Origin of the sequence: Helicobacter sp. 13S00477-4 (genome assembly GCF_002272785.1) — a bacterium.
In the GTDB taxonomy this organism is placed as follows: Bacteria; Campylobacterota; Campylobacteria; order Campylobacterales; family Helicobacteraceae; genus Helicobacter_J.
On sequence record NZ_MLAS01000014.1, the window covers coordinates 1 to 42,391 of the forward strand.

Here is a 42,391-nt window from a genome sequence, read left to right on the forward strand (position 1 = left end):
CAAAGCTTTCAAATGATAGCAGAACTCCAAGAATACTATTCTAGCACTCCTTTACAAAGTGGAGGATATTTTTTTGATACAGCACCCAATACCAATCCTTTCATATCTTTTCGTCAGAGATTCCCTTTATTGGCTAGCAGGATTGAATCAACAAGTGTTTTTTCAACTACCCCTCTTCGTGTGGACGAAACGAGGCATACAAGGACAAGGAGGACAGCTTTGGCTATGTCTATGGCAATATTACCACAATATAATTGGTATCCTTCAGATTTGGCAACAACACAAGATAGTATTCGTAGCACTATAGAAAGTCTTTTTAATGCACCAGTAGGATCAATGTGGTTTTTTGTTGTTGTCAGGCAAAATGCTCAAGGAACGGGTATGATTGCACATGCTCAGCCTATTTTAAGGACTCAAGATGGTTTAGTAGTGATCCCTACTGCTATGCCTCAAATTACTTTGCAAGCTTTTAGAAATTCTCTTGTGCCAGCTACTAATGTTGATGGCGTGATGGATCATATTAGTTTAAATGGAAGCAGAATCCTTTATTCATTTACCACTTTTCAAATGACAGGAATTTATGAGAATCCATTTAATATTACTTTTTCTCAAAATAATTGCACCGGAGAAGGAGAAGATAGGAGAGGGAGCGGAAGGGAACCAAGAAGTATATTAGTCAATCAATGCTTGAGTGGAAGGTGTTTATTACAATGATATATTTAAAAATATTTTTCGTGTCAATTATTTTTAAATTCTTTAGGAAATGATATAAAAAATGTTATAAATAGCTTGATCCTAAGCCAGCCTGAAGTCGTCTGCACGGGAGTGTTAAAGAGTTAGCCAATAGTGGGGCTACGATTGCCCATCCTTAGGTTAAGGGAACTGGCTACTCTTGTTTTAAATCTTTTTACTACTTTTTCATAGGGGATGTTTAAGGGGATGGGATTTTTGTAAATAGAATTAAGTTTATATTGTTTGAGCGTTTTTTATATCTTTTTTAGCTTGTATTGTTTTTATTTGATTAAAATCTTTGTTTGAGGCTTTATTAGAAAACCTTGCTTTATTGTGTCTTGAGGTTTTTAGACTTAAAGCATAGTTTGTATGTCTTGTATTTCTTGCTATCCGTATGGCAAAGTCTAAAGCATCTGAAAGGTCATCGTATTTGGATTTTGTATAAGTATCTAGCTCTAATCTTAGCTCATAGCAGTTTTGTTTAATCAATATATTGCCATCATTTAAGAGGGGTGATAAGGTATCTAGCCTTAGTTTTTTATTGAGCGTTTTTAATTCTATGACTGGGATTAAGCCTAAGTCTTTCTTTTGTATCAAATATTTTTATACACTCATTGCATAAAGCTTTTTTCGTTCGCTTGAGCTACCGATATTGAGTTGTTTGCGATATTTTGTGATAGTCCTTCTTACCATTTTGAGCTCAAATTTTTCTTCAATGGATTGAAGGATTTTAAGATCGCTTAAGGGTTTTTTTTGATTTTCATTTCGGATAAGATCAGTGATAAAATCTTTAATAGAAGCATTAGATGTGTCACCATCAACTGCAGTCGTAAAAAAGCTTTTGATGGGTAAAATACCTTTGGAGCATTCAAGATATTTGTTTGAAATGGCTCGAGAAATAGTACTTGGAGAATGTCCAAATTCATCAGCAATGTCTTTTAAACGCATAGGTTTCATTTCGCCACCCTTAAAAAAATCGTATTGATATTCAACTATCATCAGACCAATTTTTTGGATTGTTTGTTTGCGCATATCAAGGGCATCTATCAGATCTCTAGCTTCTTTGAGTTTATTTTTTAGGTATTGGGTGGAATCTTTTACCTTCATATCTTCAATCACTATGCTAGGGTAAAAATCATCATTTAGCCGGACTTGTATTTCTCCATCATTTTCTATGACTAAAATATCTGGTATGATAAAAACATCTTTTTGGCTGAATGCGATAGCAGGTGGATTTTTGAAAGTCCTGATAATCTTCATAGCTTCTTGATATCCTTTAAAATTGCTATAATTTTTATGATTGCAAAGGTCATTGATGATTTTTGTGCATAACAAGTATATTTCATCATTAATATCAGAGCAATCTTCTAGCTGGAACAAAAAAGATTCCGTAATATTTTTTGCTCCTACTCCTTTAGGATCAAGATAGGCAAACCTCTGTCTAATTTTTTGATATTGCTGTGTTTCTACACTTAGATTTTTTGCCTCTTCTTCCTCGTCGGCTTCAAAATATCCCTCTTCATTGATATTCTCGATAATGTTTAAGGCAATTTTTGTAGAAATTTCGGTAGGAAAAAGAGGGGGTAATATTTGCTCATATAAAGTTTCATAAAGACTTTTTTCTGCAATGCTTAAAGACTCTATTTTGTCACTGATAGAATTTTTAACCGGTGAATTTGGGTAAGGTTTTTTTAGTCTGGAACTAAAATCTTGCACAATAGAACTCTGAAGACTAATATATGGATTTTCTTTAGCATATTCATTGATTGTTTCTTCAATTTCAATGACGCTGCTTTGTAAAATTGGGAGCCAACTTTTTAAAGTAGCAGAAAGCTTGGTTTTGATGTTTATATTTTGTCTTAGTTTAGCTCCTTGTGCCATTTTATACCTTGAAGTTTTCGCCTAAATAATATTTCCTTACTAGAGGATTTTGATATATTTGTTCACTATTCCCGCTTGCAAGCAATGAACCACTCTTTATTACATAAGCACGATGACAAACTGATAGGGTTTCCCTTACATTATGATCTGTTATTAAAACACCAATATTCAAAGAAACGAGTTGTTGTATGATTTTTTGAATGTCAATAACTGCAATGGGATCTACTCCTGCAAAAGGTTCATCAAGTAAAATAAACTTAGGATCTTTTATCAATGCCCTAGCAATTTCTACCCTCCGTCTTTCACCACCACTCAGACTCAATCCTTTTCGATGACGGATTGGAGTAATGTTAAAAGCTTCTAGCATTTGCTCTATTTTATTCCTAGCTTCCTTAGTGCTTCTAAATGAACTCTCTGCTGCTAAAGCTAAATTGTCTTCTACGGTCAAATCTTTAAAAATACTTGATTCTTGCGGCAAGTAACCAATACCCATATTTGAACGTTTATGCAAAGGATATCCGGAAAGATCAATATCATTGAGAAAAACTTTTCCTCCACTTGGCTGTAAAAGACCACATATCATATAAAATGTAGTTGTTTTACCTGCTCCATTGGGTCCTAAAAGCCCAACCACTTCACCACTTGCTACTTCTATAGAGATATCATAGACAATTTTGGTTTTTTTAATTTGTTTGCTAAGATTTTGAGCTTTGAGTGTGTCCATCAAAATATCCTATAAATACGATGATTATCTTGTTTGATGAGTTCAATAATACAAACATTGTATCCATTTTCTTTCAATAGGATTTCTAGTTTTTTATCCCCCCATTCTACAAAATGCACACCATTATTTTCAAACCATTCTAAAAGACCTAAATTTAAAAGCTCTTCTAAAGGACGTTGATAAAAATCATAATGATAAATATCTTTATATTGATGTATTAAGTTGAATGTAGGAGATGTAACAAGTTCATTAGGATAAATAGATTTAGTATAAGCTTGCACAAGTGTGGTTTTGCCGCTAGCTAAATCCCCTTGTAATAAAAAGATTTTAGATGAATTGTGTTTCTTCAAGTGTAAAATAATTTTATCCAAAGTATTTATATCAGCACAAATTTCTACCATCAATATTCCTTCTTATCTTGTAAGGGGATCATTTTTGTGGCACCTAAATGAGTTTTAATATTACGGATAAGCTCTTTATTTTCTTCTAGAAATATTTCTTCAGAACTTTTTGGAATATTTTCTGCGATAGTTTCTTTGGATTCTTTTTTTATTGATGAGGTTTGTTTTGATAAGGACAAATCCTCAATTTTTTCAGTTTGAGTAGAATCTTTAGGGGCTTGTATAGGGTTTATTTTAGTGGAAATGCCATAGATTTCTTGAACCATCATTTTAATATGAGCCCAATTTTGCACCAATATAGATTTATCTTCTCCTGTAGCCATAGAACTCCAGATTAAATTCGAATCTTGAAAAGATATGAATTTAATATTTTTTTCAAAAATCTCCCCTAATTGTTTATTGCGATCGTATATTTTTGCGATCAGTGTTTCAAAAAGACTATTTTTTGGAGATGGAGCCTCTGTAGGTGCCAAATCTTGATTTTGAATATCTTGATCTGAAGGAGATTCTTGGGGTTTTTTTGAATTTGGAAAAGAAAGATTTGACTCTAGTTCTTTTATCATAAAATCAATATCTTTTACTTTCATTGCTTCTTGCATTTTCATGCTCAAAAGCAGCAAAACAAAACCTCCATCTGTATTCAAACTTAATAAATATTTGCTTTCAGATAAAATACGCAAAAATCTATCAATAATGATGACAGAAAAATCTTTATCTTTAATCCGTAAAGCTTCCTTTAAAAAAAGCATCATTTCATCAATGATCATTTCGCATTCATATTCTTCTAGCATATTTAAAATCTCTTGAAGTTTTTGTTCATCGTGTTTGAAAATCGCATTAAAAAATTCTCTGAGGGTTTGAGGATCGACAACACCAAGCATTTCGGTAACTTTTAGGGTAGCAATGTGTTTATTGCAAAAATTAATAGCTTGGTCAGTAATGGTCAGCGTATCTCTCAAACTACCCGCTCCGCTCCTTGCGATAATTTCTAAGGCTTGAGCTTCATAGGCTACGCCTTCTTTGTCTAGTATCCTTCCAATATGGGCTACCACAGCTTTTTGAGGGATCTTCTTGAATCTAAAATGTTGAGTCCTGCTTAGTATCGTAGCAGGTAATTTCAAAGGATCTGTGGTTGCTAAGATAAATTTAACATAATCAGGAGGTTCTTCAAGTGTTTTTAAAAGTGCATTAAACGCTTCTTTGGTAAGCATATGGACTTCGTCAATGATAAAGATTTTATACCTACCATAAGCAGGATAGTATTTTGTCTGTTCAATCAAATCCCTAATATCATCAATTTTTCTACTTGAGGCAGCATCCATTTCGATGATATCTAGATGACGACCTTCAAGTGCAGATTTACAATTTACACATTCTCCACAAGGAGTGCTTGTTGGACCTTTATCGCATTGTAGGGCACGAGAAAAGATTCTAGCTGAGCTTGTTTTCCCACTTCCTCTAAGACCACTAAAAAGATAGGCATGTGAGATGCGAGAATGATCCAGGGCTAAAGAAAGTGTTTGAGAAACACTTTCTTGACCTATCAAATCACCAAAATCTACAGGACGATATTTCAATGCTAAAGCAAGAGCCATCATAGACCTTTATTAAAATAATAATTTTTTATTTTATATCATTTTAGCTATGAAACAAATCAAATCAAGATGTTTGTAAAATTTTTTGTTCAGTGATAGGCAATATGATTAATGCACTCACAATCAATACAGTCCCACAAATCATAAAAAGCCAAAAATACCCTTGTAAAAATGTGATCCAATAAGCAAAAAGATAAGAAAAGATAGCTTGAAAGATTCCAAAGGCAAAAGTTAGTTTGCTAGAACTGGTTGTAAAATGGTTTTTGCCACAAATATGCAATGCCATAGCATTGGTTAGCGTGACATTGCCTGTAGTTGTAAAACCCATCAAAAATATACTGATATTCAACCATGTCAAATCAATACAATAAGCTGCGATAAAGCAAGATAATGCCTTTAATCCTAATACAATCAAATGAGCATTTTTCAAACCAATTTTATCACTCAAAAAACCACTTCCTAAACTCCCAAAAGCTGCTCCAATACCAAAAAATGCCCAAGATATACCTGCAATGGCTGTTGAAAAATGCAAATCACGGACCAAATAATCTACCCAAAAAAGGGTATGCCCCAAATAACCAACCGCATTAAGGACATAAGAAGCAATGAGTAGCCATAGAAAAAAAGGGATTTTAAATTTATCAGTTTGATTAGATGAAGTCTTTTTAGCAGGATTCAATACAGGAAGGACATAAAATGAAAAAGCACAAGCAATTAAAGCAATACCCCCCAAAACAACCCATACACTATCAATGCTATGTCTAGCAATAGAAGGCAGAACAAAACCACTTGCGACTGCTCCAATACCAATACCAGCAAAAACAAATCCGCCAATTTTGCCTTTATGCCTTTCGTTTACAAAAGGCAAAGAAAGAGGAGCGGCTAAAATCATCAGTGCAGAGCTAGCCACCCCAGCAACAAACCTCCAAAACCATGCCCAAATAAAAGGAAAAGATTCGACCATGCAAGCAAAGAAGCTTAAACTTATGAGCAAAAAACTCATTTTGGCAATCATCTCTAAACTCAAATAAGATTTCAGCACATCAACCAATACGCTACCAAAAATATACCCCACCAAAATAGCAATACCAAGTTGATAACTCTCTGTTTGAGTAAACCTGCCAGAAATAATCATAATAGGAATAAGAACCACATAACCAAAACGAGCCAAACCATTAGCAACAAATGTAGCTAAAAAACAAGCAAAAATTCTAGTTTTCATTGCTTGGCTCCTTTAAAAAAGTATTCACAGCAATATCTGAGTCACGCAAAAAAGTAGAACCAATAAAAGGACGAGGTAAAATAAAAGTATAAAATTTAATTCCTTCAGTAGGTAGACCTAATATGAATAAATTTTTTATAATCTTATTATCAAAATTAATTGAATTAAAATTTTCATCAATATTAAAACATTCCAATTCTAAATTTTCATTTTTAAATTTACTTGCCAAATTGTTTTTAATCAGCGATGATAAGCATAAATCATTCTTGATTTTCAAAGAATCAATCCTTGCTTCAATCAAAATAAACCTCTTGGCCCAAAACCTACAATAGATATATTTAACATAGCCATAATTCCTTAATTTATTTTAATAGTTATTCATTATATTACTTTTTTAGATAATATTTAATAATTAATTTTTATTTAATATTATTTACTATCTATTTATTATCATTTAATAATTTTTTATTTCATTTAGAATAATAAAGGAATAAAAAATGCCTTTTGTGAATATACGAATCACTCAAGAAAATGGAGAACCGACTGTCAAACAAAAAGAAGAGTTGATAGAAGGCGTTACTGATTTATTGGCAAAAGTTTTGAATAAAAATAAAGCTTCAACTGTTGTTATCATTGATGAAATTCAAACAGATAATTATGGGCTAGGTGGTAAAAGTATCACTGAAGTCAGGAAAAAGCAATAGTTTATCCACTCCTTTCCTCTCTTTGTCGCGACTTTGATATATGATGATTATTTAATTAATATATTTTATTATATAAAAATATATATTATTAAAGGTTTATAATTTCTAGTATAATTACATACTCAAAAACACAAACTAAACAACTGGAGAACAAAATGAAAAAACTAACTATCTTAGGAAGTATTGCAGCTTTTTTGACTATAAATGCTTTTGGTGCAAGCAATCAAGAATTAATCCAAAAGGCTAAAGATTCAGGACTTGAACCTATACCCACTGGAAAAGCACTCAAAGAATACCAACTTAAAAAAGCTCAAGAAACAGATTTGGCCACTGGGTATAATCCTAAAATGACAGATACTCAGATTGAATTAGGCAAGAAACTTTATTTTGACCCTAGACTCTCAAAATCTAATCTTATTTCTTGTAATACTTGTCATAATCTCGCATTGGGTGGTGTGGATGTCGTCCCTGTAGCGATTGGTGAAAAATGGCAAGCAAATCCACATGGTTTAAATTCTCCAACTGTCTTTAACTCTGTTTTTAACACTGTCCAATTTTGGGATGGTAGGGCAAAACATTTAGGTGATCAGGCACAAGGACCTATCCAAAATCCTGTAGAAATGGGAGCAAGCTCTAAACTTGTGGTTGATAAAATAACTTCTATTCCTGAATATGTTGATGAATTTAAAAAGGCATTTGGCAATAAAGTAAAGATTGATTTTAAGCTCATTGCTGATACGATAGCTATTTTTGAAGAAACTTTAGTTACACCAAGTCGTTATGATGATTTTTTACGTGGCAATCCAAAAGCACTTAGCAAAGATGAACAAGAAGGATTAAATGTATTTATTGATAAAGGATGTACTGCTTGCCATAATGGCATCAATTTAGGAGGTACAATGCAGCCTTTTGGAGTTGTCAAGCCTTATAAGTTTGCTAATATAGGAGATTTTAAAGGTGATGCTAATGGTATGGTAAAAGTCCCTACGCTTAGAAATATTGCTGAGACAATGCCTTATTTTCATAATGGTCAATTTTGGGATGTAAAAGATGCAATCAAAGAAATGGGAGCAATCCAGTTAGGTATCCAAATTACAGATGCAGAAGCGAAAAAAATACAAACATTTTTTGATTCATTGACTGGAACAAAACCCCAAATTATTTATCCTATTTTGCCTCCTGTAACAGACAAAACACCCAAGCCAAGTTTTTAAAGTTCAATATTTGGCTTATTTGATTGGTTCAAATATTGACCCTTTTGCTCGGTAAACTGTGTTGATGTATTGAACCTGATGTTTATCAATGAGTTCTGAAAAAAATTTATTGATTTTAGGGTCTTGTAAATCAAAAAACATTTCCACACCAATAGCAGTAGAATAATTAACCCAATCATAACGTAAATCACTGCTGAGTAAGGCTCCATATTCAATTAATTTTTGATTGGTATTGCCAATGGCATTGAGTACATAAAAATTCTCTCTATCTTTTGGTTGGACAAGCATCAAAATTGAAGGATTGTAATTGATTTGTGTGGAGAGGATTTTAATAGGTTTTTTCTTTGAGAATCCTAATTGAGAGAGCATAAGTCCACTTTTGACTACAGGGGTATTGAGGACAATAACGCTATTTTCTAAAAAATCTTCTTGGGTTTTGAGGTTTTTAGCAAATGTAGCTGCTTGTTGTGCATTTACAACATCTTTATAAATTACATTAGAATCTAATCTATCTAAAATATCCCCTAATATCAAACCAACAGGGCTATCATCATCATATTCTACTATCGGATTATCTGTCGCAAGTGTAGTGATGATTTTCATTTGTGCTTCATAATCTATCCCGCCAAAATATAGATTTGGAGGTAATTTTGAAATATTTTGAAGTTGATTTTTATTTACTGTGGGGATATAAGTGGGTAAGCTTATATAAGTACCTTGTATAAAATTTTCAACACCTGCTTGGGTCAGTATTGCAACTACGAATTCATATTTTTCTCTTTCAATCTTGCCATAAGCCTCATTTAAGTCTTGGACTTCCTCCCCGCCACTATCAAATACTTTGAAGTCAAAGTCTCCTCCACGTGTCATTAAATATGCCAAAATCGTATCAATTGTTGCTACTGAATAGCGTCCAACAATCTTTTTTGGCACAAGTAAGGCAATCTTTATTTTCGAGCTTTTTTTCTGCTGATACATTGAGCTTTGCATGAATGAATCAATTTCGCCTAAAGCTACAGCTAAATTAGCTCTAAGTTCTATATTCTGGGTATCTTTTTTAAATTTTGATACAAATGAAAATATTTTTCCATTAGTATAAAGCTTTTCTAAACATTTTTCATCACATTTATCTGTTGAGATGTCTACTACTTCTTGTTTTGGTAAAGGTAGTGGTGAGATGATATAGCTACGTGCAAAAAGTTGAGTATCAATAAAAACAAACAAAAAAATAAAAATTGTCCATTTTTTTTTCATAATACTTCCTTCTTTAGAGCTAAAAAATGAGTCAATGTTTCTTTTTTTAGAGAAGGATTTTTGAGTAATTGATTCAAAGAATATGTCGCCAAAATTTTTTTTCCTTCGTGTGAAAAAATTTTTCCTAAATACTCTCCAACATTCAATCCATAAAAATGTTGCAAAACTTTCTCTCCCATTAAAATCATTATTTTAATATTTTTAGAGATGACCTGCTCATTCAAATATCGCTTGCAGATCAAAACTTCAGTATCAGTAATTTTTAAATTATTTTCATTGCATTTTATCAAAGATAAGACTCCATATTCAGAGATATTCAAGCAAAAAACATTCGAAATGATATCTTGAAGCATTTTTGAACTTTTGTTTTGCAAAAATATTCCAAAAGGATCTACGACAGGTAATTCAGTAATGAAAATAATTTTTGCAACAGGGGGTAAGATACCAAAAGTAGGTTTGGCAGTTTTACTCCTATCACATAATGTGCAGTTAAAAATTGTATCTTGAAGTGAACTGCTTGGGATTTTCATATCTTTTTCATTAGGTTGTAGATTGATGTTATCTACAAATTTTATACCAAAAATTTTTTGATAATATAAAAACCTGAGATGAAAAGCCTTTTGGATATTTTGCATGATTTAAAAAATTAATTTTTATTTTTTTTATACATATGAGGATTGATCATATTTTGAGGATCGAAAATTTTATTAAGCTGTTCTTTGCTCAGCAAACCTTTTTCTAAGGCAATATCATAAACACTTTTACCAGTATTAAGCGATTCTTTAGCAATGGAGGCTGAATTTTCATATCCAATATAAGGATTTAGAGCAGTTACAATACCAACACTGTGTAAAACAAAATTGCGACAAATTTCTTCATTAGCTGTAATGCCATCAATGCACTTTGTAGCGAGTGTAACCATAGCTCGATTTAGCATCACAATAGAATTAAATAAACTATAAGCAATAACAGGTTCAAATACATTCAGTTGTAATTGTCCTCCTTCTGCTGCCATAGTTACGGTAATATCATTTCCAATTACTGCAAAACAAGCTTGATTTACCACTTCAGGAATAACTGGATTAACTTTACCTGGCATTATAGAACTTCCTGGTTGCATTTTAGGGAGATTGATTTCATTAAAGCCTGCCCTAGGACCAGAACTCAATAACCTCAAGTCGTTGCAAATCTTAGAAAGCTTGACTGATACCCTTTTAAGTACACCACTGATTTGCACATAAGCACCTGTGCTTTGGGTTGCCTCTATCAAATCTACTGCTGTAATAAAAGGTCTTCCAGTGACTTCTTGAATCTTTTTTTCTACAATACCTTTATAGTCAGGGTGTGAATTGATGCCTGTTCCAATTGCTGTACCACCTAGATTGATAATCCGAATCCAATTCCTTGCGTCCAAAACGCGTTCAATGTCTTTGTTTATCATCATTTCAAATGCTTTAAACTCTTGACCTAGTGTCATTGGTACTGCATCTTGAAGCTGTGTTCTGCCCATTTTTAAAACATCCTTGAACTCTTCTGCTTTCTTTTCAAAAGAATCCTTGAGGATTTTCATTGATTCTGTCAGACCACTAAGTCTTTCATACAGAGCAATTCTAAGGGCTGTAGGATAAGCATCATTGGTTGATTGTGAAAGGTTTACATGATCATTAGGATGACAATGATGATATTCTCCTTTTTTGTATCCCATCAATTCAAGGGCGATGTTAGCTATTACTTCATTTGCATTCATATTTGTGCTTGTTCCAGCACCACCTTGTATCATATCAACAACAAATTGATTGTGATATTCCCCATTAATAATTTTGTCACAAGCTTTGCAAATTGCATCTTTGATATCGGCATTGAGTAATCCAAGCTCATGATTGGCTAAAGCAGCAGCTTTTTTTACCTGTGCTAAAGCATTTATGAATACAGGGTAATCAGAAAGCTTTTCGTTAGTTATGTGAAAATTTTCTACAGCACGAAATGTTTGTATTCCATAATAAACATCATCATCAATTTCTAATTCACCAATAAAATCATGTTCTTTTCTTGTTGACATTTTTAACTCCTGATATTTTTAATCATTAATCATTCAAATAAAAATGATTATAGCAAACAAAATTAATAAAAGGTTTTATTTTAATTTAAAATTATTTCTGAATATTGTTTTAGGCGTGATTTGTTTATTTTATTCTTATATCAGTTTTCTTTCAGTCGTAAAATATCTGCCCCAAGTCCACATAATTTTTCTTCTAGCCCTTCATAACCTCTATCAAGATGATATATACGATGGATTTGGGTTTGACCTTGTGCAACTAAGCCTGCTAATACTAATGCTGAAGAAGCCCTCAAATCTGTTGCCATTACATCAGCACCAATGAGTTTTTCGCCTCCTGTGATTTTGGCAACATTTCCTTTTAAAGAAATTTTTGCACCTAATCTTTGCAGTTCGCTTACGTGCATAAAACGATTTTCAAACAAACGTTCTTCAATGGAACTACTTCCTTCACATTGTGTAGCCAAAGCCATAAATTGAGCCTGCATATCAGTAGGGAAACCCGGATATTCTGTTGTAATGATTTCAAAAGCCTTTCTTTTATTTGCAGGTTTGATACATAAAATATCATCTTTTTCGGTAATGTTAAAACCAATTTCTTTAAGCTTACCGATGATAACTTCAAGGTGTTTAGGGATAATATTTTTCAAAATAATTTCAGAATTGCTAATGGCTCCTGCACACAAATAAGTCCCTGCTTCAATGCGATCAGGGATGACCTCAATTTCTTTAAATTCAAGTAATTCCCTATCGCTTCCACGTATATAAAGTTCATTGCTTCCAATGCCTTTTATTTCAATGCCAGCAGTTTGAAGTATTTCACAAAGCTGTATGACTTCTGGCTCTTTAGCTGCATTGATAATCCTAGTTTCACCATGTGCTAAAGCTGCAGCCATCAGGATATTTTCAGTACCTGTTACGGTGATTTTATCAAATATAATGTCGTTTCCTTTAAGTCCATTTGGTGCTTTTGCAACGATATAGCCATTTTCTATAGATATGTTTGCCCCCATTTTTTCCATAGCTTTGATATGTAAATCTACAGGTCTTGCTCCAATTGCACATCCTCCAGGAAGACTGACTTCACATTTTCCAAATCTAGCTAGTAGGGGACCTAATACCAAAATAGACGCTCGCATTTTTCTTACAATATCATAAACTGCTTTTGTGTGGATAATCCTATCAGATTGAACTAAAAGTTCATTGGCATTTACCCATTCAATTGTGGAACCTAAATGTTCTAAAAGTTTTGCCAAAGTCTTAACATCTGCAACATCTGGTAAGTTGGTTATCTTTAAAAGGTTTTTGCACAATAAAGTAGATGCTAAAATAGGTAATGCTGAATTTTTTGCTCCTGATATTTTAATCTCACCTTTGAGAGGTTTGCCTCCTGTGATTTTTAAATAGTCCATGATTTGCCTTTTTTGATGATTATTTTTTTAATTTATTTGAATTTTGAGTTTTAGGGGTTGATTTTTGTAAAAGCACCCAAATAAAACCTCCAATTAAAATAGGCATTGCACATAAAATCGCCAATAACCAAAAAAATATATAGAACCAAACATCATACATTTTTAAACCTTGTGATATAAAGTGTGATAAAAATCATTGGTTGCTTGCACAAAACCATCAATACTACCGCAATCATAACGTTTGCCTTCAAATTTGTAAGCAAGCACTTTTCCTGCTTTTGCCTGTTGTAATAGAGCATCTGTGATTTGGATTTCACCTTTTTTGCCCGGCTTAGTAACCCTTAAAATATTAAAAATATCTGGCGTTAAAATGTACCTACCGATCACTGCTAAATTGCTTGGGGCTTCTTGTGTGGAAGGTTTTTCTATCATGTTTGAAACTTTATAAACACCTTTTTCTATTTCTTCTCCTTCTATGATTCCATATTTATCTACATTCTTTGGTTCTATTTCTTCAATGGCTACAATTGAGCAATGGTATTTTTCATATAATCTAACCATTTGAGAAAGAACACCTTTGCCATTAGGGTTAGCACACAAATCATCAGCTAGGACTACTGCAAATGGATCTTCTTGACCAATAAGAGTTTCTCCTGTTAAGATTGCATGACCTAATCCTTTCATTTCGTTTTGACGAGTATATGAAAAAGTGCAAGCTTGAATTAAAGTCCTGATTTCATCTAGATAATTTTCTTTATCTGTACCTTTAATTTGATGTTCTAATTCATAGCTAATATCAAAATGATCTTCAATGCTCCTTTTGCCTCTGCCTGTTACTATTGCCATTGTGCAACATCCTGCTTTAAGTGCTTCTTCTACTCCATATTGTATTAAGGGTTTATTTAAAATAGGTAGCATTTCTTTAGGCATTGCTTTTGTCGCAGGTAAGAATCTTGTGCCATAACCAGCTGCCGGAAACAGACATTTTTTTATCATTTTTTGTCCTTTGTATAAATCAGTGTTTTTTCAAGGAATTTTTCTATATTTATTTTACGACCAAAAAGGTCTTCGTAAATAATGTAGTTAGCCATCACTTTCATTCCATAAAATCTTGATTCTTCATAGGGTAAAAGTTCCATACTCAGCCAGGGTTCATATTTCCTGCCTTTTAAAAATAATTCATTTTTTGCTAATAATCTCCTTAAAAAACCCGGACCTCCATTGTAAGCATAAGATACAAATAATGGATGTTGGAATTCTTCTTTAAGGCTATTAAGGTAATGATTGCCAAATTTTAAGGCAATTTTTGGATCAAACATATCACTAAGCTCAATATTTTTTAAATTCATTTCTTTGGCAAATGGCAAAACATTAAAAGGCATTATCTGCATAATGCCTAAGGCATAAGAACGTGAGATAAGTGCTGGTAATAAATGGCTCTCTTGTCTTGCTATTGCATACACCATAGATTTTTCATCATCATCCATTGAAGACATAAGTTTTTTATAGGGAGTTATAAAATAATTCACTTGATATTTAGTTGCACGATTGAGAAAATAAACAAGGTGAGGTAAGGTTTTTTCATACTCAAAATATTGTAAAATTTTTTTATATTCTCCATCGTCTTTGACAGCAAAGATATTATCACGTAAAATCTGCCATTCAAATGGGTCTTTGATGTTAAAATCTGGATTTTTTGAGCTTATATTATCAAAAGCAGATATTATTTGGTATTTTGGTTTAGTCTGAAGTTTTTGGTTGGCATAAATAGAAAAAATATCAACAAAAATACTATCAGAAAGTTGTTTCAAAACAGTTTTATTTTGGCTAATGAGGTATTGCCAAAATAAAGCCCTATCCCTCATAAATGGATCAATTGCTGCATTTTGAGATCTTTGAAAATACAAAAGTGCTTTTTTGTCATTATGATTTAAAATTTGATTGATCCCAAGTAAAAAAAATGTATTAGTATCAGATTTAGTGATATTTGCTTTTGAGAGCGATTTTTTAAAAAGTTCAAATCTTGAATCAAGGATAATGGTATGGAGCATTTTATTAAAAATTACATTATTTTGATTGGCTAAATTTTCTAGTTTTTTATGAGGGATTGATTTGTTCAGTAATTCTAATTTTTGCAGATAAGTAAGCCCATTGAATATCATTCCAAAATTTTTTGCTGAAGTTTGCAACATTGATTCTAAAACATTTTTGCTATGAAGTATTTTGATTTGTTCGAAAAGTGAAGGATTAATAGGTTTTACTTTATTGAGTATTGAATCTATATCTTTAGTAGAAAACTTGAAAATATCAGAGAGTTTTAATCCATAACTAAGGCATTCACCATCTTCATTGATGAGTTCTTCAAAATTTAGATTTTTACAAAAAATATCTTTTGGCATTTCTGTGATAACACCTTTAGTTTCCATAGCTTTTTGGATTCTAGGTGTTTTATTGAATACCAATTCATAAGCTTTTTTTGCTTGTTCGATGGTAGTTTTTTCATCAGAAATATACTGCCAGATATAAAAATCCCTCACAATACCTTCAGGCTTATCCTGAATAAATTTTAAAGTAATGCTTTTTCCTGATAAAAAACATACCAAACAAATGAAGATAATTATTTTTTTCATCGTAATTTTTCAGCATATTCAAATAAAATTCTTACCAAAGTAAGGTCTAAAAATTGTAGGATAATAATAATAATTAAAGGAGTAAAATCTATTCCTTTATAAATCAGGGGGATTTTTTTCCTTATTTTTTCATATACAGATTCTGTTAGTTTGTAAAAAATTTGAACAATTGGATTATAGGGATCAGGACGTACCCAGCTGATTAAAGTGGCAATAATTACTACCCATATATACAGTGTGATGAGGGTATGTAAAATAGTTGCTATTGCACTTAAAATACTACTAAAAATCATTCTTCTCCTTTTATTTGTAATATTTTTTTTAAATAGAATCTCAAGTATGGGTATAAGCTGTTCAAATCAACACCATGAGATTCACCACTCAAAAGAATCCTAAGTGGTTTAAAAAATTTTTTACCCTTAAGGTCACTCCTTTGCATTGCTTCATTTTTAAATGTTTCGTATTGATTTAAGCATTCTGTATTTTCTGCTTCCATTGCACAAAGGACTTTAAAGAGTTTTTTACATTCTCCTTCAAAGCTTTCTCCTTCATATTCTGCCATTATATTTTTAGGTGAAAAAATCATATCAATTTTTTTTCTGATTTCATTTAATGTGCTTGCTTCTTCTAAATAAAGCTTTGCGATAGCTCCAATGGTAATATCTTTGCTGTTTAATAATAAAGCAATTTGATTTTCATCAAGCTTTTTGAGATGTTCACGATTGATATATCGCAAACGTTTGATGTCAAATTTTACAGGAGATTTTGCAATATGGTTAATATCAAACCATTTTAGTGCATCTTCAAGGCTAAATATTTCTACAGGCGTCTTGTTGCCCATACTGATAAGATAGTTTATAATTGCTTGAGGTAAAAAACCTTGTTCTAAAAGCCAGTTTACACTTGAGGCACTGTCACGTTTACTCATTTTTTTACCTGTTTCCCCAAGTATGATTGGTAAATGGGCATAGCCAATCTCCTTATCATAATCCAAAGATTTTTGCACTAAAATCTGTTTGGGGGTGTTGCTGACATGATCTTCTCCACGAACAATAAAATCAATATTATAAATCATATCATCACAAGCACAAGCAAAATTATAAGTAGGTATACCATCTTCTCGTAAAATAACAAAACTATCCAGTTCGTTAGGTGCAAATTCTAAATCTCCTTTAATCGAATCATTAAAGCAAATAGGCTCATCACTACCTTTTAATCTAATAACAGGATTGGGATTTTGAGATTTTTGAATTTCTGCCCATGAATTGTCATACCTAAAAGGAATTTTTAGCTCAAGTGCTTCTTGTTTTTTTCTTTCTAAAAACTCTTTAGTGCAATAACAATAAAAAGCTTTGTTTTTTTTGATAAGATAATCAGCAAAATTACGATGTTTTGGAAAATTATGACTTTGATAAATCAATTCATCCCATAAAAGTCCAAAAAGATTGAGTGTAGAAAGTATCTCTTTATCTTTACCCTCAATATTGCGAGATAAGTCAGTATCTTCAATTCGGATTAGGAATTTCTTATCTTTTTGCTTAGCAATAATATAGTTAAAAATGGCAGCTCTAAGATTGCCAATATGCATATCTCCTGTAGGAGAAGGAGCAAAACGAAGCATAACAATTAAACCTTCATGTGTGAGCTATATTTTGGTTATTTTACCAAAATACTACCAATCAAAACATTTTTAAAAAATCTTTAGTATTAAAGTTATCATAAGAAGTTTTTGAAACTTCAGGTTCAAAAATCTTTTGATCTGAAATCCCCTTGCTTACAAGTATTAGTGTATTTTGGACTTCTAATTTCTTATCTTCAAGATAATTGATGAAGCTACTATAACCCTCTTTTTGTATCAGAGGTGTAGGGTTTGGCACTTCTATATCAATAGATTTAGAGTCTATTTGAATACTTAAAGTTGTATTAAATAGCTCCATTCCCATGAAAGAACATTTATCAATGATTTCATTAATTTCTTTTAACACAATAGATTCTAAATTTTTGAAAGTAGGATCTTTTGGTTCATCTTCAAGGAGTATTTTTTGTGCTTGCAAAATAATTTTATGAAGTGCTATATCAATAATTTGGAGTGCACCTATGAATTCATTAGCACTTTTTATATCTTCACCAAATTTTTGGATTTTTCTAGTTTTATTCAGGCAATCACCTCTAATATCTTGATTGTCTATCTTATCAATTCCTTCCAAATGTTTTTTGAATGTTGCGAGTATATCTTTATCAAACATTAGATGCACCTTTGATTGAAAATAGTTTTATATCATTTTGAAAGCATATTTTGTTCCAAGCTTTTCGATATAATCAACAAAAAATTTTATAAACAAAGGTAATCTTTGAAAAAATCAATCATCGTAGCTATATTTTTTGTAATAGGATTTGCAAAAACCCTCCCTCCAATAGACTTTGATATTATAAAAATGCAAACAAGTCCAGATTCTCCAACTCTTTTACTCATGGGAGGCATACAGGGAGATGAGCCAGGCGGATTCAATGCAACAAATATATTTTTAATGCATTATAAAATCCTTAGTGGAAATGTATGGGTAGTGCCTGTCTTAAATAAACATTCTATGCTTTTAAATCATCGTGGTTTGTATGATGATATGAATCGTAAATTTGCAGCCATTTCACCTAAAGACCCTGAATATAAGCTTATAGAACGTATCAAAAAGCTTATTATTTCTAAAGAAATTTCTGCAATCCTTCATTTGCATGATGGAAGTGGATTTTATCGTCCATCGTATGAAAATACACTTATGAGCCCCAATAGATGGGGAAATTGTTCAATCATAGATCAAAAAAATCTTGAAGGTATTAAATATGGAAATCTTGAAGAAATTTTAACTAATACCACAGGATATATTAATCAAAATCTCATTAAACCTTTGCACAAGTACTATATCCGAAATACTCACACAGCAAAAGGTGATAAAGAAATGGAAAAAGCATTGACATTTTTTGCCATTAAAAATAATAAACCTGCATTTGCCAATGAAGCTAGCAAATCTCTTCCTTTAGAACAAAGAGTATATTACCATTTACTTGCGATTGAGGGGATATTAAAAGAATTGGGCATTGTATATGAAAGAGATTTTAGCCTCAATCCAAATGCAATTTATCGTCTTATCAATGATAAGACTTTGAGGGTAAAAATTGATGAAAAGATTCTTTTGCCTTTATATGGACTTCGTCCAATCCTTAATTATTTCCCATTGCCTAAAGATATTAAAATAATTGATATTCCTTTGGATTCTAAAGCACATATTTTAGGATTATTGCCCAAAGATAATCAGGTATGGTTAAAATATGGGAATAAATTGATGACAAAAATGAATCCGGATTATTTAAATTTTGATGATTCGCTCAAACAAATAACTATTAAAATTGATGGGGAAGAAAAAAATATACCTATTCCTAGTATCATTGAAGTCAAAGAAAACTTTGAGATTTTACCTATAGAAGGTTATAGGGTAAATATCATTGGTTATGTCATCCCTAATGATAAATCGCTTAAGCCTAATGAAACAGGCATTGTTATTCACCATAAAGATTGTATATCAAAATTTTCTATTGATAAGGCTGGGAAGATATTTCGTGCTGAGATATACAAAGGGGATGATTTTAGTGGAATGGTGTTGATAAAATTTTTATAATATTATTTTGAATTCAAAATTAAAACCTTTTAAAAAGGTTTTATAATATTATTTTCTATTTTTTGCTGCGATTATAAAACGCAATGCATTGATTTTTATAAATCCGGCTGCATCTTTTTGATCATAAACATTATCTTCTTCAAAAGTACTATAAGCTTGAGAAAATAAACTATTTTGTGACTCTCTACCTGTGATAATTATATTGCCTTTGTAAAGTTTGAGGAAAACCTTGCCTTCAACTTTTTGTTGAGTTTTATCTATCAAGGCTTGCAATGCTTCTCTTTCGGGTGAAAACCAATAACCATTATAGATAAGAGAGGCATATTTTGGCATTATTTCATCTTTTAGATGGGCTTCTTCTCTATCTAGACAAAGAGATTCGATAGCTCGATGTGCTTTGAGTAAAATACTACCACCTGGAGTCTCATAACATCCTCTGGATTTCATCCCAACATAACGATTTTCTACTAAATCTAGCCTGCCTATGCCATGTTTGCCACCTAATTGATTCAGATTTTTTAGTAGATTTGCTGGGCTTAGGTATTGTCCATTTATACTGATAGGATCTCCAGCTTTGAATTCTATCGTGATAGATTCGGCTGTATCAGGTGCTTTCATTGGAGAAACGCTCCAAAGCCACATATTTTCTTCAGGTTCTTTTGAAGGATCCTCAAGCATTTGTCCTTCATAAGAAATATGCAGTAAGTTTGCATCCATTGAATATGGGGATTTTTTACCTTTTTTTTCTATCGGTATCCCTGCTTTTTCAGCGTATTCTAAAAGTTTTTCCCTTGAATTAAGCTCCCATTCTCTCCAAGGTGCAATGACTTTTATATCAGGATTTAGTGCATATGCTCCAAGCTCAAATCGCACTTGATCATTACCTTTTCCTGTTGCTCCGTGTGCTATTGCATCTGCACCTACTTTTTTACAAATTTCAATTAATTTTTTGGTTATTAGAGGACGTGCAATACTTGTTCCTAAGAGATATTCTCCTTCATAGATTGTATTTGCACGAAACATAGGGAATACGAAATCTTTTACAAATTCTTCTCTTAAATCTTCAATAAAAATATTTTCAGGTTTTATGCCTAGTTGTTTTGCTTTTTCTCCAGCTGGCTTAACTTCTTCTCCTTGCCCAATATCTGCTGTGAAAGTGATGACTTCACAATGGTAGTGATCCTGTAGCCATTTGAGGATCACGCTGGTATCTAGTCCACCAGAATAGGCTAGGACTACTTTTTTTATTCCCTTGCTTAAGTTGTTTGTCATTGTTTGCCTCGATTTTGAATTTTTATAGATTTTATCGAAAGTTGTATAAAAATTGATATACTCTAAAAGATATTAAAAAACTTAAGGATTTTTATGCAGGCTATTAATTGGATAGGGATTGGATTGTTGTTAGTGGTAGTGATATGTGCGATTTATAAAATATTTGGTTCAAAAAATTCCACAACAGGTTGTGGGTGTGGGGGAAAGTGTTCCAAACCAAAAGTTTACAAATCCGAAGGTAAAGATATAGAATCTTAAAGTTTAGTTTGGATTTTGAATACCGAAAAATATATCAATAGGGTAGTTTTTCCCCATTTTTTTCAGGTCAAGATATGCATTGATGATTAGAAAATCATTTTTTGAATGCAAGCTTAGACGTTCATTCACTGAGTCTATCATTTCTAAATCTAATAGGACATAAAGATAACTTTTTTCAGCATTTTCATCATTATCTGCTATGTATTCAAAATGTTTTAGCCACATATCAGGACTTAAAAATGGCTTGGCTTCTTTGGCTAATCTGAGATAGTTTATTTCGCCATAACCTGCTTTTTTACAAAGTTTAGCAATGGTTTCTCGATCTAGTGTTGTTCGATTTTGAGAATATGCAATAAAAAGTTCTTTGAGCATTTCTTTATCTAAAAAATTGATTGAGAAGTCTAATGCTTTTTGTATTTCTCTATCATTCCCTTTGATTGTTATTTGAGTAAAAGCATATTTTTTGAGTGCAAGATTAAATGTCCCTTTGAGGATTTCAATGCCAAATTTAATGTCTTTTTGTATTTTGTATTGGATATTTTTGATAAAAAACTCATTATCTTCAGATAGATTATATTTTTTGACATCCTGCTCATTTCCATCTTCAATTTGTTTGTATACATTAAAAAGTTTATCTATTTTATAGTAGGAACTATTTTGACTTTCAAGATTTGCTTTTAGTTCAAAACGAGAGAGTATTTTTGAGAGTAGTGCATAGTGATGATTTCTATAGTTTTGTTTAGTGAAAAATTTTTTTGTGTTTTGTTCAATTATTTGGTTTGTAATTTTTTCAAAATCTTTATTGTTATGATATTTTGCAAGTAATCCTCTTATCCACTCTCCTAAAAAGAATATCATAGAGAGTATGAAAAAAATCAAGATAACAATGGATATCCATATCGCAATAGGGAGATTCACAGATTCTGATTGATGTGGGATTTGCAAAGGGTAAGTTCCAGAATTGAGGCTATAAATATATGTCCCTACAGCAATGATAAAAAAAATGGTAAAAATAATATAATATTTGAACCTCATTTTTCTCCCTTAGTTTTAGATTTTTCGTGCAATTCTCGACAATTTATACAATATTTTGCATGTGGTTTGATTTTGAGTCTTTCAATATCTATCTCATCATCACACATTTCACAAATACCATAAGTTTTATTTTTGATTTTTTCGAATGAATGTATTATATCTTGTAATTCTAATTTATGTTTTTGTATCATTAAAAAGTCAAGCTCACCTTGTAAGTTTGCAGATACAATATCGCTTTCATCTTTTGGATTTATGGTGTTTAATTCCATCAGATTGTTATTCCTTAGATTGATATTAGAAGTGATTTCTTCTAATCTTTTTTGCAGTGTTTTTTCAAAGTATTTAAGACTTTTTTTATCCAATTGTATTCTCCTTTATTTATGGTATGGGTGGTGGTTGATGATGCTCAATACACGATAGATTTGTTCGCACAAGATAATTTTGACAATCTTATGACTGAAGGTCAAAGGACTCAAGCTTATGGGTAAGCATTTTTGGATAAAATCTTCATTAAAACCAAATGCCCCGCCAATAAAAAAATTAATTTTATTTTCATTGGTAAAAATTTTACTCAACTCAATAGTATCAAATAATTTACCTTTCGGATGTAGAGCAATATTTTTTCCTCCTGATAAAAATGGTAGGAATGTTTTTGTATAAGAATTTTGAGCTTCTTTTTGGGAGAATTTTTGGGCATTGATGATTTCATTATTCATCATATCTTTGATAAAAAGATTTGCTCCAAATTGTTTACATTGTTTTTGATAATGCAAGATAAAAGCGTCTTTATTGGGACTTGGTTTAGTGATCGAGTATAGGTTGTATTTCATTTGGGTTGAGCATTTTTATCAAATCACCTAAGGTTTTCCTGAGATTTTTTCTATCAATGACCATATCAATAAGACCATGTTCAAGTAAAAATTCAGAGGTTTGAAATCCTTTGGGTAAGTCTGTTCCAATGGTTTGCTTGATGACCCTAGCTCCAGCAAAACCTATCATTGCACCCGGTTCAGCAATAATAAGATCGCCTAAAAATGCGAATGAAGCACTTACTCCACCAAAAGTAGGGTCAGTGAGTAAGGAGATAAAAGGTAATTTTGCTTGAGAGAGCCTATTTAAGGCAGCACTTGTTTTTGCCATTTGCATTAATGAGTAGGTAGATTCTTGCATCCTAGCACCACCGCTTGTGGATATGATGAGTAGAGCTTGTCTTTTTTTAATAGCCCTATTGATAGCACGAACAATTTTTTCTCCTTCTACAGAACCTAAGCTTCCTCCCATAAAAGCGAAATCAAAAACTACAATTTGCAATGACACATGTTGGATGCTGCCTTCTCCAGATATAACTGAACTTGGGCGACCTGTTTTGGTTTCGTTTTTTTTAATTCTTTGTTGATAACTTTCTTTATCTACGAAATTGAGTGGGTCAATAGGACGTAGATTTTTATCATATTCAATAAAACTATCTTCATCGCATAGCATTGCTATGCGATCATTGGCAGAAATCCTAAAATGATAATTGCATTTAGGGCAGACTTGGGATTGGGATAAGACTTCTTTGTAATACATCAGTGCTGCACAGCCTGGACATTTTGTCCAATGGTTTGGTGTGTCTTTGTCTTTTTGTTGAGAGGATTTGCTTTCGTCTTTTTTGAGATTTTTTAAGAAATCTGCAAAGCCCATTTTTCTAATCCTTATTTTACGATTTGTAAAATCATATCAAAGATTTGCTTATTTCTACTTATTTATGAGTAAAAAATTATGACTATTAAATTCTTGCATGCAGATTATAAAATTACCTTATTGATAATATTGATAACACTTTTTAGAATCTATTATAAAAATAGGTTTTTGATAAAATTTTAATGATTTATTTACTTGCTTTAAACCTCGCTTTGATAAAATCACTAAAAAATCCTTTCCAAAGTTTCCTTAATTTGATTAAAATAATTAATTCTAAGGTAGTTTTTCCAATGAAGTTGCGATTGTAATGATTTTATTTTTGGAGTCTATGTGCAAGGGTATATTTTAAATACCATACCAGTAAAAAATGAGGATATGCTCGTGCATATTTTAACGCCTTTGAGTATAAAAAGGTTATATAGGTTTTATGGAGCTAGGCATAGCATTGTGCATTTGGGTAAAAAAATAGATTTTGAAGAAGAGGGAAATGGATTATTTTTACCAAAGCTTAGGAATATAATGCATTTGGGTTATAGTTGGGAAAGCGATTTGGACAGAGTCTATGTTTGGCAAAGATTTATGAGGCTTTTAGGCAAGCATCTTTTTGATATTTATGAATTAGATAATTTTTATTTTAATATGTTAGAAATGGGAGCAGATAGGTTATGCAAGCAAAATCCTTTACGTGTAGTCCTTGAAATGTATGCTGAACTCTTGAGTTTTGAAGGTAGGGATGACAAAGGAAGGCAATGTTTTATATGTGGCAATAATATTGGAAATGAAGTGGCTCTTGGGAGATCTTTTTTGTTTGCTCATGCTAAGTGCATTGGGGGTAGTAGGGCATTTAAAAAAATACAGATTTTAGATTTTCTTAGTCAAAAAAGTACGATTGGAATGAATGATGATATTGTGGAAAAAATATGGGAAATCCTCAAACAAGGTTTATAAAATTTATTTCAGGTATTCCAATTTGACAACCGGAATTTGAGCGATAACTTAAACTTTATAATTAATTAGGCTTAACATTTATGTGGAATTTTAATCCATAAATTTAATAGCTATAGAACTTTATTGAGTATTATAAAATTATAAATTATGGATGTTTGCAAGAAGAAATTTATTTTGAAACACCCTTGAATAAATTATTTTAGAATATAATAATCAGGATAGATATTGATATATGAGAATACTTTGAAAGATTTATAATAAGGATTATTTGAGTGCAAATACATGTTTTAGGGATTGAGAATGAAGATATTTTAAGATTATGTAAACCCTTTCTTAGAGAATATGACGTATCAATGTGTATTGAGGATGGCAAAATATATTTGAAAGGAGATGAAGCACACAAAGCTTATGAGGCTATCAAATCTACTTTTGGAGACAAGGTAATTTTAGGCAGTTTGGCTAGGACTCTTATTGATATTTTGAAAAAAAATAATAAGAAGATTGCAACAGCAGAGAGTTGTACAGGAGGTCTTTTGGGTTATCAATTCACTTCAATACAAGGTGCTTCAAATGTATATGATGGTGGTTTGATAAGCTATGCTAATCACATTAAGCAAAATTTTCTTAGTGTGAAAGCACATTGGCTTAGAAAATATGGAGCAGTGAGTGAAATAGTAGTAAGAGAAATGTTAAAGGGTACGTTAAAAACTTTTGGAACTGATTATGCATTAGCCACTAGTGGTATAGCAGGTCCAGATGGTGGGAGTGTTCAGAAGCCTGTAGGTACAGTATATATAGGGGTACAAAAGAGAAATACTTTACCCATTGTAGAGAAATACTTATTCAAAGGAGATCGTGAAGATATCCAAAAAAAAGCTTGTTTAAAGGCTTTGGAATTGTTAGCAAGAAATTTGTAAAAATCTTTAAAGGACTTGACAAACACATCTAAAATAAAATATAATTCCGCTCTTTTTGTTAGAAAATATTCCAAGGTAGTAATCAGGTATCACTAAATATTTTTTGACCCGTTAGCTCAGTTGGTAGAGCAATTCCCTTTTAAGGAATGGGCCGTTGGTTCGAATCCAACACGGGTCACCATTTTTAAAATAGAAGTGGCCCCTTCATCTAGCGGTTAGGATACCACCCTTTCACGGTGGCTACAGGGGTTCGAGTCCCCTAGGGGTCACCACTTCTTAAATTGTCTTTTAAGCTAAATTATGTAGTTCTTATAGGTCGCTTAGCTCAGTTGGTAGAGCGCTACCCTTACAAGGTAGATGTCACAAGTTCGAGTCTTGTAGCGACCACCATTGGGATATATGGAGCGGTAGTTCAGCTGGTTAGAATACCTGCCTGTCACGCAGGGGGTCGCGGGTTCGAGCCCCGTCCGCTCCGCCACACTAAACTTCTTTTAGATTTTCTATCAAAATAGATTTATTGATAATAAGGTATTTTTCGCAAGACCCCTTCATCTAGTGGCCAAGGATACCACCCTTTCTAGGTGGGAACGGAAGTTCAAATCTTTCAGGGGTCGCCATTTGATTATGTTTATTTATTCAAACGATGAATATGTTTTAGAAATCTGAATATAGATATTTGCTATTAGAAATCCATATTCAGACTGATGAAATATCTACGACCTTCGTGAATATAATTGAAATTATTTACTTGAGTAGTGCTACTTCCTTCTTTGACATTGATCCAGTCTGAAAACTTTTCATTCAGTAGGTTATAAATTCCAAAATGTGCTTTGAATGTTTTTGTTATCTGGTAACTTCCACCAACATGGAATAAAAAATAGTTGTTAAAATAAGGATTGAGTGAGGGATAAGCTTTTTTTAATTGATCATAATTAAATACTCCATAATCTGAAGTAAGTAGCCAACCTGGTCCAGATTTTGGCTGTTTTGCATAGAATTCTGTACGCAAATAAAGGCTTAGTAAATCCCTAAAAAAATAATTTAAAGAAGCATTTAGATTATGCTCAGGGATATTTATAAGGGGCTTTCCTTTATCTTTACCTTTAGTTTGTTTGGTTTTTGTGAAGGCATAATTGATATTGAACCCTATTTTTCCTATAGCTATATTGATGGGGTGCAGGCTTAAAGTTACCTCTGTTCCATAAGTGATAGCTTCATCAATATTGATGGGATAAAAACAATTTGTTATTCCTGAAGTGCTGAAGCCTTTAGTGCTGCAAGTGAGGTTGTCAATAGGAAGATTATCGCCCACATTGAGTTTTTTCCCTTCTTTGCCATCAATGATTTTGTCATTAAATTTATTGTAGAACCCTGTGAGGGTGCTATCAAACCAGTCTGTTTGAATGAGTGTAGATATTTCAAAATTCAATGAACTTTCGGGTTTGAGGTTTGGATTACCATAAAGAATCCTTGTGATAGAGCTAGTCCCGCTTATTCCATTTGGTCCTGCGACAAGTTGAGCAGGTGTAGGGACTTTATAACCAGTGGAAAATCCACCTTTAAAAGTTAGGTAATCAGTTATATTGTAAACAAGATAGGCTCTTGGAGAAGTGTTAAAACCAAAGGAAAAGTTGTAGTTTTCTCTCATCCCTAATGTTAATATAAGGTTTTGGGTAATGGGAAGTTCATTTTCTGCAAACAAACTAATATTATTTTGATAGATAAAATTAGTTTTTAAGGTCTGTTTGAAAATATTATCGTTCAAAGAAGAAAACCAATATTCACCACCAAGTGTAACTTGATTCATACCAATAGGTAGACTTAATTTTGTATTTACTAAAAAATCATTACCTGCAAGACCTCTATCAGATTTTGTTTTTGGAATAAATCTTCCTTTATAATCTGTAGAATTATACTGAATAGAGCTATCAGTTTTACCAAAGGCATAATCACCTAAATGAGTAAAAATATAATTATTACGCGTGAAGGTTTGTGGATTTGCTGGGGAGGCATATGCTCCAGTGCCGGGATATTTGTTAAGCCATTGAGAGGATCGATCATAATCAAAATAGAGATAATTTTCTTCGCTTGGACTATAAGATATTCGTCCACCTATATCATATACATTTGATTCCATACCTCCTACTATCATTGTCCTGCCAACCTCTTTTTCAATACCACTTGGAGTGGGGATAATGGTCAAATCTTTTGCAGATACAAAAGCACGATAAGATTCTCTTCCTCTTAAAGACAATCCCCATCTTTTGTCCTTATCAAGAGGCCCTGATAGCCAAAAACCGATATTATACAGATTCCCAAAAGCAGAGTCTTCTTGGATTGTTGTGGATAAGTCAATGTTGGTATGCCAAGAAGTAAAATTTTTTTTGGTAATGATATTAATAATACCACCAATAGCATCGCTTCCATAAAGGGTGCTCATAGGACCCTTGATAACCTCAATACGTTCAATTGCTCCTAATGGAGGCATAAAGGATGAAAAAATACTGTCATATGCGTTTGGAAATGCTGCAGGAGTGATGTTTTGTCTTTTACCATCTACTAAGATCAAGGTATATTGTGGTGGCATTCCTCTTATGGATATGGTATAACCTGTTGCACCTGTGATTTCTTGATTAGTGCTGACGCCGGGTATGAGCGAGATTGCTTCACCTAAATCTCGATAAGGGCTATCTGCAAGTTGTTCCGGAGTGAGTAAATCTATAGAAGCAGGAGCTTGATTAAAATCTTGAAGAAAACCTGAAGCAGAGACTACAGATTTTTTCAATATATAATCTTTTGGTTCTTGATTTGTTGCTTTTGACAACATATTGATTGAAAATAGTAATCCAAATGCAAGCAAAATTTTATATTTCAAAATGGGATAATCCATAAAATTCCTTTAGAGGTTTTTTCTTATTTTTAGATAAATTTTAATATATAATAATAATTCTTATAATTAATTTAAAAATATGAGTTTTGATAATTTGTAAATATTGTTAATATTAAGTCAGACATAAGCTTCAACAAGGAGCTGACATGTCAGATTTTAATTATTCTCTTTTTGATTCCAATTCACTGCGTGAACTTGGAGTTCGAAGTTTTTTCAAAGTTTATAAAAATCCAAAAGTCTATATGTTCTATGAAGAACTTGCATACCTTACGTTAAAACTTAAACCGCAAACAGGACTCATTGTAATCAATCAAAGCGAAAACAAATACAATTTTGATGTAACTGATAAGACAATCCAAAATTGGTTAAAACACCTTCAGAAATTAGGATTGATTTCTTTCAAATATAAAAAATTTGATCTGCTTTATCTACAAATGAAAGACTATACAAAACTGAAAATCTTTGAGAAAAGGATTTATGAAAGAACTGGACAACCAGTTCTTCCTACAAGATTCTATAAAGATGTCCAACTCATTATTAAAAATGCAATCAAAGAGTTTAAAGGCAAAAAACTTTTATTCCAAGGTGAAAAGCTAAGTGTTTGTGATTTTTCTAAAAAACATGAACTTGCTTTTATGGAAAGTGTGTATGTAAACATGAATGTACTTGAATCTTAATGAAAGGATGCAATTTAAAAATCCTTTAGTCTCTCAATACTATGAACAAAAAACACTAATTACTCCCAAACTCCAATCCATAGAAAAAACCCTATCTTCAAGAAGCTCCATATCTCAAAAACAAAAAGCAATCAAAGAGCTTGAAAAAATAAGTAAGCATCTTAATCCTGAAGAGAAAGAAATGTTAGGGAGATTGAAAGAGAAATATCAAAATCCAAATCAAGGAGTCAAGAAATGAAAATAATTAGAAGTATTGATAAAAAAACTCACAACAAGTTGGTGAATCTTGTTGTGAGGAAGACTCAGGCGATTATCTATTTAGGTTTGAACTTAAAGATAAAATCTCTAATTTCCTCCCTAAAAAGTGTGATACACACTGCGATAATCGCAATGAAAATGTTTAAGGTTTCCATTATGGACTCCTACATTATAGAGTTCCCACCCCTGTCCCGTATAGCCAAAAAAAAACCTAACCACTTTTTAAAGCAGTTAGGCAAATCTATAATGTAGGCGAGTCTTTTTTCACCTATCCAAGTTACCAACTTAGACACAACGATTATAACATAAAAATATAGGGGAGTTCAAAATAAAAATGATGAAGAGTATTCATAAAAAAACCCTCAATGGGTTGATGAAGTCCATTGAGGGAAATGGAAGAAGGCAATCTATCTATTTAGGTTTGAACTTAAAGATAAAATCTCTAATTTCCTCCCTAAAAAGTGTGATACACACTGCGATAATCGCAATGAAAATGTTTAAGGTTTCCATTATGGACTCCTTATTTTGGATTTCCCACCCCTGTCCCAAAAAACCAAAAAAAAACCTGACTGGGTTTAATCCAATCAGGCTTATCCAAAATAAGGCTTCCATTTTTTGTATCTATCCAAGTTATCAGCTTAGACGCAGTGATTATAACATAAAAAGGATTGGTATGCAGAAGAATTGTATTTATTTTAGGCACCATTACACACCATTGATAAAAGTCTCTAAAATGATTTTATTTTTTTTCTTTATAGGTTTTTCTATATCAATAATCAATGCAAAAGAAGAATCAAATAAACCAATTTTTCCCTATGAAAAAGAATACCTTCAATCTTGGAATCACGCACAGAATATCAAAATACGCAAAACACCTTTATATATCAAGGGGCTTGAAACCATATATTTAAGTTCTCATTTTAAAAAAGAAAAACTTAAAGACCCAGTTGATAAAGATAAAGAAATTGAAGTGCGTTTGCCTGATTATAAACAAGCCCTTGATTATTTTATCCAAAGCTTTAATGAAGAAAAAAATTTAGCTGCTGCATTCATAGCTACTAAGTTAATGGAAATGGCAGGACAAAAAAGAGATGTTGCTTATCAAATTAAATATTTTAATTTAATAGAACCTTTAGCTAGACAAAATAATTGTAAAGGATTGGAGAGGAAAGCCACTTATTTATTTTATGGAATGGGTGGAGTGATTGAGGATAAAAAAGCAGCTAAAAACATAGCAAAAAAAGCCCTTAAAATTTGTTCAAATACTCTTTATGAGAATTCATTAAAAGAAATTTTACAATCACCAAAGGAGAGGGAATGAAGTATTTTATTTTTATCGCATTGTTAGCTTTAAATCAAATTTTGTGGGCTTATAAAGATTTTGGAGTTGTTGGGAATACTTATGATATCCAAGAAGAAGATTTGCTCATTCAGATCAGGAATGCAGCAAAAAATACCAATACCAAAGAACTCAAACAACAAATGGAAGAATCTGTCAGAAGAGCAATGATTGGTAAGATATCATTGCCTTTTTGTCAAAAAAACACTGAAACAAAGCGAGATATTTTTAATAATCAAAAAGCTGCTTTTGATATTGATATTCCAGAAGCAGATGTCCATATTAAAGCAGGCACACCTATGTCAAGCTTTTATAATGGAGAATACCTTCACTATGGACTCATCAATGTAAATTCTCCTCATGAACTTCTTTGGCTTAAGGGACAGAATGGAAATTTAAATGTTTTGGTGAGCGAGGGGGATTTATTAAAACTCAAAAACTACCCACAAAAATACCTCTTGAATGATCGATTAAAAGATTCTTTTAATCTTAAATGCACTCCGACAACATTTGAGATCAAAGATGGCTATTTGATCATTCATGAATACAAAATTGATCGGAAAAAAGAGGTAGAAGAATGAAAAAGATTATGTTTATCTGTTTTTTGATAGTAGCTTTTGTTTATGCAGATCAAGATTATACTGGTAGTTCAGCAGATGATGCAAAACCTACAGGAGATAATGTAACTACTTCAAAATCTCCAATGCTTGATTTTATGAATTCGCTAGATTGGGAATTCTTTGGAGATAAATTTGAAATAAGTTTAGGTGATATTTGCATGTGCGATACAACTGGTGATGCTTCTGAGTTGCCTGTTGGACTTAAAGCTAGCTTGGTTGAACCTATTTTGGGTTTTTCATCTTCAAATGAAACGATGAATTTTATGGGATTAAATGTGAAGATTGGAGGTGATGCTTTAGGGAAAGAGGGTGTTTCAAGATCAGGAACCAATACGACAGTAGAGACAACGGGATTCAGGCAATCAAATTTTTTCATATTTCCTATGATGGCTTTAATAAATTTTATCCTTCCAGATGCGGTTTGTTTTGATAGGTCAAATACTGAAATATCAGCTTCTTATATCAGCGAAACTGATCCGACTTATCAAAGTGATATTTTAGCTCTCGCCACTGCTGAAATGAATCCTCTTGGAAGGGCATTTTTTAAAAGTCCACTAGCTGATTTAGCTTGCCTTGCTGATTGTGTGGCTGCAACGGCAGGACACCCTATCAATAGTCTTTATTGGTGTGATGGTTGTCGTGGGAATATGGGGGCTGGGAATACAGGGTATACCAAAATAGGTGATCCGATTGAAAACTCTGAAATGATTGCACTCAGACAGCTTTCAGTCATGCATGAAACAATGAAACTTTTAAAAACAAGCAATGCTTCTTTTTCTTTTTTGAATCGGGAGCTTCCTGATAGCATGTGTGGAGATAAGATTTTCCCGCTTTTGATCAAGGATCAATATTACATACAGCTTGCTTATGGAAAAGCTAAAAGATTTGGAGCTTTAAGGCTTCATTATGATTTTCAATCAGAAGTTAAGGATAAAGATGCCTTTTTCTTTTGGATATGGAGAAAAAGGGATTACTGCATGGGGCAGACGCCTTGTAAATAATTAAAAAATAGGAGGTTAAAATGAGAACTATAAAGATATGGGTTTTAATTTTATCGTTATGTATTATGAATGTAAATATATGGGCTAAAGTTAAAGTTTCAAATGCTAGTGTTGACAAACATCAATCATTAGAAAAAATACAAGAGCAAATTTTAGACCCTAAAATTGCTAAAAGTCTATTGACACCTAGACAATTTGAGACCTATGAGGATAGCCTTTCTTTATTGAAAGAAGGTCAACAAAAAAAATTAACAATCTTTTATCTGACAACACAATCAGTATTCTTAGGTGCAAAGCGATTCAATGCTTCTGTGAGTAAACTCAATCAAAGAGGTGAAGAGGTTGAGGGGAAGATTGTTTTTAGAGGGTTCCCTAAAGATATGACGACTTTCATAAGGAATGTTTATCAAGAAGGCACTAAAGGCAAGATCAAAATCTATCCAAAAATATTTTCAACCTTGCATGTCAATAGAGTCCCTGCATATGTTTTGTCTTATTGTCCTGTTGGGGAAAATTTTAGTTTTAAAGAATGCGATAATAAATTTGTAGCCACTGGGGACATTACTTTAAGTGATTTTTTTTCTATCGTGAGTGATTATGATAAAGATTATGCCAAATATTATTTTACATTGATAAGACCTGAGTAGAAGGAATAATGATGAAAAAAATTGTATTTATTTTAATGGTTTTGCTTGTTTGTATAGGTTTAGCAAAGAAAGAATTTAATATTCGAGATTTTTATAATAATTCACAAGCAAATACACCTCAAAATCCCAATGATTTTAGTGTTCAAGATACTTTGAATGGAATATTTTCAGAAGATGTTCTTGATGCTGCTAATTCTGAAAATCCAGATTCTTTTAAAGATGCAGAAGTTGGAGATAAATTTAAGGATTCAAAAGGAGTTAGCAGTTTTGTAGAAGCAGAGAAAAAAGGGACTAGAAAAGAATTGATTACAACAACTGTTGATAAATTAGGTAATATTGCTAAATCGACAGGTAGGGCAACTTGTTACATCGCAAGGGGAGAAAACTTTTTTCAATATCAATGTTCCATAAATGGCATCACCACTCCAATTAAGGGTAGTGGAGATGTTGATTCTCCTTTGAATGCTAAAAAAAGATGTGAAGAAACTTGTATCACCCCAAGTAAATGTGTGGTGGCAACTAACCCTTTGGATACTCAAAAAGAAGATGTAGAAAATATTATAACCGATGCGATTGTGCTTTCAAAGAAAAATCCCAAACAACAAATTGAAAAGAATTTTAAGCCAGACAAAAAGACTAAAAATTTTATTTTTACTATCAAGAACAATGCAGACATGAGGTTTGATTTTTCATATACTGATGAAAGTGGTTATGAAAGGATACTTGCTCGTGGGCTTTTATTGAAAGCTCAAGATGAAAAGACTATTACAGATGGAGGGCTTGTTAAAAAATATACTATCAACAATAAAGTCAAGTCTATAAAAATGTCATTTTATATTTCTGACAAAGTAGATTTAGATCAATATGATGATGAAGATAAAAAATTAATCGCAACTATCATAAAACCAAAGTTGTTGATTCCAAAAATCAATCGTTTCGTATCTGAAGGGATGGATATTTTTAATAAGCCTGCCCTAAAGAATGCTTGCTCTAAAAAAGATTTGGTTACTTTGAAAGTTGATGGAAGGAATTTTCAAATTTGTAAGACCAATAGCACTGGAGACAATGAAGATGGAACATTTTCAAATGAAAAAACTTGTTCTGCAAGCTCTTTTACTAGAGGATTTTGCACTTTAAGAGAACCTGCTTTGAATGTGGAGAGTTTTTTCAATATAAAAGAAGGTTGTTTGGAAGGCACAAAAAATTGCTCTGCAGAAACTTGTAAAGAAGCTAGAAACAATGCAGCACCTATCTTGAATGAGAGGGTTTTTGATGCAAAGGGGAATGTAGTTGAAACTATTGTGAATGGAGGCAGGGTTGCTGGAACTATAAGACCTAGAATCATAGCTGAACCCACTGATTATGAAAATACTATTGAAACTGAAGGCAAAGATAGGGCTTATATCAATATGATCAATGACCAGCAATATGCCTCTATAACGCCTATTTCCAAAAGTAGGAAAACAAGTTATGCCATCAAGACAAAGAAAAATCAAATCTTTATTAAAATCAAGCCCAGTGATGATTTTTATGATAAAAAAATGTATGTTTATGTGATGTTAGCTTTACAAACAGTTGATAAGACAGGTCAAAAATCCAAATTGACTTTAGACAACAAGTATTATTATCTAGCAGACAATTCAGGTAAGTTCCATTCTTTTTTCCTGAGCAATGGTTACAATGTTTCAAACAATATGGATAATTCTAAAAAAGAATTTGCACATTTTGATTCTGTTTCTAAGATATGGAATGGATTGGATAAAAATCAAAAGGCAGAAATTTTTAAAGCCTATGATAATGTTTTAAGCAGTGTCAAAAAAAATAAGTATTTTATTGAAGAAAAATTGATTGATGATAAGGTAGCTCCTCTTTTGCTTGAAGGTCCTGTCAAAAGTAGAGTCTATGCAGTATCTTATGATTATAGCGATCTTTCTGTGAATACCAATCCTGATAGTGAAGCTGAAGAACATTTTAGAGTTGTTGGAGAGTTTTATTATCCTATGAAAACAGATAAAGATATTCCTAGCTCTATCCGATCGCTTAATAGTGGAGAGAAATTAGTGAGGTCGGTAGGTGATATTCCTATGCAGTATGAAATTTCAGTACTTGCTTCTTCTAAGCCACTCACATATCAAGAGATTGCAGATGCCCTTATTTATAGGGATACTACAGGTGAAAATTTAATTTATAATTATTTAGATGATAAAAAACATTATATTTCAATCCTTAGAGATGATGCTTTAGAACCTAATCAATTAGTATCTATCTATCTGACTGGTAATTTAAAAAAGCTTTCTGCATATGCTTCTTTTAGACCTAAGAATGGTGAAGTCAATGGCAAAGATGATAAAAGTGATATTAGAGAAAGTGGATATTCTTTCTTATGGTGGGGTAAAAATCAAAGAGATGTGGATAAAGGGAGCATTTTAAATTTAGCTCCAAGTGATAAAAAACCATTTGCTTATTATGAACACCTTTCGCCTTCATATGATTTGATTCCTTTGTTTGAAGATAAAGATATGTCTGATAAGGCAAGTGAACAATTAAATTTTGGGTATGGTAGTGGAGATTACGATTCTAGTTCCGATTGTAAGGTGTTTACAGCAGGTGGCATTACGAAGAAAATCTGTTTACCGTGGTGGAGGATTGAAAGAGAATATGATGAAAAAATAGACAAAATCATACCTGATAAAGGATTTCAAAAAGCAATGAGGGCTTTGGTAGTCCCAATGGTTGGAAAAATGGTAGAAGTTTGCACCAAGATCGATCCAAATGCAAATTCATTTTTCAATAAAGACACTCCTACAACGCTTAATTGCACCAGTTATTACAACAAACTCGCTGGAGAGGATTGTTTTACTAACCCTATGCAAAAGAAATGCTTTGTAGATAATTGCCCAATCAAAGTGAAGCAAAATTGTAAGCTTAAAAGCACTCTTGATTTTGGTCAAAAAGATGAAAAGGGTAATGAGTTGGCAACTTTGAAAACTAAAATAAGTGTGCCTGACAAATCTTCTGCAGACAATAGTGAAATTCAACTTGAAGGCACCCGTTTAGCTCTCAAAACTTATACCTATGAATGTCCTGCTGTGAATGATGTGGAAATCAATCAGGTATGCCTCCAGACAGAAACAGTAACAATGAATCCAGCAGACTGTAGTGATATTAGAAAAGATGGAGTAGAACTCAGCAAAGAAGATAAAAGCAAAATAGCAGGCGATATAATAAGACTTAAAAGCGATTACACTTATTGTGATACCAATCGTCCTATTATGGATTCTTTGGGTAATTTGACAGGCTTTAAAGGCACCTGTGCAACTAATCAAAAAGAAGTTGTGTGTGGTATCAATCAAGTCCAAAGGACAACCAGGACATGTGTGCTTCCAATTTTTAAAACCGAGTTATACGATGATGTAAAAACTCAAGAGATTCAAAAAGAGTGCAAAGATGTATCTGTCAATATAATGAAAGGTGATGAAGATATTTATGCTAGTGATCCAACTTGTCTGAGAATGAATACGGCAGCTGATTCTAGGAAAGGGATTGTGAGTGCAACATTTTCAAACAATAAAGTAGGGGGGACTTTCATTGTTTCTAAAAATTACAAAGACACTCAAAAGATAGAATATTGTAAATACGATGGGGTGAAAAGTTCTCTTTTGCCTTCTGATTGCAGCGATAATGCTCATCAAGTGATGAATTTTACCTCAACGATAACTGATTCTAAAGAAATCCTTTTTGCTGAACAAATAGGGGTTTTAAGCAATGGAGGGGTTATTTCTGGCATCAAGTCGCTTTATGAACAAGATGTTAAAGTGCATCTTCCTACTAAACAATCAGATACATCTGTTTCAGATATTAAAATACCAGAGAAAAGAAAGTATAAGTGTAAAGTAAGAAGAGGGAGAAGAGGCTCAAGTAGTTTTTATCATTTTGATGCTTTGCTTACAGATAAGGAATTTAAAGAAATACAAAAAATAATAAGCACAACAGGAAAAATATATGTACTTTCCGTTGGTGGAGATTTCGTGGGAAGAAAAATAGCTGTGAATGGTGATCATAGTGGAGATTCTTGTGAATTAAATGGAGGTGCTTCCACTCCAGATGTTGATGTTGTAAAACCAAAACCTCATACGATGGCAGAACAAGCAGGTGGGCTTTTGAATCTTTCAAATGAATATTGGAAACTATTTGAGCCTTATAAATATCGCTGGAAACGCAGTATTGAAAATAATGATCCTTTGATGACCTTGATAGAGGATAGCTATAAGGCAAATGTGGATTTTTCTTCTGAAGCTTTGAATGGTATGGTAGGTTATTCTGTTATCCAGCTCATGCCAGAAGTGAGCAGTTATAATTTTGAGACAAGCAGGTGGTTTGAGCCAGAATTCAAGCTTTATAATATAATGGCAAATAGTCCTGATAAACCTTGGGATTGTCATTGTATTTCAAATTTTTGCGATTGGTATAAAACACAAACACCTCATGACTATAAATGTCCTTATCACTCATTCAAGGCTCTAAAAGTTTACAACAATGCAACACTAGGATTGAATATTATCCTCCCAACCCCTTCTGATTATGAATTTTATTTTTATGATAAAGATGGGAAAGTGATTGCCAAAGAAGATATTCCTCGAACAAAAGTAACTGCACTTCCAGCTGGTTTTATTCAAGCCCTTCCGTTGGTCTCAAAATTAAGAACTCCAAGAGCCAATGAATTAGAAAAAAAGCTTATCCCAGCCAAAGAAAAAGAAATAGCAGATTTGAAAGAAAAATACACGCAACTTTCTCCGATCAAAAAAATAAAAACAATAGCTTATGGATACAACGAACATGCTCAAAATATTGATATTGGAAAAAAGACAGGGAGAACTAATGATTGGGGGTTTTGGTATGGTGGCAATGGTCCTAGTAAATTAGAACTTTGTGTCAGCAGATGGGGAAAGGAGTCAAATAATTGGGGGTATCCGATTGGCTATGAAATAACATTTGAAAATTTTAATGGTGTTGATGATACTCATTGGTTCAATACTCTTGGTTTTACACAATATGAACAATGGATCAATGGAGAACTTAAAGAAGATAATTTTGATGACAAGATTAAGATAGATGAAGCTAAAAAATCAATAGATAAAAAAGCTTATGATTTGATTGGTCGGTTGTCATCACAAGGGGTTCCATTTTCTCAATTAAGTCATGGAAGTTGTTCATTAGCAAATAATAATAGCGATGGACATAGTAAGGATATTGATGATATATGTATTTCTAAATTTGATCGCAATGATGTCCCTAGACATCCTTTGGAATATAAAAAAAGTGGAAAGCAGCTTTATCATTGTAAATCAGAAAGTAAATATGATTTTAGTCAAGATGAGACTTGGAATCTCTATTATGAAAGCAAAGAAGAGGCTGAAAGGAATGATGATATAGATAATGATATGGATTATACTTGTGAACTCGTTTTGGATAGCAATGGAAAACCTATTGATGATATGTCAATCCCTATTCCTGGCTCTGATTATTTTATAAATAATGGCAAAAATACTATTGTTGATTGTAAATATTACCAGCCCAATTATGAAAAAGAATTAATAAAATTAGAAAAAGAGCTTAAAGAATTACAAGATGAACTCAAAGATGAATTGCCTAGAAGTTGTAGCAATGATCCTTTTTCTCCTGTAGGCGGAGGAACATTATTTGGCATTGAGACTTTTAATGGAACTTCATCATGTCCATTCAATAGAAGCATGAACTATATCCGCAATTATTCTGTTTATTCTATAGCAGTCATAGATAAAGAAACAGGCGATAGAACTGTTAAAAAACTCACATATCCAATGCCATTTTTAAATCGAATCTATTTTACATACCTCAAATCAGTTGAAGAAAGGAAATACAAATGTTGTTCAGCTTATCAAGACAATCATTAAAAATATTTAGCTTTTTGCTCATTATATCCATAGGATTGAATGCTCAAGATTCAAAACAAACATGGTATTGTCCATTAGATAAAAATTATAAAGACTACCAAAAAGGATTGACTTCAGATTTATCAAAAGCAACTGGTTACAGCACGCAAGATGTTTGCGAAACAGGTTGCAGAGTCCAAAATCATTGCACTGTAATGCAAGTTGCTGCAAATAGGCAATTACTTATTGAAGCAAAAGATTCTCTTGATATAGAAGCACTCAATAAGCATCTTAGTGATCTTAAAGGTAAAATAACAGGTTTTCAAATCAAGGTCAATGGTATAGAAGTTCTTTTGGTGCAAGGTAAAGAGCCTATTGCTTTTACAAATCTCTTTCCAGTTATCAAAAAAAGTGATTTGAAAAAAAATGGCATTAAAGTGGTCTTTGATGATAATGTGTTTTCTGTTTTTGCTTTGAAAGGAGACAAGGAGCTTATTCATATTGATAAAGATAGCATGTTTTCAGAAGGTATTTCTGCTCAATATACTAAAGAAGGCAACACATCAGTCAAACAAAATGGAAGCCAAAAGATATATGATGGAAAGATTGATTTTTATGACACATTAGGCATAACAAAATCACCTAAGGGAGTAGAGATTAAAATAGGTGCTGATAGTATTTCTATCCCTGTAAAAAAAGTAGGTTCTAAATTTGAAGGAGAAAAAATTTCTAATTATGAGGGTAGGGCGGTCAATGAGTTAAATATTGGTGGAAAAAAAATAAGTTTCATCAGTCTTATCAATGGAGATGATTTGAAAAAAACTACCTATGCTATTCAGAGTAACGATGGCTTTTGGGATAAGAATTTTCTAATCAATGCGATTTTAAAGAGAGAAGAAAGCTATTATACTTGTCCTTATAACATTTCTGCAAAAGGTGATAGAGGGGAGAATGCTTTCTCTTCACAAGAGAGCTGTGAAGCTCAATGCACTCTTCCAATAAGTTGTCAGATCAATAAAACTACCTTGAGTGGTGATGATTCTGATTGTGTGGTTGAAGAAAAACCGCTCAATCCAATCACTGATATTGATGGTAAAACGATTTATCTGTCAAAAGAGGTTACTAAGGTTTGTAAAAAAAGCAGAGAGGTAGAAATTGGTTGTAGAGAATATACTGAAAAAACAACCACCTTTCCTTCAGCAGATAGTTATTTGAAGAATATACCAAAATTAGAAAAGAATTTAACAAGGCATGATTTTTCTAAGGCAACTAAAGTATTGGGAGAGGCTTCTATTGCAGAACAGAGTATCCATGTTTTTTCTGGTGAATCTGATTATTGTGATTCTGGGCTTTTCATAGACAATCCTTCTGTGATGGATATGGCTATCAAGTATGGAGCGATGTTGGCAATGGCTGCTTATGATTTTGGAGCTGATGCTATAAAAAATACTCACACTCAATCAATAACTAAAGTAACTGGTGGTGGTGCTCCATATGCCAATACTGCTAAATTTGGCACCGATACATTCAGGGTTGTTTTTACTCCTTTGGGAGATGCCGTAAAGAAAGGTATAGGGAAAGCTGCAAGTGAATTCCTAAGTAAATCCCTTACTTATTCAACAGAACAAGTACTCAAAAGTGTTGCCATTAAGATTGCTAGCACTGCTCTTAGTGAAGCTGTAAAAGATGTTTGTGATCATACAAGCAAAAAAGATGATTGTGGGCATAAAGAAAGCCCTTCTCAAAGAGGGATAAAAAATAATGCAGCTTTCATTACAAATGGTGCGAGTGTGGGCATAAAAAATAATTCAAGCATCAAGAGTTATAAAGAAATGGAAGGTTCATTAGATAATGATGATTATAAGGCTATGAAATATGTTGAATGCATGACAAGTACATTTCAATTAACTTACTCTGATTTGGCTAATTATCAATTAAGTGTTGATCTTGATGATTTAACTCCTGAAGAAAAGAAGACTCAAGAGAGGATATTATACACTTCTACTGAACCGTATCATATCAGTGCAGATGATGTTGCTGTATTGATGAAAGCTTTTGCTAAAGAAGATGATGGCACTGTAGATGTAGAACACCTTAATGATTATTTTTATGCCAGGTATAGCTTAAATGAGGTTGTAGATGCTAATGGTAAGACATCATATAATCTTTATGCTCTGGCTCCTGAGGATTTATTCATAGCAGCTGAAACAGTTTGTGGGGGAAAAGATGTGATTGAAGATATTCGTCGAAAATATGGTGCGAGATTTTTAAATCCTGATCTCTCCCATCCAAGCGTTGAATCTGAAGTAAAAAGACAAACTCCAGAGCCTGATTTACCTGGATTGTCTTCTGATAGCAGTCGTTCAGTTAGCACTGACAATACAGGCAAAATTATTAAAGAACTTGGATTTCAGGTTGCAGATACAATTGCTGGTGGATTTAATCCTCCTTTTAATATGATAGCTTCTGCTTTTGTGGATATAGCAAGGACAATGTCTAGTGGCAATACTTGTGGTCTTTCAGAAGATGATAAAAGATTTGTGCAAGAAAGAGCAGATAAGGGAGGAAAAGATGGGAAAGAGTATTTGAAGACAAATTTGCGTCTTGAGGCAGGATTGTGTATACCTGCTAATTTTAAACCAAGTAAATTCTTGGGCTTTGAGGTAAGAAGGGACAATACAGAAATAATGTCAAATCCAGCTTCTTTAGGGATATTACAAACAGATTGGTTTGGAGGAGAAAGGAGAAGGCATTATTATTGTTGCTATGATCAAAAAATCACTAAGATTTTTGCTGAAGGATTTATGCAGCAGCTTGGAAGGAATGTAAATAAAGGCGAATGTGATAAAATCAGTATTGATGATTTGAATAATGTCAGTATTAAAAAATGTGAAAAAGGAGAAGACCCACAAAAAGACAAATGCTTCCCTGCTGATAAATTTGAAGATTTGACAAATATTTTTCTTCAAGGTGGCAGCATTGGAAGTGATAAGGCAGTTGAATCTATCATCAATACAACAATGAATTTGAAAAAGGAATTGAATAAAGAGATAGAAGGAAAAGTTATCAAAGAAGAAGAACCTAAAAAAGAGGAGCCTAAGGCTCTTGGTGCAGGAACTAAAGAATAAAAATAAAACATTTATCAAATCATTGAAACCAAGAATGGAGATATAGAAAATGCTGAATAATATTTTAAAAACTTATCTTTGTTTTGTAGTAGAGAATTGAAAATATCTCAAGAATATCTAAACACAACTCAAAGCAATCTTTATTACTTTAGGAAAAAAGGTCGGTATTTTTGTATAATATTTAAAAGCTAAAAAAGGATTTTGAGATGACTTTAATTATTGAAAATTTAGATGATAAGTTTGTCCCTGCGTTCAAAAGCCTAGCTAATGTGTTGAATGCTAAAGTAAAAGATACCCAAGCATTAGAGTG

At 32.4% G+C, this 42,391-nt stretch carries 37 protein-coding genes and 5 tRNA genes; 20 read left to right on the forward strand and 22 right to left on the reverse strand.

Annotated elements, in window-relative coordinates:
* A partial coding sequence (locus BKH44_RS07165; RefSeq protein ID WP_143428321.1) for a DUF1561 family protein occupies positions 1-714 on the forward strand: 714 nt, incomplete at its 5' end.
* Positions 715-966: 252 nt separating this feature from the next.
* On the opposite strand, the gene BKH44_RS07170 is transcribed toward BKH44_RS07165, so the two are convergent.
* The 7 genes from BKH44_RS07170 to BKH44_RS07200 all read right to left on the reverse strand — a co-directional run bounded on the left by BKH44_RS07170 (position 967) and on the right by BKH44_RS07200 (position 6,832).
* Positions 967-1,329: a hypothetical protein gene (locus BKH44_RS07170; protein ID WP_095271798.1), complete on the reverse strand. Its 363-nt coding sequence runs from the start codon at positions 1,327-1,329 to the stop codon at positions 967-969.
* A 6-nt stretch (positions 1,330-1,335) separates the two neighbouring features.
* Complete coding sequence (locus BKH44_RS07175) at positions 1,336-2,613, reverse strand: RNA polymerase factor sigma-54 (RefSeq protein WP_095271801.1); 1,278 nt, start codon at positions 2,611-2,613, stop codon at positions 1,336-1,338.
* A 1-nt stretch (position 2,614) separates the two neighbouring features.
* Positions 2,615-3,337 (reverse strand): LPS export ABC transporter ATP-binding protein, encoded by a 723-nt coding sequence (lptB, locus tag BKH44_RS07180; RefSeq protein WP_095271804.1) that lies wholly within the window; start codon positions 3,335-3,337, stop codon positions 2,615-2,617.
* On the reverse strand, positions 3,337-3,738 hold the full coding sequence (gene tsaE, locus BKH44_RS07185) for a tRNA (adenosine(37)-N6)-threonylcarbamoyltransferase complex ATPase subunit type 1 TsaE (protein ID WP_095271807.1): 402 nt from the start codon (positions 3,736-3,738) through the stop codon (positions 3,337-3,339). Before tsaE ends, lptB begins: the two co-directional genes overlap by 1 nt.
* Positions 3,738-5,333: a DNA polymerase III subunit gamma/tau gene (locus BKH44_RS07190; RefSeq protein ID WP_343217639.1), complete on the reverse strand. Its 1,596-nt coding sequence runs from the start codon at positions 5,331-5,333 to the stop codon at positions 3,738-3,740. Before BKH44_RS07190 ends, tsaE begins: the two co-directional genes overlap by 1 nt.
* Positions 5,334-5,397: 64 nt before the next feature.
* A complete protein-coding gene (locus BKH44_RS07195) occupies positions 5,398-6,555 on the reverse strand; it encodes a YbfB/YjiJ family MFS transporter (protein WP_095271812.1) in 1,158 nt (385 codons plus the stop codon).
* Positions 6,545-6,832 carry a hypothetical protein gene (locus BKH44_RS07200; RefSeq protein WP_180674143.1) on the reverse strand — a complete coding sequence of 96 codons (288 nt, stop codon included), beginning with the start codon at positions 6,830-6,832 and terminating at the stop codon, positions 6,545-6,547. Before BKH44_RS07200 ends, BKH44_RS07195 begins: the two co-directional genes overlap by 11 nt.
* A 220-nt stretch (positions 6,833-7,052) precedes the next feature.
* On the opposite strand from BKH44_RS07200, the gene BKH44_RS07205 reads away from it, so the two are divergent.
* Together BKH44_RS07205 and BKH44_RS07210 are read left to right on the forward strand one after the other, a co-directional pair.
* Positions 7,053-7,259, forward strand: coding sequence for a 4-oxalocrotonate tautomerase family protein (locus BKH44_RS07205; protein WP_095271817.1), 207 nt, complete (start codon positions 7,053-7,055; stop codon positions 7,257-7,259).
* A 155-nt stretch (positions 7,260-7,414) separates the two neighbouring features.
* Entirely contained in the window at positions 7,415-8,473 is a 1,059-nt protein-coding gene (locus BKH44_RS07210; RefSeq protein ID WP_095271820.1) for a cytochrome-c peroxidase, read from the forward strand.
* Between the two features lie 15 nt (positions 8,474-8,488).
* Here the strand turns inward: BKH44_RS07210 and BKH44_RS07215 are convergent, their stop codons facing one another.
* The 9 genes from BKH44_RS07215 to BKH44_RS07255 all read right to left on the reverse strand — a co-directional run bounded on the left by BKH44_RS07215 (position 8,489) and on the right by BKH44_RS07255 (position 18,071).
* Positions 8,489-9,727, reverse strand: coding sequence for a hypothetical protein (locus BKH44_RS07215; RefSeq protein WP_095271823.1), 1,239 nt, complete (start codon positions 9,725-9,727; stop codon positions 8,489-8,491).
* Complete coding sequence (locus BKH44_RS07220) at positions 9,724-10,257, reverse strand: uracil-DNA glycosylase family protein (RefSeq protein WP_180674144.1); 534 nt, start codon at positions 10,255-10,257, stop codon at positions 9,724-9,726. The genes BKH44_RS07215 and BKH44_RS07220 overlap by 4 nt, the downstream gene beginning before the upstream one ends.
* A 116-nt stretch (positions 10,258-10,373) precedes the next feature.
* Positions 10,374-11,786: an aspartate ammonia-lyase gene (gene aspA / locus BKH44_RS07225; protein WP_095271828.1), complete on the reverse strand. Its 1,413-nt coding sequence runs from the start codon at positions 11,784-11,786 to the stop codon at positions 10,374-10,376.
* Between the two features lie 140 nt (positions 11,787-11,926).
* The gene (gene murA, locus BKH44_RS07230) at positions 11,927-13,195 is read right to left on the reverse strand and encodes a UDP-N-acetylglucosamine 1-carboxyvinyltransferase (protein WP_095271830.1); all 1,269 of its coding nucleotides are present in this window, start codon (positions 13,193-13,195) and stop codon (positions 11,927-11,929) included.
* 162 nt (positions 13,196-13,357) lie between these two features.
* Complete coding sequence (galU, locus tag BKH44_RS07235; protein ID WP_095271833.1) at positions 13,358-14,191, reverse strand: UTP--glucose-1-phosphate uridylyltransferase GalU; 834 nt, start codon at positions 14,189-14,191, stop codon at positions 13,358-13,360.
* Entirely contained in the window at positions 14,188-15,825 is a 1,638-nt protein-coding gene (locus BKH44_RS07240; protein ID WP_095271835.1) for a lytic transglycosylase domain-containing protein, read from the reverse strand. The genes galU and BKH44_RS07240 overlap by 4 nt, the downstream gene beginning before the upstream one ends.
* On the reverse strand, positions 15,822-16,118 hold the full coding sequence (locus BKH44_RS07245; RefSeq protein ID WP_095271838.1) for a YggT family protein: 297 nt from the start codon (positions 16,116-16,118) through the stop codon (positions 15,822-15,824). Before BKH44_RS07245 ends, BKH44_RS07240 begins: the two co-directional genes overlap by 4 nt.
* A complete protein-coding gene (gene gltX / locus BKH44_RS07250) occupies positions 16,115-17,446 on the reverse strand; it encodes a glutamate--tRNA ligase (RefSeq protein ID WP_095271840.1) in 1,332 nt (443 codons plus the stop codon). The genes BKH44_RS07245 and gltX overlap by 4 nt, the downstream gene beginning before the upstream one ends.
* A 58-nt stretch (positions 17,447-17,504) precedes the next feature.
* Positions 17,505-18,071: a flagellar FLiS export co-chaperone gene (locus BKH44_RS07255; protein WP_095271842.1), complete on the reverse strand. Its 567-nt coding sequence runs from the start codon at positions 18,069-18,071 to the stop codon at positions 17,505-17,507.
* Positions 18,072-18,176: 105 nt separating this feature from the next.
* Here BKH44_RS07255 and BKH44_RS07260 point away from each other — a divergent pair, with 105 nt between their 5' ends.
* Positions 18,177-19,496: a M99 family carboxypeptidase catalytic domain-containing protein gene (locus BKH44_RS07260; protein WP_257842621.1), complete on the forward strand. Its 1,320-nt coding sequence runs from the start codon at positions 18,177-18,179 to the stop codon at positions 19,494-19,496.
* Positions 19,497-19,544: 48 nt separating this feature from the next.
* Here the strand turns inward: BKH44_RS07260 and BKH44_RS07265 are convergent, their stop codons facing one another.
* Positions 19,545-20,768 carry an argininosuccinate synthase gene (locus BKH44_RS07265; protein ID WP_095271844.1) on the reverse strand — a complete coding sequence of 408 codons (1,224 nt, stop codon included), beginning with the start codon at positions 20,766-20,768 and terminating at the stop codon, positions 19,545-19,547.
* Between the two features lie 93 nt (positions 20,769-20,861).
* Between BKH44_RS07265 and BKH44_RS08845 the strand changes: the two genes are divergently transcribed.
* On the forward strand, positions 20,862-21,026 hold the full coding sequence (locus tag BKH44_RS08845; protein WP_180674145.1) for a hypothetical protein: 165 nt from the start codon (positions 20,862-20,864) through the stop codon (positions 21,024-21,026).
* Positions 21,027-21,029: 3 nt separating this feature from the next.
* Here BKH44_RS08845 and BKH44_RS07270 read toward each other — a convergent pair whose 3' ends face one another.
* Genes BKH44_RS07270 through accD form a run of 4 tightly spaced genes read right to left on the reverse strand, consistent with a single transcriptional unit; the run spans position 21,030 to position 23,744 of the window.
* Positions 21,030-22,061 (reverse strand): hypothetical protein, encoded by a 1,032-nt coding sequence (locus BKH44_RS07270; RefSeq protein ID WP_095271847.1) that lies wholly within the window; start codon positions 22,059-22,061, stop codon positions 21,030-21,032.
* Positions 22,058-22,423: an RNA polymerase-binding protein DksA gene (gene dksA / locus BKH44_RS07275; protein ID WP_143428322.1), complete on the reverse strand. Its 366-nt coding sequence runs from the start codon at positions 22,421-22,423 to the stop codon at positions 22,058-22,060. The genes BKH44_RS07270 and dksA overlap by 4 nt, the downstream gene beginning before the upstream one ends.
* 12 nt (positions 22,424-22,435) lie before the next feature.
* On the reverse strand, positions 22,436-22,891 hold the full coding sequence (locus BKH44_RS07280; RefSeq protein ID WP_095271849.1) for a 23S rRNA (pseudouridine(1915)-N(3))-methyltransferase RlmH: 456 nt from the start codon (positions 22,889-22,891) through the stop codon (positions 22,436-22,438).
* Positions 22,863-23,744, reverse strand: a complete 882-nt coding sequence (accD, locus tag BKH44_RS07285; protein WP_095271852.1) for an acetyl-CoA carboxylase, carboxyltransferase subunit beta — start codon at positions 23,742-23,744, stop codon at positions 22,863-22,865. Before accD ends, BKH44_RS07280 begins: the two co-directional genes overlap by 29 nt.
* Before the next feature lie 330 nt (positions 23,745-24,074).
* On the opposite strand from accD, the gene recO reads away from it, so the two are divergent.
* The 7 genes from recO to BKH44_RS07320 all read left to right on the forward strand — a co-directional run bounded on the left by recO (position 24,075) and on the right by BKH44_RS07320 (position 26,226).
* Positions 24,075-24,692: a recombination protein RecO gene (gene recO / locus BKH44_RS07290; RefSeq protein ID WP_095271854.1), complete on the forward strand. Its 618-nt coding sequence runs from the start codon at positions 24,075-24,077 to the stop codon at positions 24,690-24,692.
* Between the two features lie 272 nt (positions 24,693-24,964).
* Positions 24,965-25,609: a CinA family protein gene (locus tag BKH44_RS07295; RefSeq protein WP_095271857.1), complete on the forward strand. Its 645-nt coding sequence runs from the start codon at positions 24,965-24,967 to the stop codon at positions 25,607-25,609.
* A gap of 105 nt (positions 25,610-25,714) precedes the next feature.
* Positions 25,715-25,790 (forward strand) — tRNA-Lys (locus BKH44_RS07300).
* 16 nt (positions 25,791-25,806) lie between these two features.
* Positions 25,807-25,881 (forward strand) — tRNA-Glu (locus BKH44_RS07305).
* A gap of 42 nt (positions 25,882-25,923) precedes the next feature.
* A tRNA-Val gene (locus tag BKH44_RS07310) sits at positions 25,924-25,999 on the forward strand.
* An 11-nt stretch (positions 26,000-26,010) separates the two neighbouring features.
* Positions 26,011-26,087 (forward strand) — tRNA-Asp (locus BKH44_RS07315).
* A gap of 63 nt (positions 26,088-26,150) precedes the next feature.
* A tRNA-Glu gene (locus tag BKH44_RS07320) sits at positions 26,151-26,226 on the forward strand.
* Positions 26,227-26,291: 65 nt separating this feature from the next.
* On the opposite strand, the gene BKH44_RS07325 is transcribed toward BKH44_RS07320, so the two are convergent.
* Positions 26,292-28,499, reverse strand: a complete 2,208-nt coding sequence (locus BKH44_RS07325; protein WP_095271860.1) for a TonB-dependent receptor — start codon at positions 28,497-28,499, stop codon at positions 26,292-26,294.
* 146 nt (positions 28,500-28,645) lie between these two features.
* Between BKH44_RS07325 and BKH44_RS07330 the strand changes: the two genes are divergently transcribed.
* From BKH44_RS07330 to BKH44_RS07370, 8 genes are all read left to right on the forward strand, one after another.
* A complete protein-coding gene (locus BKH44_RS07330) occupies positions 28,646-29,176 on the forward strand; it encodes a hypothetical protein (RefSeq protein WP_095271863.1) in 531 nt (176 codons plus the stop codon).
* 7 nt (positions 29,177-29,183) lie between these two features.
* On the forward strand, positions 29,184-29,414 hold the full coding sequence (locus BKH44_RS07335) for a hypothetical protein (RefSeq protein ID WP_143428323.1): 231 nt from the start codon (positions 29,184-29,186) through the stop codon (positions 29,412-29,414).
* Between the two features lie 693 nt (positions 29,415-30,107).
* Positions 30,108-30,755 (forward strand): hypothetical protein, encoded by a 648-nt coding sequence (locus BKH44_RS07345; RefSeq protein ID WP_143428324.1) that lies wholly within the window; start codon positions 30,108-30,110, stop codon positions 30,753-30,755.
* Positions 30,752-31,354 carry a hypothetical protein gene (locus BKH44_RS07350; protein WP_095271873.1) on the forward strand — a complete coding sequence of 201 codons (603 nt, stop codon included), beginning with the start codon at positions 30,752-30,754 and terminating at the stop codon, positions 31,352-31,354. Before BKH44_RS07345 ends, BKH44_RS07350 begins: the two co-directional genes overlap by 4 nt.
* Entirely contained in the window at positions 31,351-32,394 is a 1,044-nt protein-coding gene (locus BKH44_RS07355; protein WP_095271876.1) for a TraU family protein, read from the forward strand. Before BKH44_RS07350 ends, BKH44_RS07355 begins: the two co-directional genes overlap by 4 nt.
* 20 nt (positions 32,395-32,414) lie before the next feature.
* On the forward strand, positions 32,415-33,041 hold the full coding sequence (locus BKH44_RS07360) for a TrbC family F-type conjugative pilus assembly protein (RefSeq protein ID WP_095271877.1): 627 nt from the start codon (positions 32,415-32,417) through the stop codon (positions 33,039-33,041).
* Between the two features lie 11 nt (positions 33,042-33,052).
* Positions 33,053-38,974, forward strand: coding sequence for a hypothetical protein (locus tag BKH44_RS07365; RefSeq protein ID WP_095271880.1), 5,922 nt, complete (start codon positions 33,053-33,055; stop codon positions 38,972-38,974).
* Positions 38,944-42,081 (forward strand): hypothetical protein, encoded by a 3,138-nt coding sequence (locus BKH44_RS07370; protein WP_095271883.1) that lies wholly within the window; start codon positions 38,944-38,946, stop codon positions 42,079-42,081. The genes BKH44_RS07365 and BKH44_RS07370 overlap by 31 nt, the downstream gene beginning before the upstream one ends.
* The last annotated feature ends 310 nt before the right edge of the window (positions 42,082-42,391 follow it).

Bases quoted from the DNA above. Each gene is read 5' to 3' on its own strand.
- BKH44_RS07175 (WP_095271801.1), bottom strand. From the start codon at position 2,613: ATGGCACAAGGAGCTAAACTAAGACAAAATATAAACATCAAAACCAAG.
- lptB (WP_095271804.1), bottom strand. From the start codon at position 3,337: ATGGACACACTCAAAGCTCAAAATCTTAGCAAACAAATTAAAAAAACC.
- BKH44_RS07370 (WP_095271883.1), top strand. From the start codon at position 38,944: ATGTTGTTCAGCTTATCAAGACAATCATTAAAAATATTTAGCTTTTTG.
- BKH44_RS07195 (WP_095271812.1), bottom strand. From the start codon at position 6,555: ATGAAAACTAGAATTTTTGCTTGTTTTTTAGCTACATTTGTTGCTAAT.
- BKH44_RS07220 (WP_180674144.1), bottom strand. From the start codon at position 10,257: ATGAAAATCCCAAGCAGTTCACTTCAAGATACAATTTTTAACTGCACA.
- BKH44_RS07190 (WP_343217639.1), bottom strand. From the start codon at position 5,333: ATGGCTCTTGCTTTAGCATTGAAATATCGTCCTGTAGATTTTGGTGAT.
- BKH44_RS07325 (WP_095271860.1), bottom strand. From the start codon at position 28,499: ATGGATTATCCCATTTTGAAATATAAAATTTTGCTTGCATTTGGATTA.
- BKH44_RS07240 (WP_095271835.1), bottom strand. From the start codon at position 15,825: ATGAAAAAAATAATTATCTTCATTTGTTTGGTATGTTTTTTATCAGGA.
- BKH44_RS07350 (WP_095271873.1), top strand. From the start codon at position 30,752: ATGAAGTATTTTATTTTTATCGCATTGTTAGCTTTAAATCAAATTTTG.
- BKH44_RS07360 (WP_095271877.1), top strand. From the start codon at position 32,415: ATGAGAACTATAAAGATATGGGTTTTAATTTTATCGTTATGTATTATG.
- BKH44_RS07210 (WP_095271820.1), top strand. From the start codon at position 7,415: ATGAAAAAACTAACTATCTTAGGAAGTATTGCAGCTTTTTTGACTATA.
- BKH44_RS07270 (WP_095271847.1), bottom strand. From the start codon at position 22,061: ATGAGGTTCAAATATTATATTATTTTTACCATTTTTTTTATCATTGCT.
- BKH44_RS07365 (WP_095271880.1), top strand. From the start codon at position 33,053: ATGAAAAAAATTGTATTTATTTTAATGGTTTTGCTTGTTTGTATAGGT.
- accD (WP_095271852.1), bottom strand. From the start codon at position 23,744: ATGGGCTTTGCAGATTTCTTAAAAAATCTCAAAAAAGACGAAAGCAAA.
- BKH44_RS07355 (WP_095271876.1), top strand. From the start codon at position 31,351: ATGAAAAAGATTATGTTTATCTGTTTTTTGATAGTAGCTTTTGTTTAT.
- BKH44_RS07345 (WP_143428324.1), top strand. From the start codon at position 30,108: ATGCAGAAGAATTGTATTTATTTTAGGCACCATTACACACCATTGATA.
- BKH44_RS07255 (WP_095271842.1), bottom strand. From the start codon at position 18,071: ATGTTTGATAAAGATATACTCGCAACATTCAAAAAACATTTGGAAGGA.
- BKH44_RS07330 (WP_095271863.1), top strand. From the start codon at position 28,646: ATGTCAGATTTTAATTATTCTCTTTTTGATTCCAATTCACTGCGTGAA.
- BKH44_RS07265 (WP_095271844.1), bottom strand. From the start codon at position 20,768: ATGACAAACAACTTAAGCAAGGGAATAAAAAAAGTAGTCCTAGCCTAT.
- aspA (WP_095271828.1), bottom strand. From the start codon at position 11,786: ATGTCAACAAGAAAAGAACATGATTTTATTGGTGAATTAGAAATTGAT.
- galU (WP_095271833.1), bottom strand. From the start codon at position 14,191: ATGATAAAAAAATGTCTGTTTCCGGCAGCTGGTTATGGCACAAGATTC.
- BKH44_RS07280 (WP_095271849.1), bottom strand. From the start codon at position 22,891: ATGAAATACAACCTATACTCGATCACTAAACCAAGTCCCAATAAAGAC.
- BKH44_RS07215 (WP_095271823.1), bottom strand. From the start codon at position 9,727: ATGAAAAAAAAATGGACAATTTTTATTTTTTTGTTTGTTTTTATTGAT.
- murA (WP_095271830.1), bottom strand. From the start codon at position 13,195: ATGGACTATTTAAAAATCACAGGAGGCAAACCTCTCAAAGGTGAGATT.
- gltX (WP_095271840.1), bottom strand. From the start codon at position 17,446: ATGCTTCGTTTTGCTCCTTCTCCTACAGGAGATATGCATATTGGCAAT.
- BKH44_RS08845 (WP_180674145.1), top strand. From the start codon at position 20,862: ATGCAGGCTATTAATTGGATAGGGATTGGATTGTTGTTAGTGGTAGTG.
- tsaE (WP_095271807.1), bottom strand. From the start codon at position 3,738: ATGGTAGAAATTTGTGCTGATATAAATACTTTGGATAAAATTATTTTA.
- BKH44_RS07205 (WP_095271817.1), top strand. From the start codon at position 7,053: ATGCCTTTTGTGAATATACGAATCACTCAAGAAAATGGAGAACCGACT.
- BKH44_RS07335 (WP_143428323.1), top strand. From the start codon at position 29,184: ATGCAATTTAAAAATCCTTTAGTCTCTCAATACTATGAACAAAAAACA.
- BKH44_RS07245 (WP_095271838.1), bottom strand. From the start codon at position 16,118: ATGATTTTTAGTAGTATTTTAAGTGCAATAGCAACTATTTTACATACC.